Annotated in this window: 50 protein-coding genes (1 of these 50 running past the window's edge); 33 read left to right on the plus strand and 17 right to left on the minus strand. The window is 68.6% G+C overall.

The features are described from left to right. Positions 1 to 171 precede the first annotated feature (171 nt). The 3 genes from EOW65_RS06785 to EOW65_RS06795 all read right to left on the minus strand — a co-directional run bounded on the left by EOW65_RS06785 (position 172) and on the right by EOW65_RS06795 (position 4,359). Positions 172 to 603, minus strand: a complete 432-nt coding sequence (locus EOW65_RS06785; protein WP_128148218.1) for a RidA family protein — start codon at positions 601 to 603, stop codon at positions 172 to 174. 124 nt (positions 604 to 727) lie between these two features. Continuing rightward, a complete protein-coding gene (locus EOW65_RS06790; protein WP_128148219.1) occupies positions 728 to 2,578 on the minus strand; it encodes an ABC transporter ATP-binding protein in 1,851 nt (616 codons plus the stop codon). Next, positions 2,575 to 4,359 carry an ABC transporter ATP-binding protein gene (locus EOW65_RS06795; protein ID WP_128148220.1) on the minus strand — a complete coding sequence of 595 codons (1,785 nt, stop codon included), beginning with the start codon at positions 4,357 to 4,359 and terminating at the stop codon, positions 2,575 to 2,577. The genes EOW65_RS06790 and EOW65_RS06795 overlap by 4 nt, the downstream gene beginning before the upstream one ends. A gap of 384 nt (positions 4,360 to 4,743) precedes the next feature. On the opposite strand from EOW65_RS06795, the gene EOW65_RS06800 reads away from it, so the two are divergent. The 5 genes from EOW65_RS06800 to EOW65_RS06820 all read left to right on the plus strand — a co-directional run bounded on the left by EOW65_RS06800 (position 4,744) and on the right by EOW65_RS06820 (position 9,212). Further along, the gene (locus EOW65_RS06800) at positions 4,744 to 5,604 is read left to right on the plus strand and encodes an ABC transporter permease (RefSeq protein ID WP_206364025.1); all 861 of its coding nucleotides are present in this window, start codon (positions 4,744 to 4,746) and stop codon (positions 5,602 to 5,604) included. Continuing rightward, a complete protein-coding gene (locus EOW65_RS06805) occupies positions 5,601 to 6,377 on the plus strand; it encodes an ABC transporter permease (RefSeq protein WP_128148222.1) in 777 nt (258 codons plus the stop codon). The genes EOW65_RS06800 and EOW65_RS06805 overlap by 4 nt, the downstream gene beginning before the upstream one ends. Positions 6,378 to 6,431: 54 nt before the next feature. Beyond that, complete coding sequence (locus EOW65_RS06810) at positions 6,432 to 7,472, plus strand: ABC transporter substrate-binding protein (protein ID WP_128148223.1); 1,041 nt, start codon at positions 6,432 to 6,434, stop codon at positions 7,470 to 7,472. A 68-nt stretch (positions 7,473 to 7,540) separates the two neighbouring features. Then, complete coding sequence (locus EOW65_RS06815) at positions 7,541 to 8,158, plus strand: cupin domain-containing protein (RefSeq protein ID WP_128148224.1); 618 nt, start codon at positions 7,541 to 7,543, stop codon at positions 8,156 to 8,158. Next, positions 8,148 to 9,212 (plus strand): ABC transporter ATP-binding protein, encoded by a 1,065-nt coding sequence (locus EOW65_RS06820; RefSeq protein WP_128148225.1) that lies wholly within the window; start codon positions 8,148 to 8,150, stop codon positions 9,210 to 9,212. The genes EOW65_RS06815 and EOW65_RS06820 overlap by 11 nt, the downstream gene beginning before the upstream one ends. Before the next feature lie 28 nt (positions 9,213 to 9,240). On the opposite strand, the gene EOW65_RS06825 is transcribed toward EOW65_RS06820, so the two are convergent. Next, complete coding sequence (locus EOW65_RS06825) at positions 9,241 to 9,492, minus strand: CBU_0592 family membrane protein (protein WP_128148226.1); 252 nt, start codon at positions 9,490 to 9,492, stop codon at positions 9,241 to 9,243. A 198-nt stretch (positions 9,493 to 9,690) separates the two neighbouring features. On the opposite strand from EOW65_RS06825, the gene EOW65_RS06830 reads away from it, so the two are divergent. The 6 genes from EOW65_RS06830 to EOW65_RS06855 all read left to right on the plus strand — a co-directional run bounded on the left by EOW65_RS06830 (position 9,691) and on the right by EOW65_RS06855 (position 17,757). Then, positions 9,691 to 10,608 (plus strand): LysR family transcriptional regulator, encoded by a 918-nt coding sequence (locus EOW65_RS06830; protein WP_128148227.1) that lies wholly within the window; start codon positions 9,691 to 9,693, stop codon positions 10,606 to 10,608. 130 nt (positions 10,609 to 10,738) lie between these two features. Further along, on the plus strand, positions 10,739 to 12,292 hold the full coding sequence (locus tag EOW65_RS06835; protein WP_128148228.1) for an ABC transporter substrate-binding protein: 1,554 nt from the start codon (positions 10,739 to 10,741) through the stop codon (positions 12,290 to 12,292). Continuing rightward, on the plus strand, positions 12,292 to 13,251 hold the full coding sequence (locus EOW65_RS06840; RefSeq protein ID WP_128148229.1) for an ABC transporter permease: 960 nt from the start codon (positions 12,292 to 12,294) through the stop codon (positions 13,249 to 13,251). Before EOW65_RS06835 ends, EOW65_RS06840 begins: the two co-directional genes overlap by 1 nt. Before the next feature lies 1 nt (position 13,252). Further along, entirely contained in the window at positions 13,253 to 14,083 is an 831-nt protein-coding gene (locus EOW65_RS06845; RefSeq protein ID WP_128148230.1) for an ABC transporter permease, read from the plus strand. Then, positions 14,080 to 15,675 (plus strand): ABC transporter ATP-binding protein, encoded by a 1,596-nt coding sequence (locus EOW65_RS06850; RefSeq protein WP_128148231.1) that lies wholly within the window; start codon positions 14,080 to 14,082, stop codon positions 15,673 to 15,675. Before EOW65_RS06845 ends, EOW65_RS06850 begins: the two co-directional genes overlap by 4 nt. Before the next feature lie 72 nt (positions 15,676 to 15,747). Continuing rightward, positions 15,748 to 17,757: a CocE/NonD family hydrolase gene (locus tag EOW65_RS06855; RefSeq protein ID WP_128148232.1), complete on the plus strand. Its 2,010-nt coding sequence runs from the start codon at positions 15,748 to 15,750 to the stop codon at positions 17,755 to 17,757. Positions 17,758 to 17,820: 63 nt separating this feature from the next. Here the strand turns inward: EOW65_RS06855 and EOW65_RS06860 are convergent, their stop codons facing one another. Both EOW65_RS06860 and EOW65_RS20370 read right to left on the minus strand, forming a co-directional pair. Continuing rightward, positions 17,821 to 18,534: a branched-chain amino acid ABC transporter permease gene (locus EOW65_RS06860; protein ID WP_240664570.1), complete on the minus strand. Its 714-nt coding sequence runs from the start codon at positions 18,532 to 18,534 to the stop codon at positions 17,821 to 17,823. Next, complete coding sequence (locus EOW65_RS20370) at positions 18,531 to 18,662, minus strand: hypothetical protein (RefSeq protein ID WP_276319597.1); 132 nt, start codon at positions 18,660 to 18,662, stop codon at positions 18,531 to 18,533. The genes EOW65_RS06860 and EOW65_RS20370 overlap by 4 nt, the downstream gene beginning before the upstream one ends. A gap of 22 nt (positions 18,663 to 18,684) precedes the next feature. Here EOW65_RS20370 and EOW65_RS19935 point away from each other — a divergent pair, with 22 nt between their 5' ends. The 5 genes from EOW65_RS19935 (at position 18,685) to EOW65_RS06880 (ending at position 26,768) form a co-directional block, all read left to right on the plus strand. Beyond that, on the plus strand, positions 18,685 to 18,852 hold the full coding sequence (locus tag EOW65_RS19935) for a hypothetical protein (protein ID WP_164880021.1): 168 nt from the start codon (positions 18,685 to 18,687) through the stop codon (positions 18,850 to 18,852). Positions 18,853 to 18,894: 42 nt separating this feature from the next. Next, positions 18,895 to 21,573, plus strand: a complete 2,679-nt coding sequence (locus EOW65_RS06865; protein WP_128148234.1) for a sigma 54-interacting transcriptional regulator — start codon at positions 18,895 to 18,897, stop codon at positions 21,571 to 21,573. A 138-nt stretch (positions 21,574 to 21,711) separates the two neighbouring features. Next, on the plus strand, positions 21,712 to 23,865 hold the full coding sequence (locus EOW65_RS06870; RefSeq protein WP_240664553.1) for a hydantoinase/oxoprolinase family protein: 2,154 nt from the start codon (positions 21,712 to 21,714) through the stop codon (positions 23,863 to 23,865). 23 nt (positions 23,866 to 23,888) lie between these two features. After that, positions 23,889 to 26,204 carry a hydantoinase B/oxoprolinase family protein gene (locus EOW65_RS06875; protein ID WP_128148236.1) on the plus strand — a complete coding sequence of 772 codons (2,316 nt, stop codon included), beginning with the start codon at positions 23,889 to 23,891 and terminating at the stop codon, positions 26,202 to 26,204. Positions 26,205 to 26,267: 63 nt separating this feature from the next. Beyond that, positions 26,268 to 26,768 (plus strand): acetone carboxylase subunit gamma, encoded by a 501-nt coding sequence (locus EOW65_RS06880; protein ID WP_128148237.1) that lies wholly within the window; start codon positions 26,268 to 26,270, stop codon positions 26,766 to 26,768. 87 nt (positions 26,769 to 26,855) lie between these two features. On the opposite strand, the gene EOW65_RS06885 is transcribed toward EOW65_RS06880, so the two are convergent. Next, complete coding sequence (locus EOW65_RS06885; RefSeq protein WP_128148238.1) at positions 26,856 to 28,373, minus strand: flavin-containing monooxygenase; 1,518 nt, start codon at positions 28,371 to 28,373, stop codon at positions 26,856 to 26,858. 135 nt (positions 28,374 to 28,508) lie between these two features. Between EOW65_RS06885 and EOW65_RS06890 the strand changes: the two genes are divergently transcribed. Together EOW65_RS06890 and EOW65_RS06895 are read left to right on the plus strand one after the other, a co-directional pair. Further along, complete coding sequence (locus tag EOW65_RS06890) at positions 28,509 to 28,973, plus strand: hypothetical protein (RefSeq protein WP_128148239.1); 465 nt, start codon at positions 28,509 to 28,511, stop codon at positions 28,971 to 28,973. Next, positions 28,970 to 30,316: a pyridoxamine 5'-phosphate oxidase family protein gene (locus tag EOW65_RS06895; RefSeq protein WP_128148240.1), complete on the plus strand. Its 1,347-nt coding sequence runs from the start codon at positions 28,970 to 28,972 to the stop codon at positions 30,314 to 30,316. Before EOW65_RS06890 ends, EOW65_RS06895 begins: the two co-directional genes overlap by 4 nt. Positions 30,317 to 30,357: 41 nt before the next feature. Here the strand turns inward: EOW65_RS06895 and EOW65_RS06900 are convergent, their stop codons facing one another. Then, entirely contained in the window at positions 30,358 to 30,855 is a 498-nt protein-coding gene (locus EOW65_RS06900) for a c-type cytochrome (protein ID WP_128148241.1), read from the minus strand. Positions 30,856 to 31,322: 467 nt separating this feature from the next. Between EOW65_RS06900 and EOW65_RS06905 the strand changes: the two genes are divergently transcribed. Continuing rightward, positions 31,323 to 31,715 carry an ArsR/SmtB family transcription factor gene (locus EOW65_RS06905; protein WP_128148242.1) on the plus strand — a complete coding sequence of 131 codons (393 nt, stop codon included), beginning with the start codon at positions 31,323 to 31,325 and terminating at the stop codon, positions 31,713 to 31,715. 120 nt (positions 31,716 to 31,835) lie between these two features. Next, positions 31,836 to 34,034, plus strand: coding sequence for a heavy metal translocating P-type ATPase (locus EOW65_RS06910; protein ID WP_240664555.1), 2,199 nt, complete (start codon positions 31,836 to 31,838; stop codon positions 34,032 to 34,034). A 15-nt stretch (positions 34,035 to 34,049) separates the two neighbouring features. On the opposite strand, the gene EOW65_RS06915 is transcribed toward EOW65_RS06910, so the two are convergent. From EOW65_RS06915 to EOW65_RS06925, 3 genes are read right to left on the minus strand one after another with little or no spacing between them, the layout of a single operon-like run. Further along, the gene (locus EOW65_RS06915; protein ID WP_128148243.1) at positions 34,050 to 35,120 is read right to left on the minus strand and encodes an ABC transporter substrate-binding protein; all 1,071 of its coding nucleotides are present in this window, start codon (positions 35,118 to 35,120) and stop codon (positions 34,050 to 34,052) included. Then, positions 35,117 to 36,532 carry a sensor histidine kinase gene (locus EOW65_RS06920; protein ID WP_128148244.1) on the minus strand — a complete coding sequence of 472 codons (1,416 nt, stop codon included), beginning with the start codon at positions 36,530 to 36,532 and terminating at the stop codon, positions 35,117 to 35,119. Before EOW65_RS06920 ends, EOW65_RS06915 begins: the two co-directional genes overlap by 4 nt. Then, on the minus strand, positions 36,525 to 37,196 hold the full coding sequence (locus EOW65_RS06925; protein ID WP_128148245.1) for a response regulator transcription factor: 672 nt from the start codon (positions 37,194 to 37,196) through the stop codon (positions 36,525 to 36,527). Before EOW65_RS06925 ends, EOW65_RS06920 begins: the two co-directional genes overlap by 8 nt. A gap of 141 nt (positions 37,197 to 37,337) precedes the next feature. Here EOW65_RS06925 and EOW65_RS06930 point away from each other — a divergent pair, with 141 nt between their 5' ends. The 3 genes from EOW65_RS06930 (at position 37,338) to EOW65_RS06940 (ending at position 40,409) form a co-directional block, all read left to right on the plus strand. After that, on the plus strand, positions 37,338 to 38,324 hold the full coding sequence (locus EOW65_RS06930; RefSeq protein WP_128148246.1) for a Bug family tripartite tricarboxylate transporter substrate binding protein: 987 nt from the start codon (positions 37,338 to 37,340) through the stop codon (positions 38,322 to 38,324). 93 nt (positions 38,325 to 38,417) lie between these two features. Further along, positions 38,418 to 38,849: a tripartite tricarboxylate transporter TctB family protein gene (locus EOW65_RS06935; RefSeq protein WP_128148247.1), complete on the plus strand. Its 432-nt coding sequence runs from the start codon at positions 38,418 to 38,420 to the stop codon at positions 38,847 to 38,849. A gap of 9 nt (positions 38,850 to 38,858) precedes the next feature. After that, complete coding sequence (locus EOW65_RS06940; RefSeq protein WP_128148248.1) at positions 38,859 to 40,409, plus strand: tripartite tricarboxylate transporter permease; 1,551 nt, start codon at positions 38,859 to 38,861, stop codon at positions 40,407 to 40,409. A 281-nt stretch (positions 40,410 to 40,690) separates the two neighbouring features. Here the strand turns inward: EOW65_RS06940 and EOW65_RS06945 are convergent, their stop codons facing one another. Beyond that, positions 40,691 to 41,032 carry a zinc ribbon domain-containing protein YjdM gene (locus EOW65_RS06945; RefSeq protein ID WP_121530419.1) on the minus strand — a complete coding sequence of 114 codons (342 nt, stop codon included), beginning with the start codon at positions 41,030 to 41,032 and terminating at the stop codon, positions 40,691 to 40,693. 80 nt (positions 41,033 to 41,112) lie between these two features. After that, entirely contained in the window at positions 41,113 to 42,627 is a 1,515-nt protein-coding gene (locus EOW65_RS06950) for an aldehyde dehydrogenase (NADP(+)) (protein ID WP_128148249.1), read from the minus strand. Between the two features lie 246 nt (positions 42,628 to 42,873). On the opposite strand from EOW65_RS06950, the gene EOW65_RS06955 reads away from it, so the two are divergent. The 4 genes from EOW65_RS06955 (at position 42,874) to EOW65_RS06970 (ending at position 45,805) form a co-directional block, all read left to right on the plus strand. Beyond that, the gene (locus EOW65_RS06955; RefSeq protein WP_128148250.1) at positions 42,874 to 43,680 is read left to right on the plus strand and encodes an ABC transporter substrate-binding protein; all 807 of its coding nucleotides are present in this window, start codon (positions 42,874 to 42,876) and stop codon (positions 43,678 to 43,680) included. Between the two features lie 77 nt (positions 43,681 to 43,757). Next, positions 43,758 to 44,423: an amino acid ABC transporter permease gene (locus tag EOW65_RS06960; protein ID WP_128148251.1), complete on the plus strand. Its 666-nt coding sequence runs from the start codon at positions 43,758 to 43,760 to the stop codon at positions 44,421 to 44,423. 13 nt (positions 44,424 to 44,436) lie between these two features. Then, positions 44,437 to 45,090: an amino acid ABC transporter permease gene (locus EOW65_RS06965; RefSeq protein ID WP_121530422.1), complete on the plus strand. Its 654-nt coding sequence runs from the start codon at positions 44,437 to 44,439 to the stop codon at positions 45,088 to 45,090. Beyond that, positions 45,083 to 45,805 (plus strand): amino acid ABC transporter ATP-binding protein, encoded by a 723-nt coding sequence (locus EOW65_RS06970; RefSeq protein ID WP_128148252.1) that lies wholly within the window; start codon positions 45,083 to 45,085, stop codon positions 45,803 to 45,805. The genes EOW65_RS06965 and EOW65_RS06970 overlap by 8 nt, the downstream gene beginning before the upstream one ends. A gap of 93 nt (positions 45,806 to 45,898) precedes the next feature. On the opposite strand, the gene EOW65_RS06975 is transcribed toward EOW65_RS06970, so the two are convergent. Together EOW65_RS06975 and EOW65_RS06980 are read right to left on the minus strand one after the other, a co-directional pair. Then, complete coding sequence (locus EOW65_RS06975; protein ID WP_128148253.1) at positions 45,899 to 46,939, minus strand: Ldh family oxidoreductase; 1,041 nt, start codon at positions 46,937 to 46,939, stop codon at positions 45,899 to 45,901. Between the two features lie 81 nt (positions 46,940 to 47,020). Further along, positions 47,021 to 47,650: a helix-turn-helix domain-containing protein gene (locus EOW65_RS06980; RefSeq protein ID WP_240664556.1), complete on the minus strand. Its 630-nt coding sequence runs from the start codon at positions 47,648 to 47,650 to the stop codon at positions 47,021 to 47,023. Positions 47,651 to 47,823: 173 nt separating this feature from the next. Here EOW65_RS06980 and lhpI point away from each other — a divergent pair, with 173 nt between their 5' ends. The 4 genes from lhpI to EOW65_RS07000 all read left to right on the plus strand — a co-directional run bounded on the left by lhpI (position 47,824) and on the right by EOW65_RS07000 (position 52,784). Then, positions 47,824 to 49,512 (plus strand): cis-3-hydroxy-L-proline dehydratase, encoded by a 1,689-nt coding sequence (gene lhpI / locus EOW65_RS06985; protein ID WP_128148254.1) that lies wholly within the window; start codon positions 47,824 to 47,826, stop codon positions 49,510 to 49,512. A 64-nt stretch (positions 49,513 to 49,576) separates the two neighbouring features. Beyond that, complete coding sequence (locus EOW65_RS06990; protein ID WP_128148255.1) at positions 49,577 to 50,536, plus strand: dihydrodipicolinate synthase family protein; 960 nt, start codon at positions 49,577 to 49,579, stop codon at positions 50,534 to 50,536. Beyond that, positions 50,527 to 51,459 carry a 4-hydroxyproline epimerase gene (locus EOW65_RS06995; protein WP_128148256.1) on the plus strand — a complete coding sequence of 311 codons (933 nt, stop codon included), beginning with the start codon at positions 50,527 to 50,529 and terminating at the stop codon, positions 51,457 to 51,459. The genes EOW65_RS06990 and EOW65_RS06995 overlap by 10 nt, the downstream gene beginning before the upstream one ends. Before the next feature lie 74 nt (positions 51,460 to 51,533). Beyond that, positions 51,534 to 52,784, plus strand: a complete 1,251-nt coding sequence (locus EOW65_RS07000) for an NAD(P)/FAD-dependent oxidoreductase (protein ID WP_128148257.1) — start codon at positions 51,534 to 51,536, stop codon at positions 52,782 to 52,784. Positions 52,785 to 52,833: 49 nt separating this feature from the next. Here EOW65_RS07000 and EOW65_RS07005 read toward each other — a convergent pair whose 3' ends face one another. Next, entirely contained in the window at positions 52,834 to 53,865 is a 1,032-nt protein-coding gene (locus EOW65_RS07005) for a trans-3-hydroxy-L-proline dehydratase (protein WP_128148258.1), read from the minus strand. 97 nt (positions 53,866 to 53,962) lie between these two features. Continuing rightward, complete coding sequence (locus EOW65_RS07010; protein ID WP_128148259.1) at positions 53,963 to 54,646, minus strand: GntR family transcriptional regulator; 684 nt, start codon at positions 54,644 to 54,646, stop codon at positions 53,963 to 53,965. A gap of 230 nt (positions 54,647 to 54,876) precedes the next feature. On the opposite strand from EOW65_RS07010, the gene EOW65_RS07015 reads away from it, so the two are divergent. Further along, positions 54,877 to 55,854, plus strand: coding sequence for an ABC transporter ATP-binding protein (locus tag EOW65_RS07015; RefSeq protein WP_128148260.1), 978 nt, complete (start codon positions 54,877 to 54,879; stop codon positions 55,852 to 55,854). A gap of 26 nt (positions 55,855 to 55,880) precedes the next feature. Next, a protein-coding gene (locus tag EOW65_RS07020) for an ABC transporter substrate-binding protein (RefSeq protein WP_128148261.1) crosses the window boundary here: on the plus strand, positions 55,881 to 56,054 show its 5' portion. Its footprint extends 1,092 nt past the window's final position; 174 of the gene's 1,266 nt are visible here — the first part of the coding sequence; its start codon is at positions 55,881 to 55,883; its stop codon lies beyond the right edge, outside the window.

Genomic DNA, 56,054 nt, shown 5'->3' on the forward strand with positions numbered 1-56,054 from the left:
CAACCCGCAGTCGGAGCGGACGAAGCAGTTCCTGAGCCAGATCCTCGGGCATTGAGGCCGGGGCAGGGAGGGGGCGCTGCCCCCTCTGCGCCTGTGGCGCATTCACCCCCGAGGTCTTTGGGCCAAGAAGAAAGCCATGGGGGGAAGGCCACGGGGCAAGGTTGGGGCGTGTCAGATCTGGATGGTTCCGTCCGGCGCGCGATCCACAGGCCGGAGCACCGGGGCTATGCATTCGATTTCGATGGCGAAGTCCGGCCATGTATTGATCGCGATGCAGGTGCGCGCGGGGAAGCCATTGGGGAAGTAATTCCTGTAGACCGCGTTCATCGCCGCAGCGAAGGCGTTGTCTGCGAGATAGACCGTGGCCTTCACCGTTTGCGACAGCGACGAGCCGCCGAAGTCGAGCGCGAAGGCGAGGGCCTCCAGGGCGGCCCGCGTCTGCGTGGTGATGTCGCCGCGCACGATCTCGCCGCTGTTCAGGTCGATCGGCGGCATGCCGCAGGTGTAGAGCATGCCTCCGCACCGGACGAGCGCCGACACCGGGGCTCCGATACGTCTCAGACCGGCAGAAATCACCGGCACGTCAATGATGGTCCTGTCCATGCGTGTTCCTCATCTTTTCCGGCGAGCTTATCGCCCTCCGTGACGCCATGCATCCTGCTTCCCTCGGAAGGCCTGATCGCAGCTATTATGCGAAACGATCGGGGCAGCGGCTTTGCCGGGGCGCCTATCGCGGCTGGGACGGCCGGGTGGCCACCATCCCGCCCTGCTGGAGCGCCCAGTAGCCGCCCTTGCGCGCCATCAACGCCTCATGCGTGCCGGTCTCGCGCACGGAGCCTGCCTCGAGGTAGACGATCAGGTCGGCGTCGCGGATGGTCGACAGCCGGTGCGCGATGACGAAGCTCGTCCGGCCCCGGCGCAGTTCCGTCATCGCCTGCTGGATCAGCATCTCGGTACGGGTGTCGACCGAGCTCGTGGCTTCGTCGAGGATCAGGATCGGCGTGTCCAGAAGGAAGGCGCGGGCAATGGTCATCAGCTGGCGCTGACCCTGTGACAGCGTTGCGCCGGCATTTTCCAGCACGCTGTCATAGCCCGCCGGCAAGGTACGCACGAAATCGTCGACATGGCAGCGCCGTGCGGCCGCGATCACCGCTTCTCGGCTGCTTTCGGGACGGCCATAGGCGATGTTGTCGTGGATCGTGCCGGTGAACAGCCAGGTATCTTGCAGCACCATGGCGATCGCCCCGCGCAGCTCGGTGCGGGAGAGGCGGCGAATGTCGATCCCGTCGAGACGGATCGCGCCGCGGTCGATCTCGTAAAAGCGCATCAGCAGGTTGACGAGCGTGGTCTTGCCCGCCCCCGTCGGGCCGACGATGGCCAGCGTCTGGCCGGGCCGCGCCTCGAGGCTGACATCTTCGAACAGGGGCTGGTCGGGCCGGTAGCGGAAGCCCACGCGCTCAATGCACACATGCCCGCTGACCGGCTGCGGCAGATGCTCGGCCGCGGCATCGTCGGGCTCGATTTCCGGCGCATCCAGCAGCGCGAACACCCGCTCGGCCGAGGCCAGCGCGGATTGCACCTGCGCGGCCATGCTGCCGAGCTGGGAGACCGGCTGGCCGATCTGCCGGATATACTGGATGAAAGCCTGCAGCTCGCCGAGGCTCAGCGTCCCGGCCAGCACCCGCATCGCCCCGGCGACCACCACCGCGACATAGGCAAGGTTGGTGACGAACATCGTCGACGGCTGGATCAGGCTGGCAAAGATCTGGGCGGTCATGCTGCTTCTGGTCAGCGCCCTGTTCTGGTCCGCGAACCGCGCTTCGATCCGCGACCGCGCGCCGAAGACCCGCACCAGGGCCTGACCGGTGAAGCTTTCCTCCACCGTGGCGTTCAGATTCCCCGTCTCGCGCCACTGCGCGGTGAATTGCGGGCGCGCGGCACTGGTGAGGAGCCGGCTGAGCCAGGTGGACAATCCGATCGCCGCTGCGGCGATGGCGGCAAGGGGCAGCGACAGGAGGGTCATCATCGCCAGCACGCCGACGACCGTCAGCAGCATCAGCATGATCTGGCTGGCGACCTGCTGCAGGTTCTGGATCACGTTGTCGATGTCATTGGTGAAACGCGACAGGATCTCGCCGCGGGGCTGCGCGTCGAACCAGTTGAGCGGCACGCGCGCGAGCTTATCCTGCGCCCGGTGGCGCAGGTCGCGGCCAAGCACCTGCACCACCTCGTTGATCAGCCGGGCCTGAGCCAGATTGAAGGCGGAAGCGATGAGATAGATCGCCGCCACCAGCAGCAGCTGGTGGACCAGTGCGGCCGGGCTGTAATCCGTGCTGACCAGAAGGTCGGTCGCCTTGCCAAGCTGCCACGGTCCCACCGTGCTGGCCGTCACGCTGCCGATGCTGAGGAGGACGGAGGCAAGCAGAAACCAGCGGCGGCGGCCGAAGGCCTGCCAGATCCGCCGGGCCGCGCCCGCCGCGTTCTTCGGCTTTTCGCCGCCAAGTGCGGCTCCCGTGCCGCGCATGCCGGGAGTGCGACGCGGTGCGGCGGCCGGCCGCAGATCATCGTTCCCGCTCATGCCACATCCTCCGCCAGGCTCTGCTGCGTGTGCACGATGTCGGCATAGATCGGGCAATCTGCCAGCAGCGCTGCATGCGCGCCAAGCCCGACGATCCGGCCGAGGTCCAGCACCAGGATCCGGTCCGCGTCCCGGATCGAGGCGACCCGCTGGCTGACGATGACCGTGGCAGCATGGCCGGTCGCCTGCCGGAGCGCCGTCCGCAGCCGGACATCCGTGGCCTGGTCGAGCGCGGAGAAGCTGTCGTCGAAGAGATAGAGGTCGGCATCGCAGGCAAGCGCCCGCGCGATGGCCAGCCGCTGCCGCTGACCGCCGGAAAAATTCGTGCCGCCCTGTGCAACGGGCGCTTGCAGCCGGTCGGGCAGGGCCCGGACGAAATCGGCGGCCTGCGCGATTTCGAGGGCCCGCCACAGCGCGGCCTCATCCGCATCCGGATTGCCGAAGCGCAGACTCTCGGCGATGGTGCCGGAAAAGAGGTAGGATTTCTGCGGGACGTAGCCGATCCGGCCGGCGAGCGTTTCGGGCGCGATGGCCCGCAGGTCGATCCCGCCCAGCCGGACCCGCCCGATCGTCGGATCGTCCAGCCGGGCGATCAGGTTGATGATCGTGGACTTGCCCGAACCGGTGGCACCGATGATGCCCAGAACCTCCCCGGGTCCGACCTCGAAGGCGATGTCTTCGAGAACCATGGCTTCGGCGCCGGGATAGCCGAAGCTGACGCCTTCGAAGCGCAGGGGCAGGCCGCTGCCCCGCGCCGGCAGCGGTTCGGGATGGGCGGGCGGGGCGACGGTGATTGCGGTTTCAAGCAGGGTCGTGATCCGCCGCGCGCTGACAAGCGCGCGCGGCAACATCACGATCAGCATCCCCATCATCATCACGGAAATCAGGATCAGCGAGACATAGGACAGGAAGGCGATCAGCGCGCCGACCTGCAGGCCGCCCGCGGTCACCCGGTCTGCGCCCACCCAGATCAGCGCCACCGAGGCGAGCTGCATCACCGCGGTGACCGCGGGCATGATCGTCACCATCAGCCGTCCCGCCCGAAGTGCGGTGTCCGTCAGCCCGGTATTGGCGGTCGCGAAGCGCCGCGCCTCGCGCCCCTGTTGCATGAAGGCGCGGATCACCCGGATGCCCTCGATCTGTTCGCGCAAGATCGCATTCACCCCGTCGATCTGTCCTTGCATCCGCTGGAACAGCGGCGTCGCGCGCAGGGTCAAAAACCCGATGATGAGTGCCAGGATCGGCACCACGACCAGCAGCAGACCCGACAGCTGCACGTCCTGGCGCGCGGCCATGAAGGCGCCGCCGATCCCCATGATTGGCGCGATCACGATCATCGTCAGCGACATGATCAGCATGGTCTGCACCTGCAGCACATCATTGGTGCAGCGGGTGATGAGCGAGCCGATGCCAAAGCTCTGGACCTGCGCAAGGGCAAGGCGGTGGACCTTGTCGAAGATTTCGGAGCGGAGGGCCTGGCCGACCCGGAAGGAGATCCGGGCGCCCAGCACGACCGCCGTGACGCTGAGCAGGAGCTGCGTCAGGGCGGCACTCCCCATCAGCCCGCCGTAGTGCAGGATCACGTCTGGCGCCTTGGCAAGAATGCCCCGGTCGATGACATCGGCGCTGAAGCCGGGCAACAGCAGCGACGCCGAAACCTGTCCGAGCTGGCACAGCAGCAGCGCCAGCAGCGGCCCGCGGTGCGATGCGAGCCGGGCTGTCCAGCGCTTCGCCGTGCCTGCCGGCGCTGCGATGGGGGCGGGGGACGTGTTTGCGGTCATGGTCGGCCTGTTCGCATGCAACCGGCGTCGTCCGGTATCGGGCGGAGGCGGCTCTCCAATTTATGTACCGGATTTCGCGCGATTGGAAACGCTGTCGGTGCGTCGGTGCGTCGGTGCGTCGGTGCGTCGGTCGCGTCGTCGGGGGCGCGGCTTGCCCGTCGCCGGCTTGCGCCCCGGATGCCCGATCCGGTTGCGCACGCGCTTCGGCTTCGGGCGGTGCCGGGGACTGTCCGATCGCGTGCGGCGCCGGGGCAGGCCGACCCGCCGCGGGCCATGGGATTTGACAGAAATGAAAATGGCTCATACATTTTCACAAATCAGAAAAATATAGATCCGGTTTCCGATTCTCCGCCGAGATCTTTCCGACAAGGGATGGGAGAGACGATGCGACAACTGGCAAACGGGGCAGGGTTCCTGTGTGCGATGTCCCTGCCGGGGGCGCTGGTCACCTTCGGGCTGGTGATCTTCGCGCTCGCGCTCGTGCTGGGGCTCGGGTTCCGGGTGAATGACCAGGGGCTGCTGCGCGGCCCGCTGACGCTGGGCAATTTCGCGCAGATCCTGGCCGACCCGCTCTATGCCAGGGTGATGTTGCGCTCGCTCTGGATCTCGGGGCTGGTGACGCTCGCCACCGTCGTCACCGCCTATCCGGTCGCCTGGTATCTGGCCTTCCGCGCCGGCAAGCATCGCGGCCTGCTGCTGTTCCTCGTCACCTTGCCGTTCTGGACGAGCTACCTGCTGCGCGTCTTCGCCTGGAAGATCATCCTTGCCTACAACGGCGTGCTGAACTCGGCGATGATCGAGCTGGGCCTGTGGGACAAGCCGTCGATGATGTTCCTGAACAACCCGGCGGCGGTGGTGCTGACGCTGGCCCATGCCTATGCGCCCTTCGCCATCCTGCCGATCTATGTCGCGCTGCAGACGATCCCGCGTTCGCTGCTCGAGGCGGGGGCGGATCTTGGTGCCACCAAGGCGCAGCTGTTTCGCCGCGTGGTGCTGCCGATCTCGATGCCCGGGGTTCTGGGCGGGGCGCTCGTCGTCTTCGTGCCGACGCTGGGCGATTACGTCACGCCGGCGATGGTCGGCGGCCCGGCCAGCACGATGATCGGCACCCTGATCCAGGCGCAGTTCGGCAAGGCCAACGACTGGCCGTTCGGCGCGGCACTCGCCACCGCCACCATGCTCGTCATCCTGATCGCCGTCGCGCTGGTGCGGCAGGCCGATCGCCGCTGGGGGAGCCGGACATGAAACAGGGCCGCCTGCTGCCGATCTACATCGGCGCCTATCTCGTCTTTCTCTATCTGCCCGTGGCGCTGATCCCGCTGTTTTCCTTCAATGATTCGATCCAGGCCGCGTTCCCGATGAAGGGGCTGACGCTCGAGTGGTATCGCACGCTGCTGCAAACCCCGGCGATCGGGCAGGCGCTGAGGAACAGCCTGTTCATTGCCCTCGCCGCCGCCAGCATCGCGACCCTCTGCGCCACCACGATCACCTATCTCGAGGTCTTCCCGCGCCCCGTGCTGTCGCGGCTGATCGGGGTGCTCGCGCGGCTGCCGATCCTGATCCCGGGGGTCATCGTCGGCATCGCGCTGCTGATCCTCGTCAACCTGGCCGGGCTGGGGCCGTCGCGGATTGCCATCGTGCTCGGTCATGTGCTGGTCTGCCTGCCCGCCGCGGTCACCGTGCTGCGCGCGCGTTTCGCCGCGATCCCGCGCTCGATCGCCGAGGCGGCGGCCGACCTTGGCGCCTCGGATTTCACCGTGTTCCGCCGCGCCGTGCTGCCGCTCGCCTGGTCGGCGATCGGCTCGGCCTTCACGCTGTCCTTCCTCACCTCGTTCGACGAGTTCATCGTCGCCTATTTCCTCGCCGGCACGGAGCCCACCCTGCCGCTTTATATCTGGAGCCAGCTGCGCTTCCCGAAATCGCTGCCGGTGGTGATGGCGCTCGGTGCGCTGATCTTGCTGGTCTCCGCCCTGCTTGCGGGTCTCGCGGAGCTGCTGCGCCGGCGCAGCCGGGTCTGAGCCCGCCCGGAACGACAAGAAAACCAAGACGAACAACAACAGGAGGTCACACCAATGAAGAAGACGCTGCTTACGCTGACGATTGCGGCCGGGGTCGCCACGCCCGCCTTGGCCGAGGACAAGCTCAGCTATTTCACCTGGTCGGGGTACGAGCTGCCCGAGTTCAGCCAGAGCTTCCTGAAGGCGCATCCCGACGCGCTCGAGACCTCGGTCTTCGGCGATGACGACGACGCCTTCACCAAGGTCAAGGCGGGCTTCCACCCCGATGTCGCCCATCCCTGCTATGACAAGATCGCGCGCTGGAACAAGGAAGGCCTGCTGCAGCCGATCGACACCACGCGGATCAAGAACTGGAACAGCATCTTCCCGGTTCTGCGCGAGCTGCCCGACATCCAAGCGGGCGATGGCAAGGTCTGGATGGTGCCGTGGGACTGGGGCAATACCTCGGTTCTCTACCGCTCCGACATGGTCGCGCCCGATGCCGAGCAGAGCTGGAACATGCTCTGGGATCCGCAATATGCCGGCCGCCTTGCCACCATCGACGCGGTGCATGACACCCCGGTCGTCGCCGCGCTTCTGGCGGGGGTCAGCCCCTTCGACATGGATGCCGAGGGGCTGAAGAAGGTCGAGGAGAAGCTGCGCGAACAGCGCCCGGTGCTGTCGAGCTATACCACCGACATGACCTCGGTCGAGCAGTCGCTCGCCTCGGGGGAACTCGTCGCGGCGATGACCTGGAACGCCTCTGCGGTGGCGCTGAAGAAGCAGGGCGTGCCGGTCGAGTTCATGAACCCGAAGGAAGGCATGCTGACCTGGACCTGCGGCTTCGTGCTGCTGAAGGACGCGAAGAACGTCGATCTCGCCTATGATCTGATCAACAGCCGCCTCGAGCCCGACTCGGGCAAGGCGCTGATCGAGAATTACGGCTATGGCGCCTCGACCGCGACCGCCTTCGCCGAGGTGCCGCAGGAGAAGCTCGACGAGCTGAAACTGCCCGCCGATCCGCAGACGATGCTCTCGACGACGGTCTTCACCGGGCCGATGAAGCAGAATGACGAGCTTGCCAAGATGTTCGAGCGGATCAAGGCCGGCGGCTGAGCAGGGCCAGGAACAGGGCGGGGGCCGGTGGCCCCTGCCCACAGCCGGAAAGCGAGAAGAAAGAGACGATGGGGCAGGACATTTCCACCGACGCCGCCGACACCGCGCGCGACGAGAACAACGCCGACGTCATGGTCGGGCGGCGCCTGCGCGCGCTTCGGCTCGAGGCGGGGCTGTCGCTGACCGAACTTGCCGGGCAGGCAGGGATCTCGGTCGGCGCGCTCAGCCAGATCGAGCGCGGGGTCTCCTCGCTCCGGGTGCGCACGCTCTGGCCGCTCGCCACCGCGCTCGGCGTCGATGCCGCGCGGCTGCTCGAGGACAGTGCCGAGAGCAACGATATCTATTGCGTGCGCGCGGGCAACCGGCGCGACATCCCGGTGCATTCCGAGGGGGTGCGCAAGCAGCTGCTGTCGCCGGCCGGCGCCGCGCTCACCGGCATGCTGGTCGAGGTCGAGCCCGGTGGCGGCACCGCCGAGGCCTATTCGCATCAGGGCCACGAGTTCGGCTTCGTGATGCAGGGCACGGCGCAGCTGGTGATCGACGGCACCACCTATCATCTGCGCACCGGCGACAGCTTCGCCTTCCGCTCGCTGCTGCTCCACTCCTTCCGCAACGAGGGAGACGAGCGCTGCCTCATCATCTGGATCAATGCCACCAAGAAATCGGAGGTGCGCGATGACGAATGACCCGCTCCTGAGCCTGCGCAAGGTCAGCAAGATCTTCGGCAACGGGCATTTCGGCCTGAAGGACATCGACCTCGACATCGCGGCGGGCGAATTCGTGAGCCTGCTCGGCCCCTCGGGCTGCGGCAAGACGACGACGCTGCGCGTGGTCGCTGGGTTCGAGGCGGCAAGTGCGGGGCAGATCCTGCTCGGCGGCGCCGAGATCGGCCATCTGCCGCCGAACCGCCGGCCGGTGAACACGGTGTTCCAGGATTACGCGGTCTTTCCGCATATGGACGTGGCCGAGAACGTGGCCTTCGGGCTTTCGGTGCGCGGCACGCCGCGGGCCGAGATCCGCCGCAAGGTCGGTGAGGCGCTCGAGCTCGTGGGCTTGGCCGACAAGGCGAAGCGCCCGGTCTCGGCGCTCTCGGGCGGGCAGCGTCAGCGCGTGGCGCTGGCCCGCGCGATCGTCTGCGAGCCGCAGCTTCTGCTGCTGGATGAGCCGCTCTCGGCGCTCGATGCGAGCCTGCGCGAGCAGATGCAGATCGAGCTGAAGAACCTGCAGGCGCGGCTTGGCACCACCTTCGTGATGGTCACCCATGACCAGACCGAGGCGCTGTCGATCTCGGACCGGATCGCGGTGATGCAGGGCGGCGAGATCGAGCAGATCGCCTCGCCGGCCGAGCTTTACGACCGCCCCGCCACCCGCTTCGTCGCGGGCTTCATCGGCACGATGAACCTGCTGCCGGGCAAGGTCTCGGCCGATGGCCGGCTCGAGGTGCCGGGATCGAGCCTGCCGATGCCGGCCGAGGCGCATGGGTTCGGTGCGGGCAGCGCCGTGGTTCTGGGCCTGCGCCCCGAGGATCTCGAGCTGTCGACCGCCACCGCCGGCATCCCGATCCGGGTCGAGAACGTGGTCTTCCACGGCCGCAGCCTGCGGGTGATCGGCCGGGTTTCCAGCGGCGAGGAGATGATCCTCGACGTGCCGCGTTCGGCCGCGGCCGACCTGCCCGCCGCCGGGGCGAGTGCGGCGCTGCGCCTGCGCGCGGGCGCGGTGCCGGTGGTGCTGCCGGCCTGAGCCCGGCCCGATCTGTTCGGGGCGCGCCTCAGGCGGCGCGCCGCTGCGGGGCCGCGTTGCGCAGGAACCCCACCACGGTGAACAGCAGCCACGCGCCTTGCGACACGAAGGCGCCCAGATTCCACTGCCAGAACAGCGAGGTCAGCAGCGCCAGCGCGCCAAGCACGTTCAGCAGCGCATAGCGCCCGTCGCGGACGGAGAGCCGCCCCATCTGCAGAAGCGCATAGGCGCCAAGATAGGCGCCGGCCCCGACAAGGCCGATCAGGTCAGGCAGGTTCATGCCCGTCACTCCGAGAATGCCGGTTGCGACCGGCGGGATATCTTGCACGGCCGCGACGCGCGGCTGCGTGGCGCCGTTCTAGTCCCGGCGGCGGAAAACGAAACGGGGGGCTTGCGTATGGGGGCATGATAAATTTTCATGGCATGGCGCGGACAGGTTTCGTGCCATTTCAGACACCAGACCCCAATCGAGGACCGCATGACGACCGGCCAGCGCATCCCCCCGCTCAACGCCCTGATCGCCTTCCAGACGGTGGCGCGCTGCGGCTCGATCTCGGCCGCGGCGCAGATGCTGGGGCTGACGCAAAGCGGGGTCAGCCGGCAGATCTCGCGGCTCGAGGATCATATCGGCGCGGTGCTGTTCGAGCGCACCGCTTCGGGCGTGGTGCTGAACGCGCTTGGGCAGGAATATGCGCTGCAGGTCGGGCAGGCGATGGATGCGCTCTCGGTTCTGGGCGAGGGGATGCAGGGCGCGCGCGACAGCCATCGCGTGGTGCTCGCCTGTTCGCAGGGCGTGGCCGATCTGTGGATCATGCCGCGCCTTGCCGCGCTGCGCCGCGAGCTGCCCTGGCTGGAACTCAAGCTGCGGGTGGACGAGAACATCTCGCAGCTGCGGCCCGACGAATACGATCTGGGGATCTATCACCGTCCGGTGCGGATGGCCGATTTCGTCATGCAGCCGCTTGGCCCCGAGCGGATGGTGCCGGTCTGTGCACCCGGTCAGCCGCCGCTGGTCGAGATGGAGGCGCCGCTGCTGCTGACCATGGAGGAAACCTTCAAGGAATGGACGGACTGGGGCAATTGGCTGTTCAGTGCCGATGTGGCGCTGCCGCCCGACACGATGCGCTGGAAGATGGGCAGCTACCGGCTGGCGATCGAGGCCGCGATGCAGGGCATTGGCGTCGCCATGGGCTGGACCTGGCTGGTGCAGGACCTGATCGACGCCGGCCGGCTGGTCGAGGCGCATCCGCATCGCCTGACCGGGCAGGGACAATATTACCTGATGCGCTCGAGCCAGCGCCACCTGCGCCAGTCGGCCCGGCGTCTGGCTGACTGGCTGGTCGCCAGCAACCGCCACGGCACCGGCGCGCCCGCGCCGCCGGGGCCGGGCGACTGACCGCCCGTCACGGGGGTATGACGGAAATTCATTTGCCCGCCGGGGCGGTTTCCCTAGGTTCGAGTGAACAACGAAGCGACCCCGGTCAGGGGCAGCACCAGGGAGACGCCGCGAAAGCGTGCGGGGCAAGATGACGACACGAGGAACGGGACTTCAGATCGGGCGCCGCGGCCTGCTGGCCGGCGCCGCGGGGCTTTCGGCGCTGTCGCTGCTGCCCGGGCAGCTGCGCGCCGAAGACGCGCCGAAGCGCGGCGGACTGCTGCGCATGGGCATCGGCGGCGGCTCGACCACCGACGATTTCGACCTGCGCAAGCTGAACGACTGGGTGCCGGTGAACCAAGCCTACATGGTGATGAACGGCCTCGTCGAGATCGACGCCGACAACATCGCCCGGCCCGAGCTGTTCGAAAGCTGGGAAGCGGGCGCGGGGGCGCTGGAATGGGTGTTCAAGGTGCGCCAGGGCGTGACCTTCCACAACGGCAAGACGCTCACCGCCGATGACGTGGTCTATTCGCTGAACCTGCACCGCGGCGACAGCTCCTCGGCGGCGCGCTCGGTCGCGGCGGCCTTTGCCGATGTGCAGAAGCTGTCGGAGCACGAGGTGAAGATCACCCTCGCCTCCGGCAATGCGGACCTGCCCTATGTGCTGTCGGATTATCACTTCCTGGTGGTGCCCGCGGGCTTTGACGACTGGGCGAACCCGATCGGCACCGGCCCCTTCATCCCGGAAAGCATCGAGCCCGGTGTGCGCGCCCGCTTCACCCGCAACCCGAACTACTGGAAGCCGGGCTGCGCCAATGTCGATGCGGTCGAGGTGATCGTCATCAACGACATCGCGGCGCGGACCAATGCGCTGATGTCGGGGCAGGTGCAGGCGATCAACAGCCTCGACTTCAAGACCGTCGACCTGCTCGCCCGCAACAAGACCCTGCAGATCGTGCGCTCGAAGGGCGGGCAGCACTACACCTTCCTGATGGATTGCACGCAGGCGCCCTTCACCGATGTGAACCTGCGCCAGGCGGTGAAATACGCGGTCAACCGCGAGCAGCTGCTGCAGACCGCGCTTTTGGGCTATGGCACGCTCGGCAACGACCACCCGATCCCGGTCACCGACCGCTTCTTCAACACCGAGCTGGCGCAGCGCGCCTATGACCCGGAGAAGGCGAAGTTCTTCCTGAAGCAGGCCGGCATGGACGGGCTGAAGCTGACGCTGCAAAGCTCGGATGCGGCCTTCCCGGGGGCGGTCGACGCGGCGGCGATCTATCGCACCGCGGCGGCGCCCGCGGGCATCGAGGTGTCGATCCAGCGCGAGCCGGCCGATGGCTATTGGGACAATGTCTGGATGAAGGCGCCGTTCTGCATGTCCTATTGGGGCGGGCGGCCGACGGCGGACCAGATGCTGACCATCGCCTATTCCTCGGCCTCGGCGCAGAATGACACGCATTGGGCCAATGCCGATTTCGACCGGCTGCTCGGCGAGGCGAGGGCGCTGCTCGACGACGAGAAGCGGCGCGAGATCTATTGGGAGCTGCAGCGCATGATCCATGACGAGGGCGGCGCGATGATCCCGATGTTCGGCGACTATCTCGACGGCGTGTCGAAGAAGGTGAAGGGCGTGACCCCGCACCCGATGTTCAACCTGATGGGCGCCCGGCTCGCCGAAAAGGTCTGGCTGGACAGCTGATGGGCAAGCTGATCGTGCAACGTCTGGGGCTGGGGGTCGTGACCCTCGCCCTGGTGTCCGTGCTGGTCTTCGCCGGCACGGAACTCCTGCCCGGCGATGTCGCCGCGGCGATCCTGGGACAGAATGCGACGCCCGAGTCGCTGGCCGCGCTGCGCGAGCAGCTGGGCCTGAACGCCGGGCCGGTGGCGCGCTATCTCGGCTGGGCCGCGGGCATCGTGCAAGGCGATCTGGGCGTGTCGCTGGCGAACCGGCAGCCGGTGGGCGAGCTGCTCTGGCCGCGGTTCTGGAACACCATGGCGCTCGCGGGCTATGCCGCGGTGATCGCGGTGCCGTTGGCCGTCGGGCTGGGCATCGCCTCGGCGGCGTTTCGCGGCTCGCTCTTCGATCGGGTGGCGACTTTGGTGGCGCTGGCCACCGTGTCGCTGCCGGAATATTTCCTCGGCCTGCTGCTGATCCTCTTCGTGTCCGTGCAATACGGGCTGCTGCCGAGCCTTGCCGACACCTGGTCGGGGATGGGGCTTGCCGCCTGGCTCAAGGCCACCACCCTGCCGATGCTGGTGCTGGTTCTGGTCACCGTGGCGCAGATCATGCGGATGACGCGCACCACCGTGCTTGCGGTGATGGATCAGCCCTATATCGAGACCGCCTATCTCAAGGGCATGAGGAACGGGCGCGTCGTGCTGCGCCATGCCGCGCCGAATGCGCTGGCGCCGATCGTCAACGTCGTCGCCTTCAACCTGACCTATCTGATCGCCGGCGTCGTGCTGGTCGAGTCGATCTTCAACTACAACGGGCTTGGCCGGTTCATGGTCGATGCGGTGTCGAAACGCGACCTGCCGATGGTGCAGGCGGCGGCGATGGTCTTTGCCGCGGTCTATGTCGTGCTGAACCTGGTGGCCGATGTCGCCGCGATCGCGCTGAACCCGCGCCTGCGCCATCCGCGCGCGAAGGAGGTCTGAGATGACCCTTCCGGTTTTCGGGCGGCTGCCGCTCTCTGCCCTGCTCGGGCTGCTGATCGTCACCGCCACCGCGGCGCTGTTCCTGTTCGGGCCGATGCTCGCCCCCTTCGGGCAGGAAGAGGTGCTGGGCACGCCCTTCGCCGACCCCTCGGCGGGCCATCTGCTCGGCCTCGACCAGAACGGGCGCGACATGCTCTCGCGGCTGCTCTACGGCGCGCGGATGTCGGTCGGCGTATCGCTTGCCGCGGTGCTGATCTCGTTCTGCATCGGCGTTCCGCTCGGCTTTCTGGCCGCGCTGAATGGCGGCTGGCCTGATCTGGTGGGGGCGCGGCTGATCGACGTCATCATGTCGATCCCGGTGCTGATCTCGGCCCTCGTGGTGCTGCAGGCGCTGGGCTCCAGCCTACCGGTGCTGATCGGCACCATCGCGCTTTTGGACAGCACGCGGGTGTTCCGGCTCTCGCGCGTGGTGGCACAGGGCATCGTGGTGATGGAATATGCCGAGGTCGCCCGCCTGCGCGGCGAGGGGCTGTGGTGGATGCTGCGCCGCGAGATCCTGCCCAATGCGCTGCCGCCGCTGCTGGCCGAATTCGGCATGCGCTTCTGCTTCACCTTCCTGTTCGTCGCCGGCCTGTCCTATCTGGGCCTTGGCGTGCAGCCGCCCTTCGCCGACTGGGGCGGCATGGTGCGCGACAACCAGCAGGGCATCCTTTACGGCCTCTATGCGCCGCTGTTCCCGGCCGGGGCGATTGCGCTGGTCACCATCGGCGTCAACCTCGTCGTCGACTGGGCGCTGGCCGGCCGCACCACCGTGCAGGGGGAAAACCGATGAGCCATGTGCTTGAAATCCGCGACCTGCGGGTCGAGGCGCCGAATGGCGCGGTGCTGCTGCACGGCGTCTCGCTCGATCTGAACCCGGGCGAGGTGCTCGGCCTGATCGGCGAATCCGGTGCCGGCAAGTCGACGATCGGTCTGGCCTCGATGGGCTATGGCCGCGGCGGCTGCCGGATCACCGGCGGCGAGATCCGCCTTGTCGGCACCGAGATGCGCGAGGCCTCGCGGAAAACCCGCGAGGCCCTGCGCGGCACCCGCATCGCCTATGTCGCGCAAAGCGCGGCCGCCGCCTTCAACCCGGCGATGCGGCTCGACACCCAGATCCTCGAGGTGCCGCTGCTGCACGGGCTGATGCCCGAGGCAGAGGCCCGCGCCTGGATGCTCGAGCTGTTCCGGGCGCTGCAACTGCCCGACCCCGAGCATTTCGGCGCGCGCTATCCGCATCAGGTCTCGGGCGGCCAGCTGCAGCGCGCGATGATCGCGATGGCGATGGCGGGCAAGCCCGACATCCTAGTGCTCGACGAGCCGACGACGGCGCTCGATGTGACCACGCAAATCGAGGTGCTGGCCCTTCTGCGCGAGATGATCCGGCGCTATGGCACCGCGGCGCTCTACATCACCCATGACCTCGCGGTGATCGCCCAGATCGCCGACCGGCTGATGGTGCTGCGCCATGGCCGCGAGGTCGAGACCGGGCCCACCGCCGCGCTGCTCGAGGCGCCGCAGCAGGACTATACCCGCGCGCTGGTGTCGGAGCGGCGCGAGAGCCTTGGCGCGGTCTCGGGCGCGCATCACCGCACCGGCAAGGCGCTGCTGTCTGTCGAGAAGGTCACTGCAAGCTATGGCCAGACGCCGGTGCTGCATGACGTCTCGCTGACGCTGAAGCGGGGCGAGACGCTGGCGGTAGTGGGTGAATCCGGTTCGGGCAAGTCGACGCTGGCGCGGCTGGTGTCGGGGCTGTTGCCGCCGCGCGCCGGCACCGTCACCTTCGACGGCGCATCGCTGCCGCCGCGGTTCCGCGACCGGAGCCCCGCGCAGCTGCGCCGGATCCAGCTTGTCTATCAGCTGCCCGACGTGGCGCTGAACCCGCGCCAGAGCGTGGGCGAGGCGATCGGCCGGCCGCTGGCGCTGTTCCGCGGACTGCGCGGCAAGGCGCTGGCGGATGAGGTGGTGCGGCTGCTCGAGCAGATCGGCCTGCCGGCCGATTTCGCCGCGCGCCTGCCCTCGGCGCTCTCGGGCGGACAGAAGCAGCGGGTCTGCATCGCCCGCGCGCTTGCCGCCGAGCCCGAGCTGATGATCTGCGACGAGGTGACCTCGGCGCTCGATCCGCTGGTGGCCGAGGAGATCCTGCGGCTTCTGCGCAAGCTGCAGGACGAGCTGGTGATGACCTATCTCTTCATCACCCATGACCTCTCGGTGGTGCAGCGCCTCGCCGATCGGGTGATGGTGATGCAGAAGGGCCGGGTGGTCGAGACCGGCGAGACCGCCGCGCTGTTCGCCGATCCGCAGGCCCCCTACACGCGCCGGCTGCTCGATGCGGTGCCGCAACTGCGCACCGACTGGCTCGACGAGGTCATGGCCGCGCGCTGACCCGAATTTCCTCAAGATCCTGCAGGGGGCGCACCGCGCCCCCCGTTTCCCGACATGCCTGCGGAGGGCAAAATGAACTTGGAAGTCATTGAAAACACGTGGATCACGCTGCGCGATGGCACCCGCCTCGCGGCCCGGATCTGGTTGCCCGAGGGGGCGCGCTCGAAGCCGGTGCCGGCGGTTCTCGAATATATTCCCTACCGCAAGCGCGACGGCACCCGCGGCCGGGACGAGCCGATGCACGGCTATTTCGCGCAAAACGGCTATGCCGCGGTGCGCGTCGACATTCGCGGCACGGGCGACTCCGACGGGCATATGGCCGATGAATACCTGAAGCTCGAGCAGGACGACGCGCTCGAGGTGATCGCCTGGATCGCGGCGCAGGACTGGTGCTCGGGCAATGTCGGCATGATGGGCAAGAGCTGGTCGGGCTTCAACTGCCTGCAGGTGGCGATGCGCCGCCCGCCGGCGCTGAAGGCGATCCTGACCTGCTATTCCACCGACGACCGCTTCCGCGACGATATCCATTTCATGGGCGGCTGCCTGCTGAATGACAACCTGTGGTGGGGCTCGATCATGCTGGCCTATCAGTCGCGCCCGCTCGATCCCGAGATCGCGGGCGAGGGCTGGCGCGCGCGCTGGCTCGACCGGATCGCGACCTTGCCGTTCTTCCCGGCGCTCTGGACCGAACACCAGACCTATGACGCCTATTGGAAGCACGGCTCGGTGCAGGAAGACTGGTCGGCGATCCAGTGCCCGGTGCTCGTCGTGGGGGGCTGGGCCGACAGCTACACCAACACCGTGCCGCGGCTTCTGGCCAAGCTGCAGGTGCCCGCGCGTGGCATCATCGGGCCCTGGGGCCACATCTACCCGATGGACGGCGTGCCCGGCCCGGCGATCGGCTTCCTGCAGGAGGCGGTGCGCTGGTGGGATCAGTGGCTGAAGGGCGTCGACACCGGGGTGATGGACGAGCCGCAGCTGCGCGCCTTCATCAACGACCCGGTCGCGCCCACCGGCACCCGCAAGGCGCAGCCCGGCCGCTGGGTCGGCGAGCCCTCCTGGCCGAGCCCGGCGATCGCCGACCGGCTCTTGCACCTGCGCGCCGACGGCGCGCTGGCGGACACGCCCGAGCCCTCGGATGCGACGCTGCCGGTGCGCTCGCCGCAGGACCACGGCCGCGCGGCGGGCGAATGGATGGGCACCGGCTGCGATGGCGAGATGCCGACCGACCAGCGGCTCGATGATGGCGGCTCGCTGAACTTCACCACGCCGGTGCTCGAGGAGGCGGTCGAGATCCTCGGCGCGCCCGAACTGATGCTGGAGCTGAGCGCCGATGCGCCGGTGGCGCAGCTGGCGGTGCGGCTGTGCGATGTGCTGCCCACGGGCGAGGTGCTGCGGGTCTCGTATCAGGTCCTGAACCTGACGCATCGCGACAGCCACGAGACGCCCGCGCCGCTCGTGCCCGGCAAACCCTATCGGGTCCGGGTGACGCTTTCGGCCTGCGGCCATCGCTTCCTGCCCGGCCACCGGATCCGGGTCTCGGTCGGCACCGCCTATTGGCCGGCGATCTGGCCCGCGCCGAGCGCCGCCACCGTCACCGTCATCCCGGCGGGCTCGACGCTCGCCCTGCCGGTGCGCGATCCGGCCGCGCCGCAGACCGAGGTGCGTTTCGCGCCGCCCGCCCATGGGCCGCGCACGCCGATGACCCAGACCGACCCGGGGCTGATGCTGCGGCAGTCGAGTTTCGACCATCTGACCGGCGTCGCGACCTATGTCACGGAAGGGCGCGGCGGCCTCTTCGGCGAGGGCGTCGTGCGCTTCGACGAGATCGGCACCGAGCTGGAACACAACCTGCGGCGCGAGCTGACGATCCGGCCCGAGGACCCGCTCTCGGCGCGCTACGTGCTGACGCAAAGCTACGAGATGGGGCGCGAGGGCTGGCGCACCCGGGTCGAGACGGTGACCGAGATGACCTCGGATGCGACGCATTTCCACCTCAGCGGCCATCTGGTCGCGCGCGAGGGCGACAGCGAGGTGGCGCGCCGCGACTGGTCCGAGGCCATCCCGCGCCACCTGATCTGAAGCGGGGCCCGGGGGCGCCATTGCAGAAAGCCCGGCCGGTTCATGCCCCGGCCGGGTTTCGGTTCAGCTTTGCCCCTCGTGCAGCGGGACGAGCGGTTTCGGCCCCCTCGCGCGCCGGCGCCGCCGCGCCGCGATCAGATCCTCGAATTCGAGATCGCCCAGGATCCCGTCGCGGCGCAGGATCATCGTGCCGACGATCACCGCTCCGAGGAAGAAGCCGGTGAGGCCGAACATCTCGGGCAGCTGCAGGCCGAGGATTTCGGGGCCGTTCTCGATCGTGCGGGCGATCTCGTTGCCGACCGAGATCGCGAGCCTGCCGGCGATCACCCCCGAGACCGAGCGCGCACCGCCAAGGATCACCATCGCCACCGTCAGGAAGGTCTGGTTGAAGGAGAAGCTGTTCGGCCCGATCACCCCCAGATAGGTGGCGTGCATCACCCCGCCAAGCGCGACGACCACCGCCGAAAGCGTCCAGGCAAGGTGGCGCAACCGGGCGATCGGCACCCCCATGGCGCGTGCGGCGAGCATGTCTTCGCTCAAGGCGCGCAGTTGCAGCCCGGCGGGGCTGTCGCGGAACAGCTTCGCGGCGAAGATCACCAGCGCCGCGATCACCGTGCCGGTGGCGAGCGAGGAGACCACCAAGATGCCGTAAAGCGAGCGCTGCCCGCGGGTGAGGCCGATCCAGGCGGTGAAGATCACATAGGCGATGACGAGCAGCGCAAGGGTCGGGACCTCGGCGGTGGAGCCGCTGACGCGGATGATCAGATAGCCGGTCAGCCAGCCGCGCGCATCGCAAGGCCAAGCGTGGTGCCGCGCAGCAGCGCCACCAGCGCGAGGATGGCGACCGCCGTCACTCCGGTCTCGACCAGTTGCAGCACCGGCAGCCGCAGCGGCCCGAGCTGCACCACCGAGGCGAGGAATGCTGCGGTGCTCGATCAATACGGCTTCGGCCCGCACAGCTGGCTCGAGATCTTCTCGATCTCGGAAAATGCGACCTACCGGGTGAGCGATCCCGACAGCGGCCGCGTCGCGGTGCTGCGGCTGAGCCGGCCGGGCGAGCGCAGCCGCGCCGAGATCCTGAGTGAGATCGCCTGAATCCGGGCGTTGCGCGCAAGCGGCACGGCCCGCACGCCGGCGGTGATCGACACCCTTGCGGGCGTGCCGGTCGCCACCTTTCACGACGCGACCGGCGCCGCGCAATTCGCCACGCTCTTCGACTTCGTGCCGGGCCGGATGCTCGACGAGACCAATGCCGAGGCGGCCTTTGTCGAGCTCGGCGAGACCGCGGCGCGGCGGCATGGTTTCAACGAGACCTGGCCCCGGCCGACGGGCTTCGTGCGCCCCGAATGGGACATCGAGACGGCGATGGGGCGGCAGGGGTGCTGGGGTTACCGGGGCGACAACGCGACGGTCGGGCCGGTCGAACGCGACCTGCTGGCGCGGGTCGATGCGAAGATCCGCGCCGAGATCGGTGCTTATGGCCGCCCGCCCGCCCGGTACGGGCTGATCCATGGCGACATGCGGATGGCGAATTTCATCGTCGATCCCGGTGGCATCCAGCTCAGCGACTTCGACGATTGCGGTATCAGCTGGCATCTTTACGGGCTCGCCTGCGCGCTGACCTTCGTCGAGCATGCGCCGGAGACGCCGGCACTGGTCGCGGCCTGGCTGCGGGGCTACACCCGCCTGCGCCCGCTCGATGCCGCCAATCTCGCGGTGTTGCCGGCGATGGTGATGCTGCGCCGGATGCTGCTCGTCGGCTGGTTCCACACCCACGCCCATGTGACCGAGCTTCACGATCTGTCGCAGCGCTATGTGCCGCAGACGATGGAGATCGGCGCGGCCTTCCTGCGCGGGGCCTATCTGGCGATGCGGGGGGGCGTGACCGCGATCGCGGCGGCGGGGATTGGCCCGTTGCTACCCGCCCGGGAGAGCGTCGAGGCCCTTTTCCTTGACAACAGCACGCCTCGCTACCTTACCATGCGGCACCCAAAAGGGGCTTCAGACATGGCAGAGAGCATCCAGAAGGAGGACTGGGAACGCTTTCGGGCCTTGGGGAGCGTGCCCCCAAGCATCCGCGAAATCGTATTCCGGTCCTGGATCCGGTCGCAGCGGCGTGACGACGTGCATGCCCTGCGGCAGGCGCCCTGTGTGGCGGGCAATGAACTGGACGAGCTGCGCGGCCGAAACGCGCGGCTGCGTCAGGCTGCGCAGGCAGCGGTGCGGCGCACGGGCTACATGCTCGACGACGCCGGCGCGATGCTGCTGCTGGCCGACCGCTCCGGTGTGATCCTCGACGCGACGGGGGATTCCCGGATCCGCGCCCGCGGCGAGGAGAACCACCTGCATCCGGGCGGGCGATGGGGCGAGGACGCCATCGGCACGAATGCGATCGGCACTGCGCTGCATCTGGCGAAACCCACCACCATCTCTGGGGTCGAGCATTTCTGCGAGGCGATCCAGCGCTGGTCCTGCGCCGCCGCACCGATCAGCGACCCGCGCACTGGCCGGGTGCTGGGGCTGATCAACATCTCCTCGCCCTCGACCGACGCGCTGCGCCGGGGCGCGGCCTTCTCGGTCAGCCTGGCGCTGCAGATCGAGGAGGCGTTGCGCAGCATCGGGCTGCAGGAGCACCAGCGGCTGGTGGATCAGCTGCTGTCGCGCGGCGTGTCGCGCGGCGACGAGATCATGCTGCTGAACCGGCACGGCCAGCAGATCTGGTCAAGCCTGCGCGACGCCGGCGCGGGCGCCGGCGGCACCGGCAGGGGCGTGCTGCCGGGCCCCGTGCCCGAGCCGGACGGCGATGTCGGTCAGCTTGCCGAGCGGATGCGTGCGGTGCTTCCCGGTGCGGGGGTCGACATCGTCTCGGACGGCAAGGACCCGATCGGCCTGATCGTGACGCTGGCCCGGGCGGGCCGGCGCCGGCCTGCGGCCGCGGCGCCCGATCTCGCGGCGATCGCCCGGTCGGGGCCGGCGATGGCGGGGATCTGCGCCGAGGCGCAGCGGATTGTCGAGGCAGGCGTTGCGCTGCTGCTCAAGGGCCCGACCGGCAGCGGCAAGGAAACCCTTGCCCGCGCCCTGCATGCCGACGGGCCGCTGTCCGATCTGCCGCTTGCGGCGCTCGATTGCAGTCTGCTTGATGACGTGGCGCTGCGCGGCGGGGCGGCGACGGATGCGGTGCTGCGGCTGACCGAAAGGGGCGGCACGCTGATCCTCGACGAGCCGGCGGAAACGCCCGCCGCCGTGCAGCCGCTGCTGGTCCAGAGCCTGACCCAGCTGGCGCGCGGTGCCGAGGGGCGGGTGCAGGTGATCAGCCTGTCCTCGGTGCCGCTGTCCGAGCGGCTGGCCGAGGGACGGTTGCGGCCGGATCTCTATTACCGTCTCTCGGGCGCGGTGGTGCATCTGCCGGGCCTGGCCGAGCGGCGCGAGGACCTGCCGGCGCTTGTCGCCGATCTTGCCGCACACAGCCCCGAACGGCGGCGCGGCGGCGCGCTGCGCTTTACCCCGGGGGCGATGCTGCGGCTGCAGGCGCATGATTGGCCCGGCAACCTGCGCGAGCTGCGCAACATGGTCGAACGGCTGTCGGCGACCTCGTTCAGCCGGCTGATCGACGTGGCCGACCTGCCGCCCGCCATCGCCCAGGGCCGGCGGGCCGGGCGCGAGCCGACGCTGCGCGACCGCGAGCGGGCGGAAATCCTCGATGCCCTCGCCGAATGCGGCGGCAACATGACCGGGACGGCGCGGCGCCTCGGCATCTCGCGCTCGACGCTTTATCTCAAGCTCGACCAGTACGGCGTGCCGCGCGGCCGCCGCTGAGCCTCTTGCCGCGGCGCATCATGGCGTCCGCAGCATGTCCGGGCGGTTGTCCGAAAACCGGACAACATGCCGATCCGGCCGGGCTGCATCCTGTTCTGACGCCACGGGGAGGTGGCGCCAGGGGAGGAGGAAAGACCCGTGCCATTGGACAAACAGACAAAACGCAGCGTGCAGGTGCTTGGCATCGACGCCGGCGGGACGATGACCGACACGTTCTTCGTCGACAGCGACGGCGACTTCGTCGTCGGCAAATCGCAGTCCACGCCGCAAAACGAGGCGCTCGGCCTGATCGCCAGCTCGAAGGAAGGGCTGGAACATTGGGGCCTGACGCTTGAAGAGGCGCTCTCGGGGATCCAGACCGGCGTCTATTCCGGCACCGCCATGCTCAACCGCGTCGTGCAGCGCAAGGGGCTGCGCACCGGGTTGATCGTCAATGCGGGGATGGAGGATTTCCACCGCATGGGCCGCGCCGCGCAGGCCTATCTCGGCTTTGCCTACGAAGACCGCATCCACCTGAACACGCATTACTATGACGAACCGCTGGTGCCGCGCCACCTGACCCGCGGCGTGATGGAGCGGATCGACATGTCGGGCAACGTGGTGATCCCGCTGCGCGAGGACAGCGCCCGCACCGCTGCGCGCGAACTGATTGCGCAGGAGGTCGAGGGCATCGTGATTTCGCTGCTGCACTCCTACCGCAACCCCGCGCATGAGCGGCGGGTGCGCGATCTGGTCGAGGAAGAGGTCGCGGCCGCGGGCAAGACCATCCCGGTCTTCGCCTCGACCGACTATTACCCGGTGCGCAAGGAAACCCATCGTACCAACACCACGATCCTCGAGGCCTTCGCCGCCGAACCCTCGCGCCAGACGCTGAAGAAGATCACCACCGCCTTCAAGGAGAACGGTTCGAAATTCGATTTCCGGGTGATGGCGACGCATGGCGGCACGATCTCGTGGAAGGCGAAGGAACTCGCCCGCACCATCGTGTCGGGGCCGATCGGCGGGGTGATCGGGGCGAAGTATCTGGGCGAGGTGCTGGGCTATTCGAACATCGCCTGTTCCGACATCGGCGGCACCTCCTTCGACGTGGCGCTGATCACGCAAAACGAGCTGACGATCAAGAATGACCCCGACATGGCACGGCTGCTGCTGTCGCTGCCGCTGGTGGCGATGGATTCGGTCGGTGCGGGGGCGGGCAGCTTCATCCGGCTCGATCCCTACACCAAGGCGATCAAGCTCGGCCCGGATTCGGCGGGCTATCGCGTCGGCGTCTGCTGGGAGGCCTCGGGGATCGAGACGGTGACCGTTTCGGACTGCCATGTGATCCTCGGCTACCTGAATCCCGACAACTTCCTTGGCGGTCAGGTCAAGCTCAGCCGCGAGCGCGCCTGGAACGCGATGAAGGAACAGGTCGCCGATCCGCTCGGCCTGTCGGTCGAAGATGCGGCGGCGGGCGTCATCGAGCTGCTCGACAGTGACCTGCGCGACTATCTGCGCTCGATGATCTCGGGCAAGGGCTACAGCCCCAGCAGCTTCGTGTGCTTCAGCTATGGCGGCGCGGGGCCGGTCCACACCTACGGCTACACCGAGGGGCTGGGCTTCGAGGACGTGATCGTGCCGGCCTGGGCCGCGGGCTTCTCGGCCTTCGGCTGTGCGGCGGCGGATTTCGAATACCGCTATGACAAATCGCTCGACATCAACATCGCCACTGATGCCAGCGAGGACCTGAAGACGGCGCAGGCGCAGACCCTGCAGGCGGCCTGGCAGGAGCTGAAGGAGCGCGTGCTCGAGGAATTCGAGATCAACGGCTACAGTCCCGACAAGGTGCAGCTGCAACCGGGCTTCCGCATGCAGTATCGCGGCCAGCTCAATGACCTCGAGATCGAATCTCCGATCATCGAGGCGCAGGGCGCCGAGGACTGGGACAAGCTGGTCGAGGCCTTCAACGACACCTATGGCCGCGTCTACGCCGCCTCGGCCCGCTCGCCCGAGCTCGGCTATTCGGTGACCGGGGCGATCATGCGCGGCACGGTGCCGATCCCGAAGCCGAAGATCCCGAAGGAAGAGCTTCGGGGTGCGACCCCGCCGGAAGAGGCGAAGCTCGGCAGCCGCAAGTTCTATCGCCACAAGCAGTGGGTCGATGCGCAGCTTTACCAGATGGAAAAGCTGCAGCCGGGCAACCGCATCACCGGCCCGGCGGTGATCGAATCCGACGCCACGACCTTCGTCGTGCCTGGCGGTTTCGAGACTTGGCTCGACGGGCACCGCCTGTTCCACCTCAAGGAAGTCTGACGGTCTCAGGGAGGAGATAAGTCATGAACATGCAGACCTCGGTCAAGACCCGCGGCATCGTGCGCGGCGGCGAGACCCTGAAGGAGCACCGCGACCGGCTGATGGAGGCCACGAAGCGGACCAAGCACTATGCCGGCCTGTCGAAGATGGCGCTGCGCGACGCCGAGCCGATCAAGTACAACAAGCTGTTCTCGCGCCTGCGCGCCGGGGTGGTGGATGCGCGCGAGACCGCGAAGAAGATCGCTGCAAGCCCGATCGTCGAGCAGGAGGGGGAACTGTGCTTCACCCTCTACAATGCCGCGGGCGATTCGATCCTGACCTCGACGGGGATCATCATCCACGTCGGCACCATGGGTGCGGCGATCAAATACATGATCGAGAACGGCTGGGAGGAGAACCCGGGCATCCGTGACGGCGACATCTTCTGCAACAACGACAGCCTGATCGGCAATGTTCACCCCTGCGACATCCACACCATCGTGCCGATCTTCCACGAGGGCGAGCTGATCGGCTGGGTCGGCGGTGTGACCCATGTGATCGACACCGGCTCGGTCGGGCCGGGCTCGATGTCGACGGGGCAGGTGCAGCGCTTCGGCGACGGCTATTCGATCACCTGCCGCAAGATCGGCGAGAACGACACGCTGTTCCGCGACTGGCTGCACGAGAGCCAGCGGATGGTGCGCACCACGCGCTACTGGATGCTGGACGAGCGCACCCGCGTCGCCGGCTGCCACATGATCCGCGATCTGGTGAAGGAGGTGATCGCCGACGAGGGCATCGAGTCCTACTGGAAATTCGCCTATGAATCGGTCGAGCATGGCCGCGTCGGCCTGCAGGCCCGGATCAAGGCGATGACCATTCCGGGCAAGTATCGCCAGGTCGGTTTCGTCGACGTGCCCTATGCGCATGAGGATGTCCGCGTCCCCTCGGACTTCGCCAAGGTCGACACGATCATGCACACGCCCTCGGAAATCACCATCCGCGGCGACGGCACCTGGCGGCTGGATTTCGAGGGCTCCTCGCGCTGGGGCTGGCACACCTACAACGCCCATCAGGTGAGCTTCACCTCGGGCATCTGGGTGATGATGACGCAATCGCTGATCCCCACCGAGATGATCAACGACGGCGCCGCCTATGGCACCGAGTTCCGCCTGCCGAAGGGCACCTGGATGAACCCCGACGACCGGCGCGTCGCCTTCAGCTACTCGTGGCACTTCCTCGTCAGCTCGTGGACGGCGCTCTGGCGCGGGCTCTCTCGCGCCTATTTCGGCCGCGGCTATCTCGAGGAGGTCAACGCCGGCAACGCCAATACCTCGAACTGGCTGCAGGGCGGGGGCTTCAACCAGTATGACGAGATCCATGCGGTGAACTCGTTCGAATGCGCGGCGAACGGGGTCGGTGCCTCGGCGCATATGGACGGGATCAGCCATGCGGCGGCGGTGTGGAACCCCGAAGGCGACATGGGCGACATGGAGATCTGGGAACTGGCCGAGCCGCTCGTCTATCTCGGCCGGCAGATCAAGGCCTCTTCGGGCGGCGCAGGCAAGTATCGCGGCGGTTGCGGCTTCGAGAGCCTGCGCATGGTCTGGAACGCCAAGGACTGGACGATGTTCTTCATGGGCAACGGCCATATCTCGTCGGACTGGGGGCTGATGGGCGGCTATCCCGCGGCCTCGGGCTATCGCTTCGAGGCGCATGATACCCGGCTGAAGGAGATCATCGCCGAGGGCGGCACCATCCCCTGCGGTGGCGACACCGACCCGGAAAACCCGACCTGGGAGGCGATGCTGCCCGACGCCCGGATCAAACGCGACAAGCAGGCGATCACCACCGAGGCGATGTTCAAGGACTATGACCTCTACCTCAACTACATGCGCGGCGGGCCCGGCTTCGGCGATCCGCTCGACCGCGAGCCGCAGAAGGTGGCCGATGACGTGAACGGCGGATATTTGCTGCCGCGCTTCGCCGACAGTGTCTATGGCGTGGTTCTCGCCGATGCCGGCGACGGCATGAAGGGCGTCGATGTCGCCGCCACCGAAGCCCGGCGCCGCGCCATCCGCAAGGCCCGGATCGAGGAGTCGGTGCCGGTCAGCGACTGGATGGCCGGCGAGCGCGAGAAGATCCTGAACAAGGAGGCGGGCGTGCATGTGCAGCAGATGTTCGCGGCCTCGTTCAAGCTCGGGCCCCGCTTCGAACAGGATTTCCGCGCCTTCTGGAACCTGCCGGCGGAGTGGAAGCTGATGGAAGCGGACCTGCCGATCCCCTCCTACGGGCGGGAATACTCGATGGACATCTCGGAACTGCCCGACGTCAAGACCGTCCAGTTCGTCGAGGAATGAACCGCCGCGGTGGCGCTCTGACCGGCGCCGCCCCCCGACAAGGCCAGATCAAGGGAGGAACCGATGGCCTACACGAAAACCAAGATCAAGGACCTGGTGGACGGCAAGATCGACCGCGACACGCTGCATACCATGCTGTCCACGCCGAAGGACAAGGAGCGCTTTCAGATCTATCTCGAGATCCTGCAGGAGCAGGTGGAGTGGGACGACCCGATCATCCTGCCGCTCGGCCCGAAGCTCTATATCGTCCAGCGCAAGTCGGACCGGAAATGGATGATCCGCAGCCAGGCCGGCTATGACTTCTGCCCCTGGAACGAGAACTGGAAGCTGCACGCCCGGATCCGGGTGCGCAACACCGCCGCGCAGATGGAAGAGCTTTATCCCCGCCTGATGGCGCCCTCGCCCGACTGGCAGGTGATCCGGGAATATTTCTGCCCGATCTCGGGCGACCTGCTCGATGTCGAGGCGCCGACGCCCTGGTATCCGGTGATCCATGACTTCGAACCGGATATCGACACCTTCTACAAGGACTGGCTGGGGCTCGCCGTGCCCGAACGGACCTGAGCCGGTCCGGCGGCACAGGGCAGGCGGGCAGTCGCAGGACTGCCCGCCTGTTCCGATCGCGGCGCACGGCGGCCTCTCGGGGCGGGCTCAGGGGGTTGCGGCCGCCGGCTCTGCGGGCGCGCGCAGCGCGTTGCGCCGGCGGGCCTGTTCGGGCGTGTAGCCGGGGCCATGGACCGCACCGAAGGCCCGGGCTGCGGCAAGCGTCATCTCCTCGGCGCAGGGCAGCGGGTCGGGCCCGTCGATGCGGAACGACACCGGCGAGAGCGGCCCGAAGAGCAGCGCCTGTTCGAGAGAGGGGCGGCGCGGGATCTGAGGCTCGACCCCGGCGCGCTGCGCGAAATCGAGTGCCATCATGTTCATCGGCCGCGCGGGCTGGGCCGCGGTCAGCCCCTCGGCCATCTCGGCCGGCACGGGCATGAGCTCGGGCGTGTCCCAGCAGCCGGCGATGTAGCGCGCCTGCAACTCCAGCACCGGGAAATAAGGGCCGACGAGATCGTAGAGCCCGACAAAGGCGAGCCCGTCGAGATCGGGGTGGAAACTGTCGGCGAAAAGCGTCAGCCCCTGCGCCGACAGCTCGACCGTCCGGGCGATCTCGGGCGAGAGCCAGGGCAGCGACAGCGCGAAGCCGGTGCCGAAGAGAAGGCTGTCGAAGTCGCCCTCGCGGCCATCCGCAAAGCGCACGCGGCGGCCCGAGACCGACGCGATCCAGGGACGCACCGCGATCCGCCCCTCGGCCACGGCGGGCAGGAAGCCCTGGCACTGGGTGATGCCCGCTGCGAAGACGTCGGGGTCGGCCTCAAGGGCGCCATATTGCTCGGGCGTGCCCGCGGCCTGCAGGATCTGCGCCTTCAGCCCCGCCGCCGCGGCGGCCGGCCCGCGCGCGCCCTCAAGGGCGGCGGCGCGGGTGAACAGTACATGCTCGGCCGGCACCCCGGCGATCAGCTTCGGCAGCACATAGCGCTGGCGGCGATAGCTGATCGTCACCTGCGCCCCGGCCTGCGCCAGCGTCGTCGCGATCTCGAGTGCGCTGATCGAGCAGCCGGCGACCAGCACCGAGGCGTCGCGATAGCGCGCCACACCGCTGAACTGGCCCGAATGGCCGGTGCCGAACTTGCCCGAGAAGGTCTCGAGCCCCGGCACCTGCGGGATCGTGCCGCGCAGATAGCGGCCCGAGGCGACGACGACGCGGTCGAAGCGCTCGGTCCGGGTCTCGCCGCCGCGGCGCGAGCGGATCTCCCACCCGCCCGCCTCTGCCCGCGCAAGCAGCTCGACCCGGGTGCCGAAGCGGATCGCGCGGCGCAGGCCGAAGCGGTCGCTGTAGCGGTCGAGATAGCGGTGCATGTCCTCGCGGCCCGGATAGGTCGGCGTGCCCGGCGGATGATCGAGGTCGGAGAACGCCGTCATCACCCGGCTGGTGTTGGTGACCATGCCGGGCCAGGTGGCGCTGTGGAGCCCGTTCGGGTTCCAGTGCCCGCCGAGATCGCGCGAGGCCTCGAACAGGACCGGCGCAAAGCCGCGCGCCTTGAGCCAGCGGGCGGTGACAAGCCCGGCGGGACCGGCGCCGATGATCGCGACCGAGGGGCGGGATGCGGAAGGATGTGTCATGAAAGCCTCTGATGATTGACATGCGGCTTACTTCGCGTAAAGCGCTTGGAGGGGCTTGCTAAATGCCTGCTAAGGGCGCGCGGCTTCGGCTAAATTTCTGCTAAAGACGGATATTGGAACGGAAGGGACATCGCCGTGGACGCCTCGCTTGTCCGTTTCCTGCTGCGCCCCGTGATGATCCTCGTGGGCACCGTCGACCCCGCCGCGCGGCCCGAGATCGGCCGCGGCGTCGGCAGTCTCGTGGTGCCCGAGGCCGGGCGGATCGACGTTCTGGTGTCGCGCTGGCAATGGCCGGCGACGATCGCGAATGTCGAACGCGCGGGGCGCGCCGCGGCGACCTTCTCCCGCCCCGCCGATTACGAGACCTATCAGATCAAGGGCCGCGCCACGCTGCGCGCGGCGGGCGCGCCCGAGGCCGAGACCGCCCGCGCCTATTGCCGTGACACGCTGGCGGCGCTGATGGAGCTGGGCATGGCCCATGATCTTGTCGCGCATTGGCAGTCGACACGCGATCTGGTCGTGGTCTCGCTGTCGGTGGACGAGGTCTTCTCGCAGACGCCGGGCCCGCTTGCCGGGCAGCGGATCGGGGGCGCGACATGATCCGTCTGGCCGATCTCGACGATTGCTTCGAGGGGGTGATCCCCTCGGTCGTGGCGACGTGTGGCGCCGACGGCCTGCCGAACATCTCCTACCTGTCGCATGTGAACCGGGTCGACGACGACCACATCGCGCTGTCGAACCAGTTCTTCGGCAAGACCGCCGCGAACCTGCGCCGCAACCCCTGCGCGACGATCCTGCTGGTCGATGGCCGCACCGGCGCGCAGGTGCGGGTCGAGGCGATCTTCGTGCGCTCGGAGACCGAGGGGGCGCTGTTCGATCGGGTCGCGGCACAGCTTGCCGCGAGTTCGGCGCAGGTCGGGATGGAGGCGACGATGCAGCTGAGGGCGGTCGACGTCTTCCGGGTGCTGTCGCTGCAGGCAACGCCGACGCAGGCGCCGGTGCCGCCCGCCGATCCCGATGCCCGGCCCGATCTGCCGGCGCTCGCCCATGCGGTGGCGGCGATCGACACTGCGCCCGATCTGGGCGGCGCCTGCGAGGCGGCGCTTGATGCCGCGATGGCGCTGCTTGGCGCCGATGCCGCGATGATCCTGATGCGCGACCATCCGCGCGATGTGCTGATGACGGTGCTGAGCCGCGGCTACGAGACCGGCGGCGCGGGGGCCGAGGTGCCCTTTGGCATCGGTGCCATCGGCATCGCGGCGGCGACGCGGCAGGTGATCCGGGTCGGCGATCTGGGCCGGGTGCGGCGGCTGAATACGGCGATCGAGGCAAGCAGCGAACAGGAGGCGCGCAGCCGCCGCATCCGCCTGCCAGGCCTTGGCGGCGCGCTGAGCCACATGGCGGTGCCGCTGTGCAGCGGCGGTGCGCTGGCGGGCGTTCTCTTCGTCGAGGCGCGCCGGCGTCTGGCCTTCGGCCGCGAGCCGGAGGCGGCGGCGATGATCCTCGCCCGCCTGCTCGCCGCGGCGATGCGGGCCTCGGAACAGAGCCCGGCCCCGGCGGCCGAACCGCCCCTGCCTGCAACGGTGACGGGCGATGGCGGCCGCAGCCTGCGCGTGCGCCATTACGGCTATGACGACAGCCTCTTCATCGACGATGCCTATATCATCAAGGGCGTCGCCGGCCGGATCCTCGCTTTCCTGATCGGCAGCCATCTGGCCGAGGGCCGCGACGTCTTCAGCAACCGCGAGATCCGGCTGGCGGCGTCGCTGCGGCTGCCGGGCTATCGCGACAATCTGGAGACCCGGCTGATCCTGCTGCGCCGGCGGCTCGAGGAGAAATCCGCCCCGATCCGGCTGGTCTCGGCGGGGCGCGGGCAGATCCGGCTGGTGCTCGACGGGCGCCCCGAACTGGTCGGGGAGGCGCCCGGCGAGGGGCGGGCGTGACCATGGCCGAGGCCGGGCCGCCCTGCGGCCGGCCGTCGCGCTCAGGGCGCGGGCATCGTCACCCGATAGAAGGGCGCGGGCGCCGGCGCGCCCGGGGCCACCGGCTCGGGCACCGGGTTCTCGATCGGCGGCTGTGCGCGCAGCCAGGCGACCAGCGCGGCAAGGTCATCGGCGTTCAGCGCCGCATAGCTCGCCCAGGGCATGACCGGCGCGAGCACCCGCCCGTCGGGCAGCACGCCGGTGGTGATCGCGGTGGCGATCTCGGCCTCGCTCCAGTCGCCGAGCCCGGTCTTGTCGGGCGTCAGGTTCGGCGGCCAGAAGGTGCCGAGCCCGGGAAGTTCGAAGCCGACGGTGCCGCCCGCCAGCCCCTTCTCGACGACCGGTATGCCGTCGGGGGCGCGCGGCATGTGGCAGCCGGCGCAATCCATAATGCGCGCGAGATAGGCGCCGCGCGCGATGGGATCGGGGGGGGCTGCGTGGACGGTCCGCGTCGGGATGATGAGTGACAGTGTTGCAAGGGCGAGGATCCGAAGGGTCATCTGTGTCTCCATGAAAGGGCAGGGGCCGTCCCGCCCTGCCGGGCGGGGGCGGCGGATGTGGCGTGGGGCGGGGATGTCCTGATGGCCGGACCCTAGGCCATACGGAGCCAATCCGGATGCTAAGAGAATGCGAAGGGCACCGCCGCGCTTGCTAAAAGAGTGCTAAACGCCGCTGTCTTGCTGCGCTGCGCTGCGCTGCGCGGTCGCGATGGCGATGGCGGCGTCATCGGGGGCGCCGTGGCCCGATCCGGCGCCTCGGCCGTGCGCCGCGGTTCGGGGGCTGCCTTCTCTTCGGGGGGCCGCGCTTGCGCCATCCCGCCGCCGCGATGCGGAAAATCTGCGCGCCGCGGCGGTTCGGCTTTCCGCCGCAGGCTCTCTTTCGCTAGATTGGCGCCGACAGATCAATGCGGACAGCGTCTCTTCGGCAACGAGGCGGGCGCGGTCCCGAGCACGGGTGATGACCGAAGATGACTGCTCAGAAGCCGACAGCGCGGGGCGGGAACCCGACCGAGACCGCAGGATGCACGGATGGGGCAGCGCCCGGCCATCCGGATCACGCGGCTCTCGCGCAAAACGAGATCGTGATTCTGGCCGAGACCTTTCGCCTGCTCGGCGATCCGTCCCGGCTGAAGATCCTGCTGAGCTGCATGTCCGGTCCGATCTCGGTCGGTGACATTGCGGGCAGGCTGGATTTGTCGGTGTCGTTGGTCAGCCACCATCTGCGCCTTCTGCGCGGGGCGCGGCTGGTGAGGGGCGAGCGTCAGGCGAAGCAGATTTTCTATGCGATCGCCGATCAGCACGTCCGTCAGGTTCTCGAGGATATGGCGACGCATATTGCAGAAGAGCACGGCGATGAGTGAGCGGCGGCCGAAAATTGAAAACACTTGAATAAGTGTTCAACTGTTGTATGGATTCGTTCCGTGGCCACAGTTGGCCGCCACGACCGTGCATCTGTCGTGCCGGCGGGCGGGAGATCGGAAATGGCACCTGAACACGCGATGCAACCGGGCGGTGAACGGCTTGGCTTTCATGTCGGCGGCATGGATTGTGCGAGCTGCGCCGGCAAGATCGAGACGGCGCTGAACCGACTGGACGGGATCTCCGATGTCGAGGTCAATTTCGCCGCCGAGACGCTGGAGCTGACCCTGGCTGAAGGCGGCAGGACCGCGGTCGCGGAGATCGAGAAGACGATCCGCGGTCTCGGCTTCGGCGTCGCTGCCACGTGCGCCCCCGGCGCCGGGTCCGGTTCCCCTGCCGATGCGGTGCCGGCGTCGGAGCCGCGCTCTGCGCGCTGGTGGCAAAGCCGCAAGGGCCGGCTGGTTGTCGGCCTCGGTCTGCTGATGGGGGTGGCCTATGCCGTGGCCCTCGGCATCCCGCGCTATGCCGACTGGATCTTCGCCGTGGCGGTGCTGGCGGGCGTGCTGCCCTTTGCCCGCAAGGCGGTTGCCCTTGCCCGGTCCGGCTCTCCGTTCTCGATCGAAACTCTGATGGTTGTCGCATGTCTCGGCGCGCTGCTGATCGGCGCGGCCGGAGAGGCGGCGGCGGTCGTGTTCCTCTTCGCCGTGGGCGAGCTGCTCGAAAGCGTGGCGGCGGGGCGGGCGCGGGCCGGCATCAAGGCCCTTGCCTCGCTTGTTCCGAAGACCGCGCTGCGACTTGCGGCCGACGGCGGCCTGTGCAGCGTTCCGGCCGCCTCGTTGCGGGTGAACGATCTCGTTCTGGTCCGGCCGGGCGACCGGGTGCCCGCCGATGGCGAGATCCTCGAGGGCAGCTCGAGCCTCGACGAGTCGCCGATCACCGGCGAATCCGTGCCGCGCGCAAAAGGTCCGGGGGCGCGCGTGTTCGCCGGCTCGATCAATGTCGACGGCGTGCTGCGGGTCCGCGTCGAGACGGCCGCGGCCGACAACACCATCGCCCGCATCATCCAGCTCGTCGCGCAGGCGCAGTCCGCCAAGGCGCCGACCGCCCGCTTCATCGAAACCTTCAGCCGTTCCTATACTCCGGCGGTGATGCTGATCGCGGCACTGACCGTCATCGTCCCGCCGCTGGCGACGGGCGCCGACTGGCAAACCTGGATCTACCGCGGCCTTGCGCTGCTGCTGATCGCCTGCCCCTGCGCGCTCGTGCTCTCGACGCCGGCTGCCATCGCCTCGGGTCTGGCTGCCGGCACGCGCCGCGGTCTGCTGATCAAGGGCGGCAAGACGCTCGAGACCATCGGCAAGGTGCGCGCGATCGCCTTCGACAAGACCGGCACCCTGACCGAGGGGCGGCCGCGCGTCACCGAAATCCGTGCTTTCGGGGCGATTGCGGCGCCGCAGGTGATTGCGCTTGCGGCGGCGGTCGAGACCGGTTCGGGGCATCCGCTGGCAAGGGCGATCCTCGGCCGCGCCGCTGCGGAAGGGATCGCGGTTGCGGTCGCGACGGAGGCCTCGGCCACCGCCGGCAAGGCGGTCCATGCCACGGTGGAGGGACGCCGCCTTGCCGTCAGCTCGCCGGCCCATGCCGCCGAGGTTGCCACCCTCGGCGCGGCGGAGCGTGCCGCCATCGAGGCGCTCGAAGAGCGCGGCAATACGGTTGCTGTTCTCTTCGATCAGCAGACGCGGGAGGTCATCGGCCTTGTCGGCCTGCGCGACGAGCCGCGGCCGGATGCGCGCGACGGGGTGGCCCGGCTCGCGGCGATGGGGATTCGCTCGGTCATGCTGACCGGCGACAACCGGCGCACCGCCGAGGCGATTGCCGAGGGCCTTGGTGTCGAGTGCCGCGCCGGGCTTTTGCCGCAAGACAAGCTCGATATCATCCGCGAGATGAAGCGGAGTTCCCGGGTGGCGATGGTCGGTGATGGCATCAATGACGCGCCGGCTCTGGCGACGGCCGATGTCGGCATCGCCATGGGCGGCGGGACCGATGTGGCGATCGAGACGGCGGATGCCGCGCTGCTGAACAGCCGGGTCACGGATGTCGCCCATCTTGTCGCCCTGTCGCGCGCGACGATGGCCAATATCCATCAGAATGTGGCCTTTGCACTGGGGCTGAAAGGTCTTTTCCTGGTCACCACCGTGCTTGGCCTCACCGGGCTGTGGATTGCGGTGCTTGCCGATACCGGCGCGACGGCGATCGTCACGCTGAATGCGCTGCGGCTGTTGCGCTTCCGGGAAACGCCGCCGGTCCACGGCGGCCACTGACCCGGCGGCGCGGGCTCACGGTCTCGCGCCGCGCTCGACGAAGGTCTCGCGCCAGCGCCGCAGCAGGGCCGTGGCCTTGTGCGTGTCGCGCGCGACAAGCAGCACCGGGCCGGTGCGGATCGGGCGCTCGGCAGAATCGTGGCGCCCGGCCTCGGCCGCATCCTCGCGCGCCACAAGGCCGATCCGCGTCAGCACCTGCTGCCCTTCGGTCGAGAGCAGGAAATCGAGCAGCTCCTGCGCCGCTGCGGCGCCGCGCGCGCCGCGTGGGATCATGTAGGCGCGCGACAGGAACAGCGTGTAATCCGAGGGCCAGACCGTCGCCACATCGGGCAGGTGGCGTTCCTCGACATAGGAGCCGAGCACGTTGTAGGCCATCAGGTATTCGCCGCGCGCCACGGCGTCGATGATCTCGGCCGAGCAGCAGGTGGCCACCGCCTGCGAGCGGCCGAATCCCTCGAGCAGCGCGCCGAAGGTCGAGGCCTCGAGACTGTCAGCGAAGGCGAAGAGATAGCCCAGCCCCGAGCGCGAGATGTCATAGGTCGCGATCCGCCCGTCATAGCGGCGGTCGGGGCGGCGCATCAGGTCGAGGAGTGCGAAGCGGTCGCGCGGCACGTCCTCGGGCGGCACGAGGCGGGCGTTGTAGATGATGACGGCGGGCTCGCGGGTCAGGCCCCAGATCTCGTCGCGCCAGCGTCGGCTGTCGGGCAGCGCCGCGGTCAGCGCCGAGCGGTAGGGCTCGGCGCAGCCCAGATCGACCAGTTCGACGAGCTGATCGACGGCCGAGGAAAAGGCCGCATCCGCCCCCGCATGGCCCGCCGCACACTCCCGCCGCGTCACCTCGTAAAGCCCGTTCGAGGACCATTGCTCATAGGTCACCGACATTTCAGGGTGGCGGGCCGCGAAGGCCTGCATCGCCGGGCGCAGCACGTCGATGTCGGTGGTCGAGCGCAGGCGCAGCGGCTGCACCGCCTCCGCCGGCTGGCCGGGCGCGGGGCCGAATTGCGCCATGTCCTCGAGCCCGGGAGGCAGCTCCTGAGCCGCCACCGGCTGGGCAAGAAGAAGCGCGCAGAGCAGGGCACGGATCATGGCGTTTCCTCGGACAGGGGCAGGATCAGGGCGGCGCGGAAGCCCGCGGGGCCGGGGGCTAGCTCGAGCCGGCCGCCGAAGGCTTCGGCCACCGCCCGCGCGATCGACAGGCCCAGCCCGGCAGAGCGCCCGCGCGAGGCGGCATTGCGCTCGAACCGCGCGCCGATCCGGGCAAGCGTTGCGGCATCGGGGCCGGGGCCCGCGTCGCGCACCCACAGCACCGCCGCGCCGTCCTCGATCTCGGCGCCCATCCGCACCGCCCCGGCGCCGTGGCGCAGGGCATTCGCCAGCAGGTTCTTCGCCGCCTCGGTCAGTGACAGATCATCGGCCAGCACCATCACCGGCGCCGCGCCGATCTCGAGCGCCACGTCGCGTCCGGGGGCGATCAGCGCGTGGTCCTGCGTCTCGATCACCGCCAGCGCCACGTCGCGCAGGTCGACCGCCACCCGCCGCGCCTCGGCGGTGCGGTGGATCACCAGCGCGCGCGACAGCATCTGGTCGAGCAGATCGCCGAGCGAGCGCGAGCGCCGCACGATCCGCACCATCGTCGCGCGGGCGATCTCGGGGTCGGTCTCCTCGGCGGCAAGCTCGGCCTGCACCCGCAGCGCCGCGACGGGGGTGCGCAGCTGATGCGCGCTGTCCGAGATCAGGTTGCGCATCGAGGCGATCTGCCGCTCGAGCCGGCGCATGAAGTCGTTGAGCGCGCCGATCATCCCCGCGACCTCGGCCGGCACCGGCGTGTCGATCGGCGTCAGGTCGTAGGGGTCGCGGGCGGCAAGATCGCGGGCAAGCCCGACGAGCGGGCGCATCGCGCTTTCGACCACCAGCGCGCCGAGCACGATCAGCAGCACCCCGGCAAAGCCGAGCACGATCAGCGCGTCGCGGGTCAGGCCAAGCGCCATGGCGTTGCGCGCGCGCAGGGTCTGGCCGACGGTGACAAGGATCGTGCCGGAGAAATCGCGCTCGGCGAAGCGGCGCGGCACGGTGACGAAGCGCGCCCGCTCGGCCGCGGCAAGCCCGGTGAATTCGGCATCGAAAAAGCCGCCGCCGGCCTGACGGATGGTTTCGGGCAGGGGCGTGTCCTGGCCGGTGATAACCTGGCCGCCCGGGCTGCGCACGGAATAGGTGATGCGGTCGTCGGGGGCGAGGGCCAGCAGCTGGAACGCCGCGGTGGGCAGATCGACGAGCGGCACGCCGCCGCTGATGGTGATTGCGCCGGCGATCTCGTTCGCGGCGCCGAGCAGCAGCCGGTCATAGGAGGCGCGCGCCGCGACCCGGCCATAGGCAAAGGCCGCGAGCGCCATCACGATGCCGCCGACCACCAGCAGCGACAGCACCGCCCGCACCACGCGCGATTTCAGCGAGCGCGTCGCGGCGACGGGGGCCGGCAGGGCGGGGCCGGCCTCAGTCATCGCGCACCAGCCGGTAGCCGAGGCCGCGCTGCGTCTCGATCCCCACGCCCGAGCCGGCGAGCTTCTTGCGCAGCCGTGCGATGTAGAGCTCGACCGCGTTCAGCCCGACATCGGTTTCGGCAAAGGAGTAAAGCCCCTCGTAAAGGCGTTCCTTGCTCATCACATGCCCGGTGTGGCGGATCAGCAGACCAAGCAGGGCGAGCTCGCGCCGCGTCAGGTCGAGCGTGCGGCCAGCGAGCCGCGCCTCGCGCGCGGCGGGGTTGAAGACCAGCGCGCCGAAGGCGATCTCGTCGCTCTTCACATCGGCGTCGCGCCGGTGCAGCGCGCGCAGCCGCGCCACCAGCTCGCGGTGATCGAAGGGCTTCACCAGATAGTCGTCGGCCCCGAGGTCGAGCGCGCTGACCCGGGTCTCGACCGAGAAGGCGGCGGTCAGCATCAAGACCGGCACCCGCTCGCCGCGCCGGCGCAGATCGGCGAGCAGCTCGGTGCCCGAGCGGTCGGGCAGGTTGATGTCGAGCGCGATCGCGTCATAGCGCTGCACGGCGAGGAAATCCTCGGCGGCGTCCGCGGTCTCGGCGATGTCGCACACCATGCCCGCCTGACGCAGGCGGGTGGCCACCGCCTCCGCCATGTCGGGTGCATCCTCGACCACCAGCACGCGCATCGTTCCCTCCCCGGGCGGCTCACATCTCCTGACAGGTTCGTGACAGGTTTCGCCCCTAGTCCTGTCTCATAGCCGAGCGCGAGGAGGCCGCAAAGAGCGGTGCGCCGGTTCGAGGAATTCAACACGACTGGAGGAGCTTCCATGATCAAGGCAACCCGGCTTTCGCTTGCCGCCCTGTTTCTCGGTGCCAGTGCGCTGACCGCCGTCGCCGACGGCTGGATGCCGTCGAACCCCGAATGCATCGCCCCCGCGAACCCCGGTGGCGGCTGGGACTTCACCTGCCGTCAGGTCGGCAAGGTGATGCAGGACGAGGGGCTGATCGACAAGACGATGCAGGTGACGAACCTCGCCGGCGGTGGCGGTGGCGTGGCCTTCGCCGAAGTCGTCAACAAGCGTGGCGAGGACAACAACCTGATCGTCGCGGCCTCGTCCTCGACCTCGACGCGGCTCGCGCAGAACGCCTATCCGGGCAACACCATGGATCAGGTCCGCTGGGTCGCTTCGGTCGGTGCCGATTACGGCGTGATCGCCGTGGCCAAGAACAGCCCGATCAACACGCTGCCGGAACTGCTGGACAAGGTGAAGGCCGATCCGACCTCGGTCGCCTTCGCGGGCGGCTCGGCAGTGGGCGGCTGGGACCACCTGAAGGTTCTGATCGCGGCCCGCGCCGATGGCGTCGAGGACGTGCGGCGCGTCAAGTATGTCGCCTTCGACGGCGGCGGCGAGGCGGTGACGCAACTGCTGGCGGGCTCGGTGCAGGCCTTCACCGGCGATCTCTCCGAGGCCAAGGGCTTTGTCGATTCGGGTGACATCAAGGTGCTGGCCGTGCTCGCGCCCGAGCGTCTGCCGGGCGAATTCGCGCAGTTCCCGACCGCCAAGGAGCAGGGCATCGACGCGCTCGGCGCGAACTGGCGCGGCTTCTATGCGCCGAAGGGCATGTCGGACGAGGCCTATAACGCCTGGGTCGACAAGATCGCCACGCTTTATGCGTCGGACGAGTGGAAGAAGGTGATGGAGACGAACGGCCTCGCGCCGCTCGACCTCAAGGGCGCCGACTTCGACAAGTTCGTCGCCGACTCGGTGACCCAGATCGCCGACCTCTCGCGCCAGATCGGCATCATCAAGTGATCCGGTAACCCGTATCCGATCCGTTGCAGGGGGCGGGCGGCACATCGTGCCGCCCGTTTCTCCCGACGGGTCCGCCAGCCTCGGGAGACTTCCATGAGCGACCGTATCTTCGGTATCTTCGGCGTCCTGCTCGCCATCGGCTTCGCGCTTTCGGCCCTTTCGATCGAGGAAAGCTTCCTCTCGGATGCGGTCGGGCCCAAGGCCTTCCCCCTCATCATCGCCGCGGTGCTGGGCCTGTCTTCGGCCGCGATCGCACTGAAACCCGATGCCGACCCGGTCTGGCCGGGCCTGAAGCGGCTGGCCGAGCTTGCCGCCGCCAGCGTCGTGCTGATCCTCTATGCCACGCTGCTGCCGGTTCTGGGCTTCGTCGTCGCGACGGCGCTCGCCTCGGCCTATCTTGCCTGGCGGCTCGGCTCGCGCCCGCTCGAGAGCGCGATCGTGGGCGTCGGCATCGCGCTTGGCATCTATGCCATCTTCCACCTCGCGCTCGGGCTGTCGCTCGCGCGCGGCCCGCTTGGCTTCTGAGGAGAGATCATGGACACGCTTTCCCACCTTGCCGACGGTTTCGCGATCGCGATCACCTGGCAGAATCTGGCGCTCGCCCTTCTCGGCGCGGCGCTTGGCACGGTCATGGGCGCGCTGCCGGGGCTTGGGCCCTCGAACGGCGTCGCGATCCTCATTCCGCTCGCCTTCACCCTCGGTCTGGGCGCGACGCCGGCGCTGATCCTGCTGACCTCGGTCTATTACGGGGCGATGTATGGCGGGCGCATCAGCTCGATCCTGCTCAACATCCCGGGCGACGAGCCGGCGGTGATGACCTGTCTCGACGGCTATCCGATGGCCAAGGCCGGCCGCGCCGGCGAGGCGCTGTCGCTGTCGGGCATCGCCTCCTTCGTCGGCTCGTTCCTCGCCACCTGGGGGCTGATCCTGCTTGCCCCGCAGCTGGTGAAGATCGCGCTTCTCTTCGGGCCGGACGAGTATTTCGCCCTCTTCGCGCTCGCTTTCGCCACGCTTGGCGGCGTCAGCGCGACGAACCAGGCGAAATCGGCCTTTGCCGCGGCGCTCGGCCTTGGCCTTGCGATGGTCGGCGTCGACACCCAGACCGGCGTGCCGCGCTTCACCTTCGGCGAGGTGCATCTCTATGACGGCATCGACTTCCTTGTCGCCATCGTCGGCCTCTTCGCGCTGTCCGAGGTCTTCGTCTTCCTCGAGCACCGTCACGGCGGCTCGGATGCGGCGCACAAGTCGATGGTGATCGGCCGCCTGACCCCCTCGGCGAAGACGCTGATGAAAACCGCGCCGACCATGCTGCGCAGCTCGGTTCTGGGCTTCATCGCTGGCGTTCTGCCCGGGGCAGGGGCCTCGCTCGGCGCCTTCCTCAGCTATTCGATGGAGAAGAAGCTCGTCGACCGCGAGGGCACCTTCGGCAAGGGCGACCCGCGCGGCGTCGCCGCCCCCGAGGCGGGCAACAACGCCGCGGCCGGCGGTGCGCTGGTGCCGATGCTGGCGCTTGGCGTGCCGGGCTCGGGCACCACAGCGGTTCTGCTGGCGGTTCTGCTGAGCCTGAACATCACCCCCGGGCCGCTGCTCTTCACCAAGAACCCGGACGTGGTCTGGGGCCTGATCGCGGCGCTCTTCATCGCGAACGTGATGCTGCTTGCGCTCAACATCCCGATGGTCGGCCTGTTCTCGCGCCTACTGCTGATCCCGCCGCGGATCCTGATGCCGGCCGTCGCGATGGTCAGCTTCGTCGGCATCTACGGCATCTCGGGCTCGCCCTTCGACCTTTACCTGATGGTCGGCTTCGGGGTGATGGGCTGGGCGCTGCGCAAGCTCGACGTGCCGCTGGTGCCGGTCATTCTCGGCACGCTGCTCGGCAACCAGATGGAGAACAACCTGCGCCGCGCGGTGACGATCTCGAACGGCGACTGGGGCGTGCTGCTCTCGAGCCCGCTCGACTGGATCCTGTGGGGCATCGCGATCGTCGGCTTCATCCTGCCGATGGTGGTGGGCAAGGTGATGCGCAGCCGGATGCAGGCCGCCCGCCATGGCGAGGCCGGCGAAGAGATGGACGAGGCTGATTGAGGCCCCGCCCGGCGCGCCGCCCCGTCCTCCCCCTTCGAGGGCGGCGCGCCACCTGCTCTGCGGCCTTCGGCGGCAGTCCCCGACCGCGACACCCGTGTCGCGGTTTTTTTGCGTTTCGGCCCGGCCCTCCGGGGCGCCGGGGGCGGAGCGCCCGCGTGGATCGGCGGGGCGGCGATGAAGCGGGGATCTGTGTGGGCGCGCGGTCAGGCGGGGAGGGGGCCGCAGCCCGGAGCCGCCCGCAGGGCACGTCGTCCCGGTGCCGGGGCGGCGTGCCGGTTGGTTCAGTCGGTGACCTTCTTCACGAATTGCGACTTCAGGCCGATCTGGCCGATGCCGGGGATCTTGCAGTCGATGTCGTGATCGCCGTCGACCAGACGGATGCCGCGCACCTTGGTGCCGACCTTGATGACGGTCGACGAGCCCTTGAGCTTGAGATCCTTGATCACCGTCACGCTGTCGCCATCGGCGAGCGGGTTGCCGACGCTGTCGCGCACCTGCAGCGCGCCTTCGGGCGCGGCGTCAGGCGACCATTCGTGCCCGCATTCGGGGCAGACCAGCAGGGAATCCGCCTCATAGGTATAGGCGGAACGGCATTCGGGGCACGGGGGCAGGGTGTTTGTCATGCCCCCCGCTATAGACGGGCGCGGGTCGCCGGGGCAAGAGGCACGGCCTGCGGCCCTGATCAGGGCCGCAGGCGCGGAGATCAGGCCAGATCGGCGGGCAGGATCGCCGCGGGCAGGTTCTGATAGCACACCGGCCGCAGGAAGCGGCGGATCGACAGCGTGCCGACCGAGGTCGCGCCGAAGTTGGTCGAGGCCGGGTAGGGTCCGCCGTGGACCATCGCATCGCAGACCTCGACGCCGGTCGGGAAGCCGTTCGCCAGCACCCGGCCCGCCATCCGCTCGAGCACCGGCAGCAGCCTGCGGGCGAGGGCGGCGTCGTCGTCATCCATGTGCAGCGTGGTGGTCAGCTGGCCGACGAAGCTGCGCGCCACGCGGTCCATCTCGTCGGCATCGCGCGCCACGACCACAAGGCCGAGCGGCCCGAACACCTCTTCGGACAGCGCGTGATTGCCCAGCCAGTCCTCGGCCGCGACGCGGAACAGGAAGGGTTTCGCCTCGCGCCGGTCGCACATCGAGGTGATGAGCGTCTGCACGCCGGCCTGTTCGCCGATCACCGCCGCGCCCTTGGAATAGGCCTGCGCGATGCCGTCGGTCAGCATCACCTGCGCGCCGGTCTCGGACAGCGCCGCGCGGGCGGCCTCGACGAAGGCATCGGCCTCGGGCCCGGCGATCACCACCGCGATGCCCGGGTTGGTGCAGAACTGGCCCGCGCCCATGGCGAGCGAGCCCGCCCAGCCCCGGCCGAGCTCGGCCCCGCGCCGCGCGATCGCCTGCGGCAGCATGAACATCGGGTTGACCGCGCCGAGCTCGCCGAAGAAGGGGATCGGCTCGGGGCGCTGCGCGCAGAGGTCGAAGAGGGCGCGGCCACCGCCGAGCGAGCCGGTGAAGCCCACCGCCTTGATGAGGGGATGCTGCACCAGCGCCTCGCCGACGCGACGGTTGCCGCCCTGCACCAGCGAGAACACGCCCTTCGGCATGCCGCATTTCTCGATCGCGGCATGGATCGCCTCGGCGACGATCTCGCCGGTGCCGGGGTGGGCGCCATGGCCCTTCACCACCACCGGGCAGCCGGCGGCAAGCGCGGCTGCGGTGTCGCCGCCCGCGGTCGAGAAGGCGAGCGGGAAGTTCGAGGCGCCGAAGACCGCGACCGGGCCGATCGGACGCTGCATCATGCGCAGGTCCGGGCGGGGCAGGGGGGCGCGGTCAGGGAGCGCCACGTCGTGACGGCGGTCGAGATAGGCGCCGTTCAGGATGTGCTCGGCGAAGAGCCGCAGCTGGCCGGTGGTGCGGCCGCGCTCGCCCTGCAGGCGGGCGACGGGCAGGCCGGTCTCGGAGGTGCCGATCTCGGTGATCGCCTCGGCGCGGGCCTCGATCTCGTCGGCGATGGCATTCAGGAAGGCGGCGCGCTCGGCGCGGGTGGTATAGCCATAGGTCCAGAACGCCTCTTCCGCGGCGCGGGCGGCGGCGTCGACCAGCTCGGGTGAACCGACGGAGAAGGCGTGCGCGGTGCCATGGGCGGGGGCGGAGAGGAAGGTCTCCTCGGTGCCGATCCACTCACCGGCGATCAGGTGCTTGCCATGGGGGGTGAAGGTCATTGCGTGTCCTTTCAGGTGGGGCGTCGGACGGGGCGGGCCCGCGACGGGGGCGTCACGGCGACAGGTCGGCGCGGAAAACGCCGCAAGCGTCGGGTTCCAAGCGCATGAATTCAAGCGATTACGCTTGGGCTGCTCATAGTCAAAATTTTCCCGATACACCAGTATTTTTCTTATATGAAAATTTCTTGCAAGAAAGAGAAAAACGCTTCATCTTGACTCCAGAATCAACAGAGGGGTTCCCAACCAATGAAAATGATCACCCTTGCCGCCGCACTGGTCGCCGCGACCGGCTTTGCCGGTACGGCCCAGGCTGACAAGCTCGACGACATCATCGCCTCGGGCACGCTGCGCTGCGCGGTCGTGCTCGACTTCCCGCCGATGGGCATGCGCGACGCCAACAACGAGCCGATCGGCTTCGACGTCGACTATTGCAACGACCTCGCCAAGGCGCTCGGCGTGAAGGCCGAGATCGTCGAGACGCCGTTCCCCGAGCGCATCCCCGCGCTGATGTCGGGCCGCGTCGACGTCGGCGTCGCCTCGACCTCGGACACGCTCGAGCGTGCGAAGACCGTCGGCTTCTCGGTCCCCTACTTCGCCTTCGAGATGGCGGTGACCGCGAATGAAAAGTCGGGCATCAAGTCCTTCGACGACATGAAGGGCCACACCGTCGGCGCCACCGCCGGCACCTTCGAGGCGATCGCGCTCGAGAAGCAGGTGCAGGAATGGGGCACGGGCGAGTTCCGTCCCTACCAGACCCAGGCTGACGTCTTCCTCGCGCTGAGCCAGGGCCAGATCGACGCGACCGTCTCGACCTCGACCGTGGCGATGGCGAACGTGAAGACCGGCAACTTCCCGGGGATCTCGGTCGTCGGCAAGGCGCCGTTCGACACCGACTATGTCGCGCTGTTCACCAACCGCGACGAATACGGGCTGATCAACTATCTGAACCTCTTCGTGAACCAGCAGGTCCGCACCGGCCGCTATGCGGACCTCTACGAGAAGTGGGTTGGCGGCGCGCTGCCCTCGCTGACCGTTCCGAACGCCTACCGCTGAGCGGACACGGGAAATAACGGCGGCGCGGGCCTTCCGCGCCGTCTTTCCTTTCGCTCCCCAACAGGCAGGACCCTGCAATGTTCGGTTACACCTTCCAATGGAACCAGGCGCTTGCCCGGCTTCCGAAAATGCTGGACGGTGCGGCGGTGACGATGGAAGTGGCGGTGCTGTCGATGCTGATCGGCATCGCGCTCGCCGTCCTTCTCACGCTGCTGCGCCTGTCCGGCTCGCGCCCGCTCAAGGCCATCGCGACCACCTGGGTCGAGATCGCCCGCAACACGCCGGCGCTGTTCCAGATCTACATGGCGCATTTCGGCGTGGCGAGCTTCGGCATCCACTTCAGCCCCTTCACCTCGCTGCTGATCGGCATCACCTTCAACAATGCCGGCTACCTTGCCGAGAATTTCCGCGGCGCGCTCAAGGCCATTCCCGACACGCAGACCCGTGCCGGCCGCTCGCTCGGCATGTCGCAGCTGCAGGCCTTCCGCTACATCATCCTGCCGCAGATGCTGCGCATCGCCTTCCTGCCGATGACCAACCAGATGGTCTGGGCGGTGCTGATGACCTCGCTCGGCGTCACCGTGGGGATGAACTCCGACCTCTACGGCGTCACCCAGGATCTGAACGCGCTGACCTTCCGCACCTTCGAGCTTTTCGCGATCGCGGCGGTGATCTTCTACATCATCACCAAGATCATCACGCTCGGCGCGCGTCTGATCGCGTCGCGCCTGTTCCGGTACTGAGGGAGGACCGATCATGTTTCATACCGCCCTCACCTCGGCCGATCTGATCTTCCTCGCCAAGGGCGCGGGGATGACCATCCTCGTCACCGCGATCTCGGTCTTCATCGGCACCCTCCTTGGCATCGTCTTCGGCGTGCTGCGCGGCCAGCTCGGCCCGATCTGGTTCGCGCCGGTGACCTTCGTGCTCGATATCTTCCGTTCGGTGCCGCTGCTGATCCAGCTGGTGCTGGCCAATGCCTTCGTCGGCATGGTGCTGCGGCTGCATATCTCGGGGCTGACCGTCGCCTGCATGGTGCTGTCGCTCTATACCGCGGCCTATTGCACCGAGATCGTGCGCGGCGGCATCCATGCCGTGCCCGCCACCACCCGCCGCGCGGCGCGCTCGCTCGGCATGAGCTGGCTGCAGGACATGCGCTATATCGTGCTGCCGCTCGCCACGCGGATCGCGCTGCCGTCCTGGATCGGCCTCGCGCTCGGGGTGATGAAGGACTCGGCGCTCGTCTATGTCGTGCAGGTCACCGAGCTGCTGAAATCGACCCAGATCCTCATCACGCGCCTGCAGGAGCCGCTGTTCCTGCTCCTGATCTGCGGCGCCTTCTACTTCATCATCAGCTTCCCGCTTGCGCGGTTCGGCGGGTATCTCGAAAAAAGGTGGTCCAATGATTGAGATCCAGAACGTCCACAAGTCCTTTGGCCAGCTCGAGGTTCTCAAGGGCATCGACCTGACCGTGCAGAAGGGCGAGGTGGTCACCGTGATCGGCGGCTCCGGCTCGGGGAAATCGACGCTGCTGACCTGCATCAACGGGCTCGAGCCGATCGACAAGGGCAAGATCCTTGTCGACGGTACCGAGGTGCACGCGAAGACGACCAACCTGAACAAGCTGCGCCAGAAGATCGGCATCGTGTTCCAGCAGTGGAACGCCTTCCCGCATCTGACCGTGCTGGAAAACGTCACCCTCGCGCCGCGCAAGGTGCTGGGCATCGGCAAGGCCGAGGCCGAGGCGATCGCCGAGAAGCAGCTCAAGCACGTCGGTCTGGGCGAGAAGCTCTCGACCTATCCGACGCGGCTGTCGGGCGGCCAGCAGCAGCGCATGGCGATTGCCCGCGCGCTTGCCATGTCGCCCGATTACATGCTGTTCGACGAGGTCACCTCGGCGCTTGACCCGCAGCTGGTGGGCGAGGTGCTCGAGACGCTGAAGATGCTGGCCGAGGAAGGGATGACGATGATCTGCGTCACCCACGAGATGGCCTTCGCGCGCGACGTGTCGGACCGGGTGGCCTATTTTCACAAGGGAATCATGGCCGAGATCGGCGCGCCGGATCAGCTGTTCAACGATCCGCAGCACCCCGAGACGCGCAAGTTCCTGGCGAGCGTTCGCTGAGATCCCGCCCCGGTGGCTTCCGGCCGCCGGGCATCCCGGAATGACAAAAGGCGCGGGCCGAAGCCCGCGCCTTTTTCATGTCTGGTCGACGCCTCAGGCGTCGAGGGCGGCGAGGCCGAGGCGCTCGAAGCGCTCGAGCTGCGCAAGTTCCGCCGCGCTCAGCGGGATACCGTCGCGCAGCGCCTTCGCGCGGGCGGCGAAGCGGCGCTCGGAGGGCAGGCGGGCGCCCTGCGCGCCGATCGCGGTGAGCAGCTTCTCGCCCTCGGCGATCGGGTTGCGGCCGCTGCGCGCGGCGAAGACCTGCGGATCGAGCGCCAGCACCAGCGCGCCGTGGCGCGGCAGCAGCGCCGCCGAACCGCCCATGAAATCCAGCGCCTCGCGGCTCATGAACTCGCCCAGCATCGCGCCCGAGAGCAGCTCGACCATGGTCGAGATCGCCGAGCCCTTGTGCGCGCCGAAGGTCAGCATCGCACCCGCAAGCGCCGCCTCGGGGTCGGTCGTGGGCTTGCCCTCGCGGTCGACGGCCCAGCCCTCGGGGATCGGCGTGCCGGCGCGGCGGTGCAGCTCGATCTCGCCGCGCGCCGCGACGCTCGTCGCGAAGTCGAAGACATAGGGCGTCGCGCCCGCCCGCGGCCAGCCGAAGGCGATCGGGTTGGTGCCCAGAAGCGGCTCGCGCCCGCCCGCGGGCGCCACGAAGGCATAGCTCGGGCACATCGAGAGCGCGGCAAGCCCGTCGGCGGCCAGCGCCTCGACATCGTGCCACAGCGCCGAGAAATGCAGGCAGTCGCGGATCACCAGCGCGGCAAGGCCCATCTCCTTCGCCCGCGCGGCAAGCAGGTCCTTGGCGGCATAGAAGGCCGGGTTCGAGAAGCCGCCGCCGGCGTCGACCTCGATCACCGCGCGGCCCGCGTCATGGATCTGCGGCACTGCCTGCGGATCGACCTTGCCCGCGGCGAGCACGCGCAGGCAGCCCTCGAGCCGGTAGATCCCGTGCGACTTGCACGCATCGCGCTCGCCCGCGACGATCACCTGCGCGACCGCCGCGGCGCTTTCGGGGCGCACGCCGCAGGTCTCGAAAATGCTCTGCACGCGCGCGCGCAGCGCGTCGAAGGAAATCGGGGTCGGGTCGGTCATCGGGGCAGTCTCCTTGCAGTCTGGGCAGTCTGGGGCCGGGGGCCGCAGGCTCCCGGGGGCATCAGGGGGGGGGCGGGGGCCCTATTTGTCGACGTCGACGTAGGTGCAGGCCCAGAAGATCTTGGCCTCCTCGTCGGCGACCGAGCGCAGGCCATGCTTCAGCGTGCTGTCGAAATAGGCGCAGTCGCCGGGTTCGAGGATGACGGGCTCGTAATGCTCGACCACCAGCTCGATGCGGCCCGAGATGACGTAGAGCGTCTCCTCGCCGTCATGCGATTCGAGTTCCTCGGGGCGCAGCGGCGCGCGCTGCTCGACGATGGTCACGAGCGGGATGATCTTCTTCTCGGCCAGCGCGTTGCACAGCACCTCGTATTCGAAGTTGCGCGAGCGCACCTTGCGGCCATGGCCGGCGCGGGTGACGGTCATCCGCGTCGTCTGCTGCGCCTCGTGATCCGAGGAGAACAGCCGTTCCATGCCGATGTCGTAGGCGCGGGCGATTCGCACCAGGTTCTCATAGCTCGGCGAAACCCGGCCGTTCTCGATCTTGTGGATGGTCGAGAGCGCAAGCCCGGTGCGTTGCGCCGCGACTTCGAGGGTGAAACCGCAGGCCTGGCGCACCGCCTTCATCCGGCTGCCCAGTTCCGAGCGCAGCTGCAGCCTTTCGGCTTCCCAATCGTCGCCCTCGGCCTCATCTCCGGGGGATTTTTCCATTTGTGCCATATTTTTCTTTTCTTACCAGTTGTGATCGTTTAAGCATATTTTTGCGCTGATTGCAACATTAGCAGTCAGCGAAACGGAAAAGGTATCCAAAAGTCGGCCGTGCCGGTCCGGAATGGAGCAGGGTGCTCGACTTGCTGGATTTTTGGTCTGCGGAGGGGTGAGTCATGGCGACCGTGATCGTGTCCGCTTCGGTGGAAGGGCCGATCCTCGTGTGCGACGAGGGGCTGAGCGTCTGGGGCGGTGTGCACCCGCAGAGCAGCCGGATCATCGATGCCCATCACCCGCAGCATGGCCAGTCGCTGGCCGGCCGCATCGTGATGATGCCGACCAGCCGCGGCTCGTGCACCGGCAGCGGCGTGCTGCTCGGCCTTGCCTTCGCCGGCACCGCGCCGCGCGCGCTGATCTTCCGCGAGGGCGAGGACATTCTGACCCTTGGCGCGCTGGTCGCGGGGCGTCTGTTCGACCATGACATCGCCGTGCTGCGGCTCACGGCCGAGGAATATGATGCGCTTGCCCGCGAGCCGGTGGCAGAGATCACCGCGGCGCATCTGCGCGCGGGCGACCACCTGTGGCCGCTGGTTCCGGCCGGGGGCGGGGAGATCGAGCTGAGCGCCGCCGACCGTGCGATGCTGGCGGGCGAGGCGGGCGAGGCCGCGCGTCTGGCGATGGAGATCATCGTCACCATGGCCACGGCGCAGGGCGCGACCCGCCTGACCGACGTCAGCCGCGTGCATATCGACGGCTGCATCTATGCAAGCCCCGCCTTCCTGACCTTTGCGCGGGCGATGGCCGACAAGGGCGCCCGGGTGCGGGTGCCGACGACGATGAATGCGATCTCGGTCGATCATGCGAACTGGCGCAAGCAAGGCGTCGATCCGGCCTTCGGCGCGGGCGCCGCGGGGCTTGCCGATGCCTATGTCGAGATGGGCGCCCGGCCGAGCTTCACCTGTGCGCCCTATCTGCTCGAGGATCGTCCGGCCAAGGGCGAGGACATCGCCTGGGCCGAAAGCAATGCGGTCATCTATGCCAACAGCGTGCTGGGCGCGCGCACGGTGAAACACGCCGATTTCATGGATCTGTGCATCGCGCTCACCGGCCGCACCGCGCGCGCCGGGGTCTATCTCACGGAGAACCGCGCGCCGCGCCGGATCATCGAGGTGACGATGCCCGCGGGCGCCGACGATGCCTTCTGGCCGATGCTCGGCTGGCTCGTCGGGCAGGCCGCGCCCGACCGGATCCCGCTGATCCGCGGGCTCGAGGACGCGCGCCCGGGCGAGGATGACCTCAAGGCGCTCTGTGCGGCCTATGGCACCACCTCGGCCGCGCCGATGCTGCATGTGGCGGGTCACACGCCCGAGGCGGATCTGTCGCCCGCACCGGACGCCGATGTCGTCTCGATCGGGCCCGAGGATTTCGCCCGGCTGTGGCGCGAGTTCAACGCGGGCGGCGAGAAGATCGACCTTGTGGCGCTTGGCAGCCCGCATTTCTCGGCCGCCGAATGTGCGGCCTTCGCCGCGCTGATGGCGGGCACCCGCGTCGCGCCGGGCGTCACCGCCATCGTCACCCTCGGCCGCGCCACGCTTGCCACCATCGCGGCAAACGGGGTGAAGGCGGCGCTCGAGGCGGCGGGGGTGCGGATCGTGCCCGATCTGTGCTGGTGCTCGATCTCGGAGCCGGTGTTCCCGCCCGAGGCACAGGTGCTGATGACCAATTCGGGCAAATACGCCCATTACGCGCCGGGGCTGAGCAATCGTGCCGTCCGCTTCGGCCCGCGCTCCCATTGCGCCGAGGCCGCCCGCAGCGGCCTTGCCCCCGCAACCCCGCCCGCCTGGATTTCCGGCGGCGCGCGCTGACACCCGGGCGCTGCGCCTGGCGGCGCGCCGATCCCGACCTCACGACCATTCAAAGGAGCTTCCCATGAAGAAAGACGTCTTCCTCGGCACCATCCCGGCGCTGCTCACCCCCTGCACCCCCGACCGCGCGCCCGACTTCGACGCGCTGGTGCGCAAGGGCACCGAAATGATGGAGGCCGGCATGTCCGGCGTGGTCTATTGCGGGTCCTGCGGTGACTGGCCGCTGCTGACCGACGAACAGCGCATGGAAGGCGTCGAGCGGCTGACCAAGGCCGGCGTGCCGGTCGTCGTCGGCACCGGCGCGATCAACACCAAATCGGCCGTGGCGCATGCCGCCCACGCCCAGAAGGTCGGCGCCGCCGGTCTGATGGTGATCCCGCGGGTGCTGTCGCGTGGCCTCTCGGTCGCGGCGCAGCGCAACCACTTCAAGGCGATCCTCGAGGCCGCCCCGGATGTGCCGGCGATCATCTACAACAGCCCCTACTATGGCTACTCGACCAAGGCGGATCTGTTCTTCGCCCTGCGCGCCGAGCACAAGAACCTGATCGGCTTCAAGGAATTCGGCGGCAAGGCGGATCTGAGCTATGCGGCCGAGCACATCACCTCGCAAGATGACGAGGTGATCCTGATGGTCGGCGTCGACACCGAGGTCTATCACGGCTTCGCCAAATGCGGTGCGGTCGGTGCGATCACCGGCATCGGCACGATCTTCCCGAAGGAAGCGCTGCTGCAGGTCGCGCTGTCGCGCCGTGCCGCCGAGGGCTGCCCCGAGGCCGATCTGCGCGCCCGTGAACTGGCCGAGGCTTTCTCGGTGCTGGCGAAGTTCGACGAGGGCGTCGATCTCGTGCTCTACTTCAAGCATCTGATGGTGCTGAAGGGCGAGAAGGAGTACGAACTGAACATCAACGAGACCGACGCGCTGTCGCCGTCGCAGGCGAAATTCTGCGAGGCGCAGTTCCACCAGTTCAACCGCTGGTTCGCGAACTGGTCGAAGCAGGGCGGGGTGATCGCCGAATGCATGTGATCGACAGTCACACCGGGGGCGAGCCCACCCGGGTGATCCTCGACGGCGCTCCGGACCTCGGGTCCGGGCCGCTGGCCGAGCGCGCGCGCCGGCTCGCGACCGAGCACCGCGATTTCTTCCGCTCGGTCATCCTCGAGCCGCGCGGGCAGGCGGCGATGGTCTGTGCGCTGCTGGTGCCGCCGGTCGATCCGACCTGCGTCACCGGGGTGATCTACTTCGACGCCGAGGCGGTGCTGGGCATGTGCGGCCACGGCACCATCGGTCTGGCGGTGACGCTGTTCTACATGGGGCGCATCGGCCTTGGCGAAAGCCGGATCGAGACCCCGGTGGGCGTGGTGACCGTCGACGTCAAGGATGCGAACACGGTCAAGGTGACGAACATCGAAAGCCGCCGCGTCGAGGCCGATGTCTCGGTCGAGGTGCCGGGCATCGGCACGGTGACGGGCGATGTCGCCTATGGCGGCAACTGCTTCTTCATCGTCGATCCGAGCCCGGTCCCGGTGGCCTCCTCGAACATCCGCCAGCTCACCGAGGTGACGGTGGCGGTGCGCGAGGCGCTGCGCGCGCGCGGCGTCGGCTGCGGCGAGGGGATGCTGATCGACCACGTCATCTTCTACGGCCCGGCCGAGACGGCGGAGGGCCACAGCCGCAACTTCGTGCTGTGCCCGGACGACGATTACGACCGTTCGCCCTGCGGCACCGGCAGCTCGGCGCGGCTGTCGTGCCTTGCCGCGCGCGGCCTGCTCGCCGAGGGCGAGGAGATCGTGCAGGAAAGCACCATCGGCAGCAGCTACCGGCTGTCCTACGCCAAGGGGCCGACGGGAGGGGTGATCCCCTCGATCACCGGCCAGGCCTATGTGATGGCGGAAAGCACGCTGATCTTCCTGCCCGAGGATCCCTTCCGAAACGGGATCGTCCTGTGATCCCGGCCGCCCGGCACCCCTGTGGTGCCGGGCGGCGTTCCTTTTTGCAGCTGCGAGCATGATCGAGGTCCGAGATGGGGCAGTCCGAAAACACTGAAATTCTGGTCATCGGCGCGGGGATCGTCGGGGTCGCCGCCGCGCTTGCGCTGGTGGGCGAGGGGCACAAGGTGCGCCTCCTTGACCGCAAGGGGGTCGCGGCCGAGACCTCGCGCGGCAATGCCGGCGCCTTTGCCTTTGCCGAGGTCGAACCGCTTGCCACCCCGGGCATCATGCGCAAGGCACCGAAATGGCTGCTTGATCCGCTCGGGCCCCTGTCGCTGCGCCCGGCCTATGCGCTGCAGATCCTGCCCTGGATGCTGCATTTCTGGCGCGCCACCTCGAAGTCGCGCTACGAGGCGGCGGTGGCGGCGCAATCCGCGATGATGCAGCTTTCGTCGCAGGCGCTCGAGCGGCTGATCGGCCGCGTCTCGGGCGAGCCGCTGATGCGGCGCGAGGGGCAGATGCAGGTCTATGAGGGCCGCGCCCAGTTCGAGGCGTCGCTGCCGGCCTGGGAGCAGCGCCGCCGCCACGGCATCGAATTCCGCCTGCTCGAGAGCGCCGGCGCGCTGGCCGAGATCCAGCCCGGGCTAAGCCCGCGCTTCACCCATGGCGGCTACACGCCGACCTGGATGAACACCGTCGATCCCGCGCTCTGGACCGAGCATCTGGCCCGCGCCTTCACCGAGGCGGGCGGCGTGATCGAGACGGCCGAGGTGCAGTCGGTGACGCCGGGTGCGGCGGGGGTCGAGGTGGCGACAAGCGCGGGTGTGCGGCGCGCAGCGCAGGTGGTGATTGCCGCCGGCGCCTGGTCGCACCGGCTGGCGCGGACGCTGGGCGACCGGATCCCGCTCGATACCGAGCGCGGCTACAACACCACCTTCCCGACCGCGAGCTTCGACCTGCGCACCCATCTGACCTTCTCGAACCACGGTTTCGTGGTCAGCAAGATCGGCGAGGGGCTGCGGGTCGGCGGGGCGGTCGAACTCGGCGGTCTGAACCTGCCGCCGAACTATCGCCGCGCCGAGTTGCTGGTGCGCAAGACGGTCGAGTTCCTGCCGGGCTTCGACCCGACGGGCGGCACGCAATGGATGGGCTTCCGCCCCTCGCTGCCCGACAGCCTGCCGGTGATCGGCCGTTCGCCGAAGTCGGACCGGGTGGTCTATGCTTTCGGCCACGGCCATCTCGGCCTGACGCAATCGGCGGGCACGGCGGAACTGGTGGCGGCGCTGGTCGCGCGGCGCGCGCCGGCGATCTCGCTTGCCCCGTTCGCGGCCGAGCGGTTCTGAGGCGCTGAAAAGACCGGGCCGGGACGCAGCTGCGCCCCGGCCCGGTGCCTCAGAACAGGCGCGGCCAGGTGTCCGAGATCCGGTAGCCCTCGGGCCAGGGATCGGCGGGGTCGAGCATGTGCTGATGCGTGCCGGTGATCCAGGCGCGGCCGCTGATCTCGGGCCGGATCGCCGCCACATCGCCCACCTGGGCGGTGCCGAGGATGCGGCCCTCGAATTGCGAACCGATGATCGAGATCCCGGTGAAGCGGTCCTCGGGTCCCATCTCGCCGCGCGCGTGCAGGATCGCCATGCGCGCCGAGACCGCGGTGCCGGTGGGCGAGCGGTCGAGCTTGCCGGGCTGGATCGCCACCACCGATTGCGCGCTGAGCCGGTTGCCCTCGCGGGTGATCGGGCCGGCGAAGAGGCAGAAGGAATGGTGCGCCCAGTCGGGCTTCTCGGGATGCTCGAAGCGATAGCGGGCATTGGCGGCATTGGTGATGCGGATGCCGAGTTCCGCGATCTCGCGGGCATGCTCGACGCTCAGCGTGACGCCAAGCGCCACCGGGTCGACCACCACGAAGCTGTCGCCACCGAAGGCGGTGTCGACGGTGATGGTGCCAAGCCCCGGCACCTCGAGCGGCACGCCGAGCCGGGTGGCAAACGAGGGCAGGTTCTCGACATGGATGCGCTCGGCCTTGCCGTTCGCGCAATCGGCCCGCACCCGGACGAGCCCGCCCGGCGCCTCGAGCACCATCTCGGTCACCGGCTCCTGCATCGCGATGATGCCGCTGTCGAGCAGCACCGTCGAGACGCAGATCGAGTTCGAGCCCGACATCGGCGGCGTGTCCTCGGGTTCCATGATGATCCAGGCGGCCTGTGCCTCGGGGGCGCGCGGCGGCACCAGCAGGTTGACGTGCCGGAAGACGCCGCCGCGCGGCTCGTTCAGCATGAAATTGCGCAGACCCTGATCCTGCGCGATCCAGGCCCGCTGTTCCCACACGGTGTTGCCGGGCGGCGGGGCGACGCCGCCGACGATGACATCGCCGACCTCACCCTCGGCATGGCACGAGACGACGTGGATGACCTTTGTGCTGCGCATCTTCCTCTCCGCTGCTGGCGTCCGGGGGCGTTGATCCCGCCGCGTCCGGCACCTCCCCGAAGTAGCCGGGAACGGCAGGAAATGCCATGGGCGCGGCTCAGCCGCCAAGCGCCTCGCGCAGGCTCGAGGGGACGGCCACGCGGCTGCGCAGGTCGAGCGAGGAGAGCAGATCGAGCAGGTGGCTCTTCATCAGCTCCTCGGCCAAGGGGCCGTCATGGGCGGCCAGCGCGCGCATCAGCGCGTGATGGGCGTGGCGTTCGCACAGCGCGCCGCGGCGCTGCCAGTAGACGGCGATGATCAGCGACGAGCGCGCCACGAGTTGGGTGATGAACTCGGCGATCGTGTCCTGATCGGCGATGCGGGCGATCTCGATGTGGAACTTGCCCGAGAGGTAGAGCGCGCGGCCGGCCTCGCCTTCGGCGAGCGCGGCATGCTCGGCGTCGATATGGCGCTGCAGCAGGGCCAGATCGGCCTCGGTGATCCGTTCGGCCGCCGAGCGCGCGGTGCGCGGTTCGAGCAGGGCGCGGGCCTCGAACACCTCGCGCGCCTCGCGCAGGCTCGGCTGCGCGACGAAGGCGCCGCGGTTGCGCCGCAACTCGACCAGCCGGTCATGCGCCAGCCGTTGCAGCGCCGCACGCACCACGGTGCGCGAGACGCCGAAGATCTCGCCGACCTCGTCTTCCGACAGTTTCGAGCCCGGCGGCAGGCGATGCTCGTGAATCGCCAGCGCGATGTCCTCGGCGATGGTCTCGGAACTGGTGTCTCGGCTCGGCAAGTCCATGGGGGGTCTCCTTCCCTGCGATTCTTGGGGGGCGGGCGGCTTCGGGGCAAGGGGGTGAGCTTTGAACACAAGATTGTATACGATAATGTGCCGGATATCGTGCAATTCGTATCATCTTCTGCATAAAATATGCGCAGATCGTGTTTTGCTCCTGTCATCGGATCGAATCCGTTCCCGTCTGACTGACCGGCCGCCGCAGGGTGGGCGCAGTTGAGCCGACAGGAGCGAAGATGAGAACTCAGGGCGATCTCGAACTCGTGCATCTGACGAAGCGCTATGGCGACACCGTCGCCGTCGACGACATCAGCCATATCTTCGCGCCGGCGAGCTATGTGTGCCTGCTCGGTCCCTCGGGCTGCGGCAAGAGCTCGACGCTGCGGATGATCGCGGGGCACGAAACCGTCAGCTCGGGCGGGATCGTGCTGCACGGCATGGAAATCTCGGACCTGCCGCCGGCGCAGCGCGGCACCGCGATGATGTTCCAGAACTATGCGCTCTTCCCGCATCTGAATGTGCGCGACAACGTCGCCTTCAGCCTGCGGATGAAGGGCGTCGACAAGGCGACGCGGCACAAGAAGGCGATGGCGCTGCTGGACCTCGTCGACATGGCGCATCTGGCCGACCGGCTGCCGGCGCAGCTCTCGGGCGGGCAGCAGCAGCGCGTGGCGCTGGCGCGTGCCCTCATCACCGAGCCGCGGGTGCTTCTGCTCGACGAGCCGCTTTCGGCACTTGACCCGTTCCTCAGGATCCGGATGCGGGCCGAGCTGAAGCGGCTGCAGCGCGAGCTGGGCATCACCTTCATCCATGTCACCCATGGCCAGGACGAGGCGCTGGCGCTGGCCGATGAATGCGTGGTGATGAACCGCGCGGTGATCGAGCAGGCGGGCCCGCCGCGCGAGGTCTGGGGCGCGCCGCGCACCGAATTCGTCGCCCGCTTCATGGGCGGGCACAATGTGCTCGACTGGCACGGCGCGCGCGTCGCGATCCGTTCGGACGAGGTGCGCATCGTCGCCAGCGGCGGCGTCGCCGCCACCGCGAGGGCCGTCGAATATCAGGGCGACCGCGTCGCGCTGACCGCGAAGATCGAGGGCGGCGAGGAAATCACCGCGCTGGTGTCCGACGCCGCCTTCTTCGCGCAACCGATCAACCCGGGCGAGGCGCTGCGCCTTGGCTGGGACGAGGGGCGGCTGCACCGCCTCGAAGCCTGACACTCCCCAACAGAGAGGAATTTCCCATGTCGAAGATGCGTTACTCGCGCCGTTCCATCCTGAAATCGGGCGCCGCCGTCGCCGCCGCCTCGGCGCTTCCGGCGCCGATGATCTGGGCGCAGGAGATCAAGAATATCACCCTGCGCCAGTTCGGCACCGGGGTGTCGAACCTGAACGAGGTCGGCCAGAAGGTGAAGGAA

Origin of the sequence: Paenirhodobacter ferrireducens, assembly GCF_004022265.1 — a bacterium.
Taxonomy (GTDB): domain Bacteria; phylum Pseudomonadota; class Alphaproteobacteria; order Rhodobacterales; family Rhodobacteraceae; genus Rhodobacter; species Rhodobacter ferrireducens.

Coding starts and splice junctions, on each gene's coding strand:
- EOW65_RS06785 (WP_128148218.1), bottom strand. CDS start 603: ATGGACAGGACCATCATTGACGTGCCGGTGATTTCTGCCGGTCTGAGA.
- EOW65_RS06790 (WP_128148219.1), bottom strand. CDS start 2,578: ATGAGCGGGAACGATGATCTGCGGCCGGCCGCCGCACCGCGTCGCACT.
- EOW65_RS06795 (WP_128148220.1), bottom strand. CDS start 4,359: ATGACCGCAAACACGTCCCCCGCCCCCATCGCAGCGCCGGCAGGCACG.
- EOW65_RS06800 (WP_206364025.1), top strand. CDS start 4,744: ATGCGACAACTGGCAAACGGGGCAGGGTTCCTGTGTGCGATGTCCCTG.
- EOW65_RS06805 (WP_128148222.1), top strand. CDS start 5,601: ATGAAACAGGGCCGCCTGCTGCCGATCTACATCGGCGCCTATCTCGTC.
- EOW65_RS06810 (WP_128148223.1), top strand. CDS start 6,432: ATGAAGAAGACGCTGCTTACGCTGACGATTGCGGCCGGGGTCGCCACG.
- EOW65_RS06815 (WP_128148224.1), top strand. CDS start 7,541: ATGGGGCAGGACATTTCCACCGACGCCGCCGACACCGCGCGCGACGAG.
- EOW65_RS06820 (WP_128148225.1), top strand. CDS start 8,148: ATGACGAATGACCCGCTCCTGAGCCTGCGCAAGGTCAGCAAGATCTTC.
- EOW65_RS06825 (WP_128148226.1), bottom strand. CDS start 9,492: ATGAACCTGCCTGACCTGATCGGCCTTGTCGGGGCCGGCGCCTATCTT.
- EOW65_RS06830 (WP_128148227.1), top strand. CDS start 9,691: ATGACGACCGGCCAGCGCATCCCCCCGCTCAACGCCCTGATCGCCTTC.
- EOW65_RS06835 (WP_128148228.1), top strand. CDS start 10,739: ATGACGACACGAGGAACGGGACTTCAGATCGGGCGCCGCGGCCTGCTG.
- EOW65_RS06840 (WP_128148229.1), top strand. CDS start 12,292: ATGGGCAAGCTGATCGTGCAACGTCTGGGGCTGGGGGTCGTGACCCTC.
- EOW65_RS06845 (WP_128148230.1), top strand. CDS start 13,253: ATGACCCTTCCGGTTTTCGGGCGGCTGCCGCTCTCTGCCCTGCTCGGG.
- EOW65_RS06850 (WP_128148231.1), top strand. CDS start 14,080: ATGAGCCATGTGCTTGAAATCCGCGACCTGCGGGTCGAGGCGCCGAAT.
- EOW65_RS06855 (WP_128148232.1), top strand. CDS start 15,748: ATGAACTTGGAAGTCATTGAAAACACGTGGATCACGCTGCGCGATGGC.
- EOW65_RS06875 (WP_128148236.1), top strand. CDS start 23,889: ATGAACATGCAGACCTCGGTCAAGACCCGCGGCATCGTGCGCGGCGGC.
- EOW65_RS06880 (WP_128148237.1), top strand. CDS start 26,268: ATGGCCTACACGAAAACCAAGATCAAGGACCTGGTGGACGGCAAGATC.
- EOW65_RS06885 (WP_128148238.1), bottom strand. CDS start 28,373: ATGACACATCCTTCCGCATCCCGCCCCTCGGTCGCGATCATCGGCGCC.
- EOW65_RS06895 (WP_128148240.1), top strand. CDS start 28,970: ATGATCCGTCTGGCCGATCTCGACGATTGCTTCGAGGGGGTGATCCCC.
- EOW65_RS06900 (WP_128148241.1), bottom strand. CDS start 30,855: ATGACCCTTCGGATCCTCGCCCTTGCAACACTGTCACTCATCATCCCG.
- EOW65_RS06905 (WP_128148242.1), top strand. CDS start 31,323: ATGACTGCTCAGAAGCCGACAGCGCGGGGCGGGAACCCGACCGAGACC.
- EOW65_RS06910 (WP_240664555.1), top strand. CDS start 31,836: ATGGCACCTGAACACGCGATGCAACCGGGCGGTGAACGGCTTGGCTTT.
- EOW65_RS06915 (WP_128148243.1), bottom strand. CDS start 35,120: ATGATCCGTGCCCTGCTCTGCGCGCTTCTTCTTGCCCAGCCGGTGGCG.
- EOW65_RS06920 (WP_128148244.1), bottom strand. CDS start 36,532: ATGACTGAGGCCGGCCCCGCCCTGCCGGCCCCCGTCGCCGCGACGCGC.
- EOW65_RS06925 (WP_128148245.1), bottom strand. CDS start 37,196: ATGCGCGTGCTGGTGGTCGAGGATGCACCCGACATGGCGGAGGCGGTG.
- EOW65_RS06930 (WP_128148246.1), top strand. CDS start 37,338: ATGATCAAGGCAACCCGGCTTTCGCTTGCCGCCCTGTTTCTCGGTGCC.
- EOW65_RS06935 (WP_128148247.1), top strand. CDS start 38,418: ATGAGCGACCGTATCTTCGGTATCTTCGGCGTCCTGCTCGCCATCGGC.
- EOW65_RS06940 (WP_128148248.1), top strand. CDS start 38,859: ATGGACACGCTTTCCCACCTTGCCGACGGTTTCGCGATCGCGATCACC.
- EOW65_RS06945 (WP_121530419.1), bottom strand. CDS start 41,032: ATGACAAACACCCTGCCCCCGTGCCCCGAATGCCGTTCCGCCTATACC.
- EOW65_RS06950 (WP_128148249.1), bottom strand. CDS start 42,627: ATGACCTTCACCCCCCATGGCAAGCACCTGATCGCCGGTGAGTGGATC.
- EOW65_RS06955 (WP_128148250.1), top strand. CDS start 42,874: ATGAAAATGATCACCCTTGCCGCCGCACTGGTCGCCGCGACCGGCTTT.
- EOW65_RS06960 (WP_128148251.1), top strand. CDS start 43,758: ATGTTCGGTTACACCTTCCAATGGAACCAGGCGCTTGCCCGGCTTCCG.
- EOW65_RS06965 (WP_121530422.1), top strand. CDS start 44,437: ATGTTTCATACCGCCCTCACCTCGGCCGATCTGATCTTCCTCGCCAAG.
- EOW65_RS06970 (WP_128148252.1), top strand. CDS start 45,083: ATGATTGAGATCCAGAACGTCCACAAGTCCTTTGGCCAGCTCGAGGTT.
- EOW65_RS06975 (WP_128148253.1), bottom strand. CDS start 46,939: ATGACCGACCCGACCCCGATTTCCTTCGACGCGCTGCGCGCGCGCGTG.
- EOW65_RS06980 (WP_240664556.1), bottom strand. CDS start 47,650: ATGGAAAAATCCCCCGGAGATGAGGCCGAGGGCGACGATTGGGAAGCC.
- lhpI (WP_128148254.1), top strand. CDS start 47,824: ATGGCGACCGTGATCGTGTCCGCTTCGGTGGAAGGGCCGATCCTCGTG.
- EOW65_RS06990 (WP_128148255.1), top strand. CDS start 49,577: ATGAAGAAAGACGTCTTCCTCGGCACCATCCCGGCGCTGCTCACCCCC.
- EOW65_RS06995 (WP_128148256.1), top strand. CDS start 50,527: ATGCATGTGATCGACAGTCACACCGGGGGCGAGCCCACCCGGGTGATC.
- EOW65_RS07000 (WP_128148257.1), top strand. CDS start 51,534: ATGGGGCAGTCCGAAAACACTGAAATTCTGGTCATCGGCGCGGGGATC.
- EOW65_RS07005 (WP_128148258.1), bottom strand. CDS start 53,865: ATGCGCAGCACAAAGGTCATCCACGTCGTCTCGTGCCATGCCGAGGGT.
- EOW65_RS07010 (WP_128148259.1), bottom strand. CDS start 54,646: ATGGACTTGCCGAGCCGAGACACCAGTTCCGAGACCATCGCCGAGGAC.
- EOW65_RS07015 (WP_128148260.1), top strand. CDS start 54,877: ATGAGAACTCAGGGCGATCTCGAACTCGTGCATCTGACGAAGCGCTAT.